Origin of the sequence: Sporosarcina sp. OR05, assembly GCF_041414805.1 — a bacterium.
Taxonomy (GTDB): Bacteria; Bacillota; Bacilli; order Bacillales_A; family Planococcaceae; genus Sporosarcina; species Sporosarcina saromensis.
In genome coordinates this window covers 1-57,671 of sequence record NZ_JANKJL010000016.1, presented here as the reverse complement: position 1 = coordinate 57,671, position 57,671 = coordinate 1, and the positions used below count along the sequence as shown (strand labels likewise).

The window sequence follows — 57,671 nt, the reverse complement described above, 5'->3', positions numbered from 1 at the left end:
GAATGAAGCATTAAAGGAGTTTCCTCATGCGAAAGCGGTTGTCCTAACATATCCTACCTATTATGGTGTAGCTGGTAATGCACTAAAGGGAGTCATTGAAAGTTGCCATGCACAGCAAGTCCCTGTCCTCGTCGATGAAGCACATGGTGCACATTTTATAGCAGGAGGGGCGTTTCCGCCTTCCGCTATTGAACTAGGCGCAGATATTGTCGTCCAATCTGCACATAAAACGTTGCCGGCGATGACTATGGGATCCTTTCTACATGTCTGTTCAGATTTTATTGATGAAAAAAACATTGCCCATTACTTGCGGATGCTGCAATCGAGCAGTCCATCTTATTTAGTGTTGGCCTCTCTTGACGATGCAAGAGCTTATATCGCTTCATTTACAAAAGAAGATCATTTAGAGTTCATGGCATTGCGCCAAACGTTCATAGATGAAGTAAAGAGACAGACCTCTTATGAAGTGGTAGAAACGGATGACCCGTTGAAATTGTTAGTGCGCTCAGGTGGGTACTCAGGGTTCCAACTGCAGCGTACATTTGAAATGGTCGGTATGTATGTAGAGCTTGCAGATCCGTATCAAGTTCTCATCATTTTACCGCTCACGCTACAGGAAACGAAGTTCCCCCTGCGACGTTGGTTGAAAAAGATGCATGCGGCAGTACCGTTATTGGGTAAAGAACTACAAGTCATACTGCCGACAGCACTTCCAGCTTGGCCGACTGGCATTTCAACTTTAGACAAATCTCCCTCATCCATAAAAAAGATAGGGCATGAATGGATTCACATCGAGGAGGCATCAGGTCGTGTGGCGGCATCTTCCCTCATTCCGTATCCTCCTGGTATACCGTTATTGCTGACAGGTGAAAAAATAACGGCGAGTCATATGAATGCCTTATTGGAATTAGTGGAGATGGGAGCGAGAGTTCAAGGGGCTGATCGCTTGTCAGAAGGCAAAATTGCCGTAATGAAAATAGACTCGGAGGAAAAAAGATGAATAAAGGTACGTTTATTACATTTGAAGGTCCAGAAGGTGCAGGAAAAACGACTGTCATTGCAGAAATATATAAACGACTGGAAAGTGCCGGGGAAGCCGTTTTGTTAACACGTGAGCCGGGTGGGATACGTATTTCGGAAAAAATCCGGGCGATCATACTCGACAACGAACACCAGGAGATGGATGGCAGAACGGAAGCACTTCTATATGCGGCAGCCCGTCGACAACACCTTGTTGAAAAAGTCATGCCTGCGATTGAAGCAGGAAAAATTGTGCTTTGCGATCGGTTTGTGGACAGTTCGTTGGCCTATCAAGGGTATGCAAGAGGACTAGGAATGGATGAAGTGATGGCGATTAATGCGTTTGCCATTGAAGATACGATGCCTGATTTGACGATTTTCTTCGCTATTCACCCTGAAGAAGGTTTAAAAAGAATTGAGCGGAATGATGATCGAGAACAAAATAGATTAGACAACGAAACTTTACAATTCCATCGTGATGTATATGCGGGGTATGAAGAAGTACAAAGGAGATTCCCAGATCGGATTGTGCAAATAGACGCTAGTGCACCATTATCTGAAGTAACTGAAAATGTTTGGAAAATTATAAGTTCTCAACTCATTTCTAACCGCAATTCGTGATATAATGAAGTAAGCAGCCTGTGAATTTACTTGTGGATGCATGTGATGTACGACCACATCATACGTCTCTTACACAGGTGAATAATGGCTGGAAATGCGTAATTTGTTACAAATAAAGCAAGAGACTCATACACTACTAAAGAAAAGCTAAAGGAGAGGGTACCGTGAAATTGATTGTAGCAGTTGTCCAAGACCAAGACAGCAACCGGTTATCAGCAGCGTTAACCAAAAATGATTTTCGAGCTACGAAATTAGCCAGTACTGGAGGGTTTCTACGTTCGGGAAATACGACATTTCTTATTGGAACGGATGACAGCCTCGTTCCGAAAGCTTTGGACTTAATTCGTGAAAATTGTCGTTCCCGTGATCAGATGGTCGCTCCTGTATCGCCGATGGGTGGTAATGCGGATTCCTATATTCCTTACCCAGTAGAAGTGGAAGTCGGCGGCGCTACGGTATTTGTCCTGCCAATTGAACAATTTCATCATTTTTGATGGAATAAGGTGGTAATAGTATGAAAGTAAATGGTGACTATCGCGCCGGACTGGATAAGATGCGCAATGATCCGTTGCGCTCGCCTCAAAGTACAAAACGGTTCGGCCAAATGGTCCTTAAACAAGAAGAACGCTTACATGGTGAGCAGATTACACGTCTGTTAGGCGATATTTCTTCAGCGGGAGATCGGTTGGCACGTTCGCGTAACTTACGGGACATGGCGAAGTTTAAAATGCTTGTTCGTCGTTTTTTACAAGAGACTGTGGAATCAGGATTAGGATTAAAACAATCCCATACGTGGAATCAATACGGCGAAGGAAGACGTCTAAAAATCGTCCGTACAATTGATGAAAAGCTGATTGAACTAGCAGAGGCTTTGTTGGATGAAGAACGAAGCTCTGTTGACTTGTTAGGGAAAATTGGAGAAATCAAAGGACTTCTCGTTAATCTATACATGTAATTGACGACCTGATAGAAGGAGGTTAGGCATGGTAAGTTCTATTAAACAACGGCAAAAGGCGGTTATTGACCGTTTGGAATCGACGTTTCTTCATAATCGGATTGGCCATGCTTACCTTTTTGATGGGGAAAAAGGGACGGGCAAAGAGGAATCAGCCATCCATTTCGGGAAACTGCTCCTGTGTGAACGCCCCCAAAACGCTGTTCCATGTGAAACATGCAATACATGTAAACGGGTCCAAGCGCGAATTCATCCCAATGTCACAATAATTGAACCAGATGGACAAGATATTAAAAAAGAGCAAATGTCTTCGTTAATTATGAAAATGACGAAGAAAGGCTATGAACCTGGACGTAAAATCTACATTATTGCACGGGCTGACCGGATGAATGCCGCAGCAGCCAACACATTACTAAAATTCCTCGAAGAACCAGAAGGCGATGTGACGGCAATATTACTGACAGAAGCCTATCATTCTATTTTACCGACTATCCAATCACGTTGTCAGCGCATTCCGTTTCTTCCGCCAAATCGAGAAGAAATGATGGCCAAACTGGTAAAAACCGGCATCACTCCTTCTATGGCAGCGACTGTGACGATGTTGACGGCTGATAGTGAAAAAGCGAAAGAACTCGCAGAGAATGATCAGTTTGCACTCTTGCGAAAGACAGTGTTAAAATTGATGGAAGCAGCAGATCGCCATGTGAATGAAGCACTTTTATTCATCCAATCCGACTGGTTGCCGGTCATGAAAGAAAAAGAAGACATGGAGCTCGGGCTAGATTTGCTACTCTATGCCTACCGTGATATCGTGTCGTTAAAAGCAGGATTACAGGCAGAACTGACATTTCCTGATCACCAACAACACTTACGAACACTTTCTATGAAAATGACTTACAATCGACTATCGGAAAACATGGAATCCATTTTACAGGCGAAGAAGAAATTGTACGGTAATATGAACCGGACACTTTTAATGGAACAACTGGTGCTCAATTTGCAGGAGGGGTTAATGCTTGTTTAATGTTGTAGGAGTCCGCTTTAAAAAAGCGGGTAAAATATATTATTTCGATCCACTCGATTATTCACTCGCTATTGATGATTATGTAATCGTTGAAACAGCTCGAGGGATCGAATATGGTAAAGTTGCAAGCCATGTGAGGGAAGTGGATGAGAGCGATGTCGTCTTACCACTGAAAAAAATTATCCGAAAAGCGAATAAAGACGATCATGCTCAAGTGGAAGAGAATCGAGCGGATGCGGAGCTCGCTTTTTCTAAATGTGTTGAGAAAATAAAAGAACACGAGTTGGATATGAAGCTCGTAGATGTAGAGTACACGTTTGATCGGAATAAAATCGTCTTTTATTTCACTGCAGAAGGACGAGTCGATTTCCGGAACCTTGTGAAAGACCTTGCAGCTATTTTCCGGACACGTATTGAATTACGTCAAATTGGTGTAAGAGATGAAGCAAAAATGCTAGGCGGTATTGGCCCTTGTGGTCGTATGCTATGCTGTTCAACATTTTTAGGGGATTTCGAACCCGTTTCCATTAAGATGGCAAAGGATCAAAATCTATCACTAAATCCATCCAAAATCTCTGGATTATGCGGGCGTCTCATGTGCTGTTTGAAATATGAAAATGACGAGTATGAAGAGGCTAAATCCCTCATGCCTGACATTGGCGAAAAAGTACAGACGCCTGAAGGTTTAGGGAAAGTTGTAGGGTTGAACTTATTGGAAAGGGTTCTACAAGTGAGTTTAACGGATCAGGAGCAAGTTTTGGAGTATTCTTGGGAAGAATTAGAGAGTCAGAAAAAATCGGTAGCTCAATTGACGAAATGATGGGGTGAACAGGTTGAAAGAAGGGAACTTTCTCGATAGAGTGATGGAATTTGAGCAACAGCTGGAAACAATGCACGACCAATTCCGCGAACTCATAGGATTTGTCGCGAAGATGACGGAAGAGAACCATTCACTTCAACTCGAAAACCATCATCTGCGTACGCGACTAGAGGAAATAACGGAAAAAGCTCAACTAGTTGACGAGCAATTGCCGCCTGAAAAACCGCGTAGGATGGATATTGGTGAAGGCGTGGACAATCTGGCGCGTATTTATAACGAAGGATACCATGTATGCAATGTCCATTATGGTAGTAGTCGTAAAGGAGAAGATTGCTTATTCTGCTTATCCTTCTTGAGTAAACAAAATGCTTGAGAAGAGCCGATCCTATATATTGTAGGCATCGGCTTTTTTTCTATTTAAAGGAGTACGAAGATGGAGATTGTATTAAAAGACGATGAAAGGCTTGATTATTTATTGGCGGAGAAGCTGCGAATTATTCAAAGTCCCTCCGTATTTTCATTTTCCTTGGATGCGGTTTTGCTTGCGAAATTTGCATACGTCCCGATAAGGTCAGGAAAAATTGTGGACTTGTGTGCTGGAAATGGCGCAATTACTTTGTTCTTAAGTGCACGTACAAACGCGGACATAATCGCGGTCGAATTACAAGAACGATTAGCGGATATGGCCAGTCGCAGTGTTGCGTATAATGAATTGGACAATCGTATTCAAATCGTGAATGATGACGTCATTGGCATAGCCAGCAAAATCGGTTATGAAAAATACGATACCGTCACGTGCAATCCTCCTTACTTCCCTGCAATTGAAGCAAGTGAGAAAAACGTGAAAGAACATGTTGCGATTGCAAGACATGAAATTCGACTAACACTTGAACAAGCTGTCCAATCAGCAAGTGAATTATTAAAGCAAGGAGGCAAAGCGGCATTCGTCCATCGTCCTGGAAGGCTTCTTGACCTTGTCACGCTCATGCGGGCCAACCGATTGGAACCGAAAAGAATCCGTTTTGTGTATCCGAAAGAAGGAAAAGAGGCAAATACGTTACTGATCGAGGGAATTAAGGACGGAAAGCCAGATTTAAAGATTTTACCTCCTTTGTATGTATACGGGCAAGACGGTGAATATACAGAAGAAGTGAGGCTTCTATTGTATGGACAAGAAGCTTGAGCATCTATTTTATGTGCTGGAATGCAACGATGGATCTTATTATGCAGGGTATACAAATGATTTAGAAAAACGCTTACGTATGCATAATGAAGGCAAAGGCGCCAAGTACACACGCGCTAAACGACCTGTTCGTTGCATTTACTTCGAGCACTATGCGACAAAGCGGGAAGCAATGCAAATGGAATACCATTTTAAACAGTTAACGCGTAAAGCAAAAGAGCAATACATTCTAAAGGAAAGGGGCATTGTCGATGAGAGCCCAGCAGAGTGCTATAGCGAATGGAGCTAAATTATACTTAGTCGGTACCCCGATTGGCAACTTAGAGGATATGACTTATCGTGCAATAAGAATCTTGGGCGAAGCAGATTTCATAGCGGCTGAAGACACAAGAAACACCATTAAACTGTGTAACCATTTTGATATTAAAACATCACTGATTACTTATCATGAACACAATCTCCAAAAAGGTGGAGAGAAAATCTTATCGTTATTGGCAGAAGGTAAAACAGTCGCTCTCGTTAGTGACGCAGGGATGCCCTGTATTTCAGATCCCGGTCTAGATATTTCGGTGAAAGCAATTGAGGCAGGATTTGATGTTGTTCCTGTACCCGGTGCGAATGCTGCTATCAGTGCATTAGTTGCCTCAGGTCTTCCGACACAGCCGTTTTCTTTCTATGGGTTCCTCTCAAGACAAAAGAAAGAGCGGGCGGAACAATTAAAGATATTGAAGCAGAAAGAAGAAACATTATTGTTTTATGAAGCGCCCCATCGATTAAAGGAAACGATCCGTGCTTTTGAAGCAGTTTTTGGCCCTGAACGAAAGGTTGTTTTGGCGAGAGAGTTAACAAAAAGATATGAAGAATTCCTTCGTGGTACATTAGCAGAGGCTGTTACTTGGGTGGAAACAAACGAAGTGAGGGGCGAGTTTTGCCTTGTCATTGAAGGGAATAGCAATGTAATAGAAGAAGCGCAGGATAGTTGGTGGAAAGATATTAGTATCCAATCCCATGTGGAATTAATAATGGAAAAGGAAGACATTTCGTCCAAAGAAGCAATCCGTTTAGTAGCGTTGGAACGAGAAATGGCAAAAAGAGATGTGTATCAAGCATACCATGTAAAATTAAAGGAATAAAAAAAATCCAGAACAATTACTTGTTCTGGATTTAAATTATTATTCATTGAATAATATTAAAGAATCTTGTCTTCGATTTCTTTAATAAGTTGTTTTGCGCCTTCTGGGCTCAAAATCAACTTACCATCGATAAGACGTAAGTTATCATCGGATACTTCGCCTGTAATCGAACATGTCATGTTAGGCATGTACTTTTTGAGGATGATTTTATCATCATCAACATAAATTTCCAAAGCGTCTTTTTGTTCAATTCCTAGTGTGCGACGAAGCTCGATTGGAATGACCACACGACCTAATTCGTCGACTTTTCTTACGATACCTGTTGATTTCATGACAAGAATTCCCCCTAAACGATTTAATTTTCGTCAATTTTCGACATTATTCTCTTGTCTTCTTAACATCATACCAAGTCTTCCAATTAACGTCAATATTTCTAACTTAAAATTATGTCGAGAATAATAGATTTTTTATATAATGCAATTCTTTAGATAGGAGTTGATAAAACTTTGGTAGTTGTCTAGGAGTTGTTTCATAAGGTATATTCATTGTTGTGAATAAAAATAAAGGAAGAGAAATACTTTGAATTCATACATTTGCATGCTATTCTTTATGTTGTAATCTTTTATTTTTTCATTATAAATTTTTGTCTACATAGCACTTTTGTTGAAATTTAGCTAAAATGGTTAGTATAGATTGAAACACTGGAGGTATTTTCGTGACGGAACAGCAAAAAACATTTTATATTACAACACCCATTTATTATCCAAGTGGGAAATTTCATATTGGTACTGCCTACACAACAGTAGCATCGGATGCGATGGCTCGTTACAAGCGTTTGCGTGGATATGATGTGCGTTTTCTGACGGGTATGGATGAGCATGGACAAAAAATTCAAGAGAAAGCCGAAGAAGAAGGGCTACCTCCTCAACAGTATGTCGATCGGATTGCAGATATTGCTGTAAACCTATGGAAGACGATGGATATCTCTTATGACGATCTCATTCGTACGACAGAAGAGCGACATAAAGTAGCGGTCGAAAAGATCTTCAAAAAGTTTCTTGATAATGGAGATATTTACAAAGGGGAATACGAAGGGTGGAAATGTGTTCCTTGTGAGTCGTACTTTACGGAAGCGCAGCTTGAAGAGGGGAATTGCCCGGATTGCCATCGACCGGTACAACGGGTTGCTGAGGAATCGTATTTCTTTAATATGAAGAAATACGCAGACCGTCTGTTGCAGTATTATGAAGACAATCCTTCATTTATTGAACCGGAGTCACGTAAGAACGAAATGATCAATAACTTCATCAAGCCTGGCCTGGAGGACTTATCGGTTTCGCGTATGTCGTTCGACTGGGGCATAAAGGTTCCTGGAGATCCGAAGCACGTCATTTACGTTTGGGTTGACGCGTTGACAAACTATATTACGGCCCTTGGGTATGGATCTGATCACGACGAGCTTTACCAAAAGTATTGGCCGGCAGATGTCCATGTTGTTGGAAAAGATATTGTTCGTTTCCATACAATTTACTGGCCGATTTTCTTAATGGCGCTTGACTTACCGCTACCTAAAAAAGTGTTCGCACATGGCTTTATAATGATGAAAGACGGGAAGATGTCCAAGTCCAAAGGAAATGTCGTATATCCTGAGATGCTTGTAGAACGCTACGGACTAGATGCGACGCGTTACTTCCTACTGCGTGAATTGCCGTTCGGTCAAGACGGTACATTTTCACCTGAGTCCTTTGTTGAACGGACAAATTATGATTTAGCGAATGATCTTGGTAACCTATTGAACCGAACAATTTCGATGATCAATAAATACTTTGATGGAGTAATTCCGACAAAAGGTTTGGAGCAAACGGAGTTCGACAGTACGTTACGAACGTTTACACAGCAAGCAATTGAAAAGTACGAAGAAGCGATGGAGAAAATGCAATTCAGTGTTGTCCTTTCTGAATTGTGGTCAATTATTTCCCGTACGAATAAATATATCGATGAAACATCCCCATGGGTGCTTGCAAAGGATGAAGCGGATAAAGGGAAATTAGCGTCCGTCATGGCACATTTAGCAACATCTCTTCAGCAAATTGCTGTACTGTTACAACCGTTCATGACAAAATCACCTGTTCAAATTATGGAGCAGTTAGGATTGGATGCTTCGTTGCTAACATGGGATACATTAAACAAGTTTGATAGCATCCCTGAAGGAACAAAAGTTGTGGAAAAAGGGGTTCCGATTTTCCCACGACTAGATCCAGAAGTTGAAATCATTTACATTCGCGAACAAATGGCGATTACTGCACCGAAAGAAAAACAGGAAGACAAACCTGTAGAACAAACGAAAGAAGTAGAGCAAGTAGAAGAAATTACAATTGATGACTTTATGAAAGTCGATTTACGAGTCGCTACGGTAACAGCATGTGATCGCATTCCTAAGGCGGACAAGTTGTTGAAACTCCAAGTGGATTTAGGATATGAACAACGACAAGTCGTTTCAGGAATTGCTGAACATTACGAACCTGAAGCATTAGTTGGGCAAAAAGTAATTGTCGTCGCGAACTTGAAACCTGTGAAATTACGTGGAGAACTTTCACAAGGAATGATCCTAGCAGGCTCGTCAAACGGTGTCTTAAAGTTAGCAACGGTTGATGAGTCACTGGAAAATGGTGCGAAAGTGAAGTAAAAAGAGGAGACGGCGTTTCATATGAGGCGTCGTCTTTAATTTTTAATCATTCAGACATATTGTTGTAACAAAAGTAACAAACGACTGAAATACAATGAATGCTATGAGGAGAGAATCGGAATGTTGATTGATACACACGTTCATTTAAACGCAGACCAATACGAAGAAGACGTTAAAGAAGTGATTGAGCGGGCAGTTGAAGCAGGGGTCCATAAAATGGTTGTTGTCGGCTTTGATCGACCTACTATTGAAAAGGCGATGGTGTTAGCTGAACAGTACCCATTCATTTATGCTGTTATCGGCTGGCATCCTGTCGATGCGATAGATTGTACAGATGAAGACTTGCAATGGATTGAAGAGCTATCAGCACACCCTAAAGTTGTAGGGATTGGTGAGACTGGACTCGACTACTATTGGGACAAGTCACCAAAAGATGTTCAGCAAGCGTTGTTCAGAAAGCAAATTCGACTCGCTCAAAAAGTGAACTTACCAGTTATCATTCACAATCGGGATGCGACCGCTGATGTTGTGCGAATCTTGAAGGAAGAAGAAGCGCATTTGACAGGTGGCATTATGCATTGTTATGGAGGAAGCGTAGAAACAGCTAAGGAATGCATTGAGATGAATTTTTTGATTTCTTTAGGCGGCCCTGTTACGTTTAAAAATGCAAAAATGCCAAAACAAGTCGCTACTGAAATTTCGCTTGATCATTTATTAATCGAAACGGACGCTCCATACTTGGCTCCCCACCCACATCGTGGAAAAAGGAATGAGCCAGCTCTCGTTACGTTAGTGGCGGAAGAGATTGCAAGACTAAAGGAAATTTCTATAGAAGAAGTTGCAAAACGTACGACAGAAAATGCGTTGAAAATATTTCGGATTTCTAAGTGATTGATAAAGCTGTAACCAACTGTAAGAGTGGTTTTGCTTGTTGACAGGTGTTCCTTACATATGTGAAATGGTACCGGTTTTTACGGAAAGTATATTGTTCGGTGAAAATTCTAATCTATTGACACGTCGAAAAGGAAGCTTTATAATCAGCCGAGTGATGAAGGAGGAGTTTTTTCATGATAAAAAGCACCATGGAAAATCTGTTCTATAGGTCATTGAGGAGTAAACAAATAGCGATAACAGCAATTGCATTCGCATTATTTGTTTCAGTCATTTCACTCGTCCTTTACGAGGGCACGAAGAAGTCGGTCACTTTGGAAGTGAACGATGAGAAAACCGAATTAAAAACATCTGCACATACAGTTGGGCAGCTTCTATCCGATCAGGAAATTGAAGTAGCTGACCACGATTTAGTTTCACCCTCAGTGAATACACCAATCGAAGAAGGTTTATCGATCAGGTGGGAACAGGCAAAACAAGTAGAGATACAAATCGATCAAGAGACGAAAAAGGTTTGGACAACGGAATCGAAAGTTAGCGATATATTAGCTGTCGCCGACATTACACTTGAAGAAAACGATGAAGTACAACCAAGTCTACAAGCTAATCTTGACGATGATCAAACCATTTCCATTCAAAAAGCTTTTCAAGTGACGCTTGTCGATGGCGGAAATGAAAAGAAGGTATGGTCAACTTCGACTACGGTCGCTGACTTTTTAAAGAGAGAGAACATTCAACTGAATGAACACGATAAACTGAAACAGGAGGCAGACGGCATCGTTACGCCTGGATCGGTCATTGAAGTCGTGCGGGTAGAAAAGGTCACCGATGTAGTGGAAGAACCAACAAACTTTGCGGTTGTAACACAAAGTGATGCCAAGCTATTAAAAGGACGCGAGAAAGTCGTCCAAGAAGGTAAGAAAGGCTCCGTACAACGCAAGTTTGAAGTGATTAAAGAAAATGGTAAAGAAGTTTCTCGTACATTGTTAAGTGAGAAAGTACTTGAGGAGCCACAGAAAAAGATTGTGTCAGTCGGTTCAAAAGTGATGGTTGCCCAAGCTTCGAACAAAAAGCCGGTAACGGTTTCACGTGGTGATTCAGCACCTTCAGGTGGTAAAGAATTTTATGTAACTGCTACAGCCTATACAGCATATTGCAATGGATGTACCGGTAAAACGGCAACAGGCATTAATTTACGTGAGAATCCGAACCTGAAAGTCATTGCTGTCGATCCAAGTGTTATTCCACTTGGCTCAAAAGTTTGGGTTGAAGGGTACGGCTATGCAATTGCAGGTGATACTGGCGGTGCGATTAAAGGGAAGAGAATTGATCTTCACGTACCAACAAAGTCTGCAGCCTATAATTTTGGACGCCGACAAGTGAAAGTGAAAATTATCGACTAACTTGACTATACTGTCTACCGTATTTACCGTGGGGCTTCATCGGTCCTACGGTTTTTTTCTATGTATGCGTACTACGAGTTCGCCTTCTGTACAAGTACCGCTGCAACACGTACTATTACTATAGACCGTATGAGATGAAAAGAGGATACACGTGAAAATAAAAGAAATTATCGTTGTGGAAGGAAAATCGGATACAATCGCCATAAAACGCGCGATAGGTGCAGATACTATCGAGACGAACGGGTCGGCAATAGACGAAAAAACATTGCAACAAATTCAACTTGCGCATGAGACCCGTGGCGTCATCGTATTTACCGACCCAGATTTTCCTGGCAGAAGAATACGGGCAATTATCGAAGAGCGTATTCCTGACGTTAAACACGCGTTCTTACACAAATCGAAGACCATTGCTAAAAACGGACAAGGGCTAGGCATTGAACATGCGAGCGATCAGCATATTAAAGAGGCGCTTGAAGCGGTCTATTCATTGGACGGAGAATCGGTGGAAGAAATTCCATTGGTATTTTTAATTGAAAATAAATTAATTGGACACCCTGAAGCGAAAAGAAACCGTGATCGGCTAAGTGAGTATTTTCAAATTGGACAAGTGAACGGTAAAGGGTTGAAAAAGCGACTCGAAATGTTTCGGATTACGCCACAGCAGTTAAAGGAAGCATTACAAGCTCTGCAAGAGGAGGAAGCTCATGAATAAAGACATTGCAACACCAATCCGGACGAGAGAAATTTTAGAGAAATACGGTTTTTCATTCAAAAAAAGCTTAGGACAAAACTTCCTAATCGACCCAAATATTTTGCGTAATATTGTGTCGCATGCAGATTTAACAGAACGTACAGGCGTTATTGAAATCGGGCCGGGAATTGGTGCTTTGACAGAACATATCGCAAGAGCGGCAAAGAAAGTAGTGGCATTTGAAATCGATGGGCGATTGCTGCCTGTATTGGAGGATACGTTATCTCCTTACGATAATGTAACGGTCATTAACCAGGACGTTCTAGAGGCCGATTTGAATAAAGTCGTTGAGGAGCAATTCAGTGGTTACGATGACCTTGTAGTTGTCGCGAACTTACCGTATTACGTAACAACTCCAATTATTATGAAGTTCCTTCTCGATCGAGTACCGATTCGCGCTATGGTTATTATGATGCAAAAGGAAGTGGCAGATCGTATAACGGCTTCTCCAAGTACGAAGGCTTATGGATCTTTATCAATTGCGGTCCAGTATTACATGGATGCAGAAGTTTCAATGATTGTCCCGAAAACCGTTTTTGTGCCGCAGCCGAATGTTGAATCAGCTGTGTTGACGTTAACAAGGAAAGAACAGGTGCCAGTGGAAGTGATAGATGAAGATTTTCTATTCCAAGTGGCGAGAGGCTCATTTGTCCAAAGAAGAAAGACACTGCTGAACAATTTGCAGGCATCCTTACCAAACGGCAAAGCGAAAAAAGAACAGATCTTGCAAGCTTTCGAACAAATTGGGATGGATCCAGGCAGAAGAGGCGAGACGTTAACAATCCAAGAATTTGGTGCGTTGGCAAATGCATTATATCCTGAATTCCGCATGTCGTGACGAAAATAAGGCAGAAAACTAAAACCAGTTGTCGAAAAAAGCAAAAAAAGAATTGACAAACTGAAGGGTTCGCAGTTAAAATTACCGTTTCAATTGACAGAACTTTTTAACAGTGTTATACTGGTATTTAGTGAGGTGTAAGCGACGTGCCAAAAACATTAGCGGACATTAAGAAGTCATTGGATGATCACCTAGGTAAACGTTTGCATGTACGTGCAAATGGCGGCCGTAAGAAGACAATCGAACGTGCCGGTGTCCTTCGTGAAACGTATCGTGCGGTTTTTGTTGTTGAACTGGACCAGGACGAAAATGCTTTTGAGAGGGTGTCTTACAGCTACGCAGATATTTTGACTGAAGCTGTCGAAATAACTGTATTGGATGACGGAGACGCGACAGCGTTCATCATCAAATAACCGTTTCAGCAATCTTGTATTGTTTTTTTATTTAAAACGCTTAAGCGATCCTACTTGGATAAGCTTAAGTGTTTTTTGTGTATGGACGGACATACTAGTAGTGTCAGTCAACAAGGAGGAGAAGCCGGATGGCTAGAAAACGAAGTACAATGTCTGAGCACTTGAAAGAAGAGATCGCTAAGGAGCTTGGCTTTTACGATGTTGTTCAGCGAGAAGGTTGGGGAGGCATCAAGTCCCGGGATGCAGGTAACATGGTGAAACATGCGATTGAAATGGCAAACCGTGGACTAGCGAACGAAAAAACGAACCGCTAAGAGCACCTATTATCCAAATGATGACTGACAAGGGAAGGGTTACATGGACGTCGTATCTGTCGTTCATGTAGCTCTTTTCCATTTTTTATGGCCTTCAAGAAGATTTCGCGGTTCAAACCCTCCTCGCTATGGTAAAATAGTGAACAATGACAACCTGGAATGGAGGGGGCTGGATGTTATATGAGAAAGCGCCAGCAAAAATTAACCTGACACTCGATGTACTACATAAACGCGACGATGGTTTCCATGAAGTTGAGATGATTATGACGACCGTTGACTTAGCAGACCGCGTTTGGCTTCGACCTACACAGGACAATAAGATTACCATTAAAGTATCCGAGCGATTTGTGCCGAATGACCGAAAGAATTTGGCTTATCAAGCGGCAGATTTGTTAAGACGGAAATTCAATGTCCGTAGTGGTGTCGAAATTACACTCGACAAAAAAATACCCGTTGCAGCAGGACTCGCAGGTGGCAGTTCCGATGCAGCAGCAACATTACGTGGATTGAATCGACTATGGAAGCTTGGCTTAAGTGCGGATGAACTGGCAGATATCGGTGCAAAAATCGGTTCCGATGTGTCCTTCTGTGTACATGGTGGTACTGCGTTAGCAAAAGGCAGAGGCGAAAAAATTGAACACCTGCCAGCACCGCCAAATTGTTGGGTCATCTTGGCGAAACCGACCATTTCCGTTTCCACAGCCGACATTTACCGGAACCTTGACGTTGCAACCATTCAACATCCTGACACAGCAGGCATGTTAGAGGCGCTGCATGCAGGGGATTACGCCAAAATGTGTGCTTCTCTCGGCAATGTTCTAGAGCCAGTGACGATGAAAATCCACCCGCAAGTCGTTGATCTGAAAGAAAAGATGGAACGCTTCGGGGCAGATGCCGTATTAATGAGTGGCAGTGGTCCGACGGTATTCGGTTTTGTGAAACAGGAAGCGAGAGTTTCCAGAGTATATAACGGTTTAAAAGGCTTCTGCAAAGAAGTACATGCCGTCAGAATGACAGGAGAACGGTTTCTTCTTGATTAAAAACGTACATTCGTGATAATGTACGAATAAAATATTCGGATGTAGGGGTTGTTAATTATGAAGTGGAAAAGGAGCGAACGGCTTGTCGATATGACACGTCATCTGTTGGAACATCCACATTCCCTCATACCGCTCACTTTCTTTTCTGAGCGCTATCATGCAGCTAAGTCCTCGATAAGTGAAGACTTGACCATCGTCAAGGAAACCTTTGAAGAGAACGGCACGGGTAAACTAATCACCGTTTCAGGTGCGGCGGGTGGAGTAAAATACATACCGCATGTCACGGAGACAGAAGTTCGTGAAGTGATGGCCCTCATGAAAGAAAGTCTAGGACGTTCAGATCGTCTATTGCCGGGCGGTTATTTATATATGACAGATTTCTTAGGCAATCCTTCCATAATGGATCGCATAGGGAAAGTCTTTGCATCTGCTTTTAGTGAGACGGAAATAGATGTGATCATGACAGTCGCAACAAAAGGAATTTCAATTGCCCATGCGATTGCTAGGCATTTAAACGTACCTGTCGTGGTCGTACGCAGGGATAGTAAAGTGACAGAAGGTTCAACCGTGAGCATAAATTATGTATCCGGCTCTACACGAAGGATTCAGACAATGGTATTATCTAAAAGGAGCATGAAAAGTGGGCAGCGCGTACTCATCACCGACGACTTCATGAAAGCAGGGGGCACAATGGCTGGCATGAAAAGTCTGTTGGAGGAATTCGATTGCGAACTCGCAGGCATCGCTGTCCTTGTCGAGGCAGAACATGCAGAAGAAGTCCTCGTCGATGACTACCTCTCGTTGGTCAAGCTCCGCGCGATGAACGAGAAAGACCGCACCATTGAGCTAGAAGAAGGCAATTATTTTACGAAGGGTGGAAACTAACATGAATTACGTAGCGACAAAAAACGCACCTCAAGCAATCGGACCCTATGCACAAGCGGTAAAAGCAAACGGATTGGTTTATACATCCGGACAACTACCAATGACACCAGACGGCCTACTCGTCGAAGGCACAATTGAAGAGCAAACGAATCAAGTATTCGCGAACCTAAAAGCCGTACTAGAAGAAGCAGGCTCCTCATTGGATCAAGTCATTAAAGCAACTGTGTTCATTAAAGACATGAACCAATTTGCTGCCCTAAACGACGTTTACGCGCAACAATTCGGTTCACACACACCTGCCCGCTCCACAGTAGAAGTAGCAAGACTACCGAAAGACGCATCCGTCGAAATCGAAGTCATTGCACTAGCAGGCGAATAAAAAATTTCCCAAACCCGCTCATTTATCGTGAGCGGGTTTTTTATTGGGAGTGGGGGATTGAAGGGGAGGGAATTGTGGGATATCTGCTTGTGATGTAATCCTGTTGCCTGCTTTATTACCGATGTTTAGATGATGATTGAGAATTTATCATTTTAAATGGAAATTAGCAGGTTTTTGGACGGGAGAATTTCCGTTACCACCGTTTCTGAGGCAGTTACCACCGATTTGAGGGAGTTTACCACCGAAACTCAGCGCGTTACCACCGTTTCACAGCCAGTTACCACCGATACGAGCCACTTTACCACCGATTCATCGTTTTTCATTAGAATGTAGCAATCACCTTTGTCGGCAATTAACATGATCATCGCTTTTTCAGGATTTATCACCGCTTGTAGAGCGTTTATCACCACTGGACCATTATATGTAAATTAATTAGGTGAAAATGTTATAATTTGATGTCTAGCGTGAGAAACGAGCAACATTCTCCACTAAGAAAAGCGTTATCACCGATTCTAATGAGTTTATCACCGATTCTCGAGCAGTTATCACCGATTCGGACGGGTTTATCACCGAAACTCAGCTAGTTATCACCGTTTCGAGCCACTTTATCACCGATTCGTCGTTTTTTAGTACAATGTAGCAATCTTTGGACGGGGCATTCGCGTTACCACCGATTCAGGCGAGTTTACCACCGAAACTCAGCGCGTTACCACCGATTCACAGCCAGTTACCACCGACTCTAGCCACTTTATCACCGCTTGTGGAGCGTTTATCACCACTGGACCATTATATGTAAATTAATTAGTTGAAATCGTTGTAATTTGATGTCTAGCGTGAGAAACGAGCAACATTCTCCACTAAGAAAAGCGTTATCACCGATTCTAATGAGTTTATCACCGATTCTCGAGCAGTTATCACCGATTCGGGCGGGTTTATCACCGAAACTCAGCTAGTTATCACCGTTTCGAGCCACTTTATCACCGATTCGTCGTTTTTTAGTACAATGTAGCAATCTTTGGACGGAGCATTCGCGTTACCACCGATTCAGGCGAGTTTACCACCGAAACTCAGCGCGTTACCACCGATTCACAGCCAGTTACCACCGTTTCAATCCACTTTACCACCGATTCGTCGTTTTCATGGAATTCTTCGATCATCTAGGACGGAAAGTAGGCATTATTATCGTTTAGTCGTCCGTTATCACCGCTTATCAGCTAGTTTCCCCGCTCGCCCGCAGTTTATCACAACTCATCCAGTTTGTGCAATGAATCTCACGACCACTCACACTTTTGCTGCTAACACCACCATTAAAAAACACGACAAATCAGTTGCCCAAACAAAAATAGCCCCCCATTCCAAGCAAAAAACCCTCCAATCCTCAAAGCGTTACATATATTTCAAATTTATTAAAAATATTTTTCGAAAAAAAAAGGGAAATGCTTACTTTTGTAGAATATAGTTGTTGAGCAATGTAAACAAAAAGGGAGTGGGAAAAGAATGGAAGTAACAGATGTGAGACTGAGGAAAGTGGAGACGGATGGTCGCATGAGGGCGATTGCGTCGATTACGTTGGATGGTGAGTTTGTCGTGCATGATATCCGTGTCATTGAGGGGAATGATGGATTGTTTGTCGCCATGCCTAGTAAGCGGACGCCTGAAGGGGAGTTTCGGGACGTTGCGCATCCGATTAACACGTCAGCACGGATGAAAGTACAAGAAGCGGTTTTGTCTGCGTATTATATGGTTGAAGAAAAAGGGGTTTTGGAAGAGGCTGGAGCATAAGTTTTCTTCTAAAAGCACATGATGGAAAGCACAGCGTGGGGTTTGACATTCAAATCTCGGGTCTGTGCTTTTTGGGTTGGAGCCGTCCATCGACAAAAAATTGCTCCCTCATCAATCTAACTTTGTTGTGAGGATCCTACTGTCATGTAAGCACATCAATCGAAAAATGAAAACAACCATATTAAAATAATCATGACAGCTTGTCAAGGGGGTATAGTTGAAATGTCTATTATTTTCAGCTATAGTCAATAATGAAATTATGGATGGAGGCCAGCACATGACGAATACATACGCCATCGTCCTTGCTGCAGGACAAGGGACGCGGATGAAATCCGATTTATATAAAGTATTGCATCCTGTTTGTGGGAAACCAATGGTCGAGCACGTTGTCGACCATATCATTGGAATCGGAGCGGATAAAATCGTTTCGATTGTCGGTCACGGCGCAGAAATGGTGGAACAAACACTAGGAGCGAAAAGCGAGTACGCGCTTCAAGCGGAGCAATTAGGCACTGCACATGCTGTGCAACAAGCAGAGGCGCAACTTGGTGAGCTGGATGGTGTCACACTCGTCGTCTGTGGCGATACACCGCTTATCAAATCGGAAACGATGCAAGCATTACTCACACATCATACCGAAATGAAAGCGAAAGCGACAATTCTTACAGCGCATGCAGATAATCCGACAGGTTATGGTCGTATTATCCGAGATGAGGAAGGGAACGTCCTTCGCAACATCGAGCATAAGGATGCATCACCAGAAGAACGAAATGTGACTGAAATTAATACTGGGACGTATTGTTTTGATAACCGAGCGCTTTTTGAAGCACTAAAGAAAGTGAAAAATGACAATGCGCAAGGTGAGTACTACCTACCCGACGTCATTGGAATCTTAAAAGCTGAAAATGCACGTATCGCAGCTTTTGTAACCGATGATTTCAGTGAAACGATTGGTGTCAATGACCGTGTCGTATTGGCAGAGGCTGAAAAAGTGATGCGTCAACGCATTGCTGAGCAACATATGCGCAATGGCGTAACCATCATTGATCCAAGCAACACGTACATTAGTGCAGATGCTGAAATTGGGCGTGACACAGTGCTACAGCCGGGTACGATGATTGAAGGTCACACAACAATCGGTGAAAAGTGTACAATCGGACCAAACAGTCATATTAGCAACAGTAAAATTGGCAATGATACAACCATTCATTCGTCAGTCGTACGCGACAGTACAATCGGGTCAGGTACGACAGTAGGGCCGTTCGCACATATCCGTCCGGATTCCAATCTCAGCGACAATGTTAAAATCGGCAACTTTGTAGAAGTGAAAAAGACGATGTTAGGGGAAGGAAGCAAGGTTTCTCACCTAAGCTATATCGGCGATGCGGAAGTCGGTACCCATGTGAACATCGGTTGTGGAACAATTACAGTGAATTACGATGGGAAGAATAAATTCCAAACGACCATTGAAGATGGTGCATTTGTCGGCTGCAATTCTAATTTAGTTGCACCTGTAAAAGTTGGTAAAGGCGCTTATGTCGCGGCCGGATCGACGGTTACAAAAGATGTACCAGAAAATTCACTTGCAATTGCGCGCGCGCGCCAGGAGAATAAAGAAGGATACGCAACAAAACTAAATCATAACTAACTAGGGGGGCCATGATGGCTAATCATTATCCTGACAATAAACTGAAGATATTCTCTTTAACATCGAACGAATCACTTGCACAACAAGTGGCAGACGAAATCGGTCGTCCGCTCGGCAAGTGCTCTGTCAAACGTTTCAGTGACGGAGAAATTCAAATTAACATCGAAGAAAGTATCCGAGGCTGTGACGTCTTTGTCATCCAGTCCACCTCTAATCCTGTCAACGACAACTTGATGGAACTACTAATTATGATTGATGCATTAATGCGTGCTTCAGCACGTACCATCAATGTCGTTATGCCATATTACGGCTATGCGCGCCAAGACCGTAAAGCACGTTCACGTGAACCGATTACAGCTAAGCTTGTAGCAAACCTGCTTGAAAAAGCGGGAGCTGACCGCGTCATTGCTATTGACTTGCACGCACCTCAAATTCAAGGTTTCTTTGATATTCCAATCGACCACCTTGTTGCAGAACCAATCCTTACTGAATATTTCAAAGGGAAAGGTCTAGAGGGGAATGAGCTCGTCATCGTATCTCCGGATCACGGTGGTGTTACGCGTGCAAGAAAAATGGCGGATCGTATGAAAGCGCCGATTGCGATCATCGACAAACGACGTCCACGCCCGAACGTTGCCGAAGTAATGAGTATCGTTGGTAATGTCGAAGGTAAGACGGCTATCCTCATTGACGATATTATTGACACAGCCGGAACGATTACAATCGCAGCGAACGCGATCATCGAAAACGGCGCGAAGGAAGTGTATGCTTGCTGTACACATCCGGTCTTATCTGGTCCTGCAATCGAACGAATCGACAATTCACGCATTAAAGAATTGGTCATTACGAACTCGATCGAACTACCAGAAAGCAAAAAATCTCCAAAAATCAAACAATTATCGATTGCGAAACTCCTAGGAGAAGCAGTCATCCGCGTGTTTGAAAAGAAATCTGTCAGCACATTGTTTGAGTAAGCAAGCAATATAGTTTACCGTCGTCTGATTTTGGGTATTTCAAGAGATAGAATAACTTTTTTTAGGAAAGGTGACTACGCACATGAGTACAGCAATTCAGTCGAAACGAAGAGAAACTAAAACGCGATCAGCTTTATCAGCATTAAGAAAAGATGGGTACATTCCATCAGTCGTTTATGGATACAAAACAGAATCTACACCAATCGCAATTAAAGAACGTGATTTACTATTCACGTTGCGTGAAACAGGACGAAATGGTGTCATTAAACTGGATGTAGACGGCGAGGAATTGAACGTCGTGTTAAACGACTATCAACAAGACGCATTAATAGGCGATATCCGCCATGCGGACTTTTTGGCCATTAACATGACAGAAGAGCTTGAAGTCAACGTAACCGTCAATCTTGTCGGCCAATCCATCGGGGAGAAAGAAGGCGGCATTGTACAACAGCCAAACTTTGAAGTGCTTATTAAAGTGAAGCCTTCAGATATCCCGGAATCATTTGATGTCGACGTTTCAGGCTTGAAAATTGGTGAAACGATTACTGTCGGAGATGTCCGCGAGCAGTCGAAATTTGAAATTCTGAATGACGATGACTACAGTCTTGTTTTAATTTCTGCGCCACGAACGGAAGCAGAGTTGGACGAGCTGGATGCCGATGGAGCAGCACCTGATGCAGAACCGGAAGTCGTTGGCGATCAAGACAAAGAGTAATACACAGAAGCTAAGGAGCGCACGTTTTCATCCGTGCGCCCTTTTTAACATTGTATTGAAAAGCATTGAGTAGTATATGGAATACCAAGACCGTCAAAGGAAGAGTAAACTTATGAAAATGATAATTGGACTCGGGAATCCGGGTAAGCAATATGAAATGACCCGTCATAATGTCGGCTTTCATGTAATTGATGAACTGGCGAAGCAGATGGATGCACCTGCCATGCAACTAAAGTTCAACGGGGCCTATACGATTATCCACCGTCCGGAAGGGAAAGTGATGCTCGTCAAGCCTCTCACTTACATGAACCTCTCTGGCGAATGTGTAGCTCCGCTCATGGATTATTATGATATTCATCCTGATGAAATTGTCGTAATCTACGATGATCTTGACCTTGCGCCTGGGAAATTACGCTTGCGCCAAAAGGGGAGTGCAGGTGGTCATAATGGTATGAAATCATTAATTGCCCATCTTGGAACGGATACATTTAACCGCATTCGTATTGGCGTCGGTCGCCCTACAGGTGGCATGAAAGTGTCAGATTACGTTTTGTCTTCATTCAGTAAGGAAGAACAGCCTCTGCTGGATGAAATGGTGAAAAAGAGTGCATCAGCTTGTCTAGACTGGCTCAAAAGCCCATTTCTCGATGTGATGAATCACTATAATAAAGCATAAGGAATAATCACACATCATTTAGCCTATACTTTGTGTAAAAGGGGCTGATGATAAGTTGACGATCCGTTATTCATGTAGACATTGTAATACAGAAGTCGGTAGCATTCCGTTTTCATCTGCCGGCGAAGTCATTCAGCAAGTGCAACAAACGGAACAAGAGCATGATGGACATGAGCATTTTATTGAATATAATCAAGATGGTTCGTTGACCGTTCGATGCATTTGTGAGGATTGCGAACAGTCACTTCTGCTGTTCCCGGATTACTATGCATTAAAGAAATGGCTACAATAGAACTGCTGCTTTGGCGTTTTCGGCGCACAAAGCTTTTTTCACTTCAATTCATTCATCTATTGCAAAGCGAGGATATTGATCATTGGATGCGCTCATAAATTTATTTTTACAAGAAAAAGAGATTCATAAAGTCATTAAAGACTTGCAAACAGGACAAGATCGTCAACTGCTGGCAGGACTCACAGGCGGTGCAAAAGCGGTCTTTTTTAAGGCTGCCTACGAGAGTACGGACAAACCGATCCTTCTCATTACTGCAAATATGTTGCAAGCTCAACGTACATACGAAGATTTAGTGAAAATGCTCGGCGAGTCGCTCGTGCATTTGTATCCAGCAGAGGAATTGGTAGCTGCTGATTTTTCTGTATCGAGCTATGAGCTACGAGCTAGCCGGATTGACACGCTCAATCACATGGCACGTGTTGGAAAAGGCGTTTACATTACACCCGTCGCAGGGATGAAAAAACTTCTTCCAGCGAAAGAACAGTGGCTCTCACATTCGCTCACGACAAAAGTGGATGACGCCATCGATGTGGAGGAATGGGTGCAAAAGCTCATTCAAATGGGGTATGCCCGTCAAGATATGGTGACGGCACCTGGTGATTTTGCACTTCGAGGCGGAATTTTAGATATATTTCCGTTGACGATGGACCAACCTGTCCGCATTGAACTGTTTGATACGGACGTCGATTCCATTCGTACATTTTCTGCGGATGATCAGCGGTCCACTGACAAATTGGACACAGTAACCATTCTGCCGGTTACAGAGCACGTGTGGGATGCGACTCATTTACTGCAAATAGCAACCAACTTGGAAGAAGCGTTGCGAACGAGCTTGAAACGGATGAAAAACGATCATGCCAAAGAATCGTTAACAGAAAACATCTCCCGCGACATCGATTTGTTGAAAACAGGAATCGTTCCAGAAGGGATGATGAAATACGTTTCGTTTTTAGAACGGGTACCGTCCTATTTAGGGGACTATTTTCCAGCAGATGGACTTGTTTTATTCGATGAAATTGGCCGGATTGTAGAAGTTGCTTCAGCAATGGAAAATGAAGAGAAGGAGTGGTTTTTGACACTTCTTGAGGATGGCAAGATCGTTCATGATGCAAAAATTTCGTTCTCGTTTGATGAGATGCATAAGATGCTTGAGCAACCAAAAAGTTATTTATCTTTATTTGTCCGTAATGTACCTGGAATCGTTCTAAAAAAGACCGTATCGTTTTCCTGTAAGCCGATGCAAGAATTCCACGGGCAAATGCATTTATTGAAGAATGAAATGGAACGATGGAAACAAGGGAAATACAACATATTTGTCGTAGTGGATGGAGAAGAGCGCATCCAAGAAGTCCAATCCATCTTGGGAGATTACGAGATGGAGGCTACTGTTAATGGCAAACCATCGGATGAGGGCGTTCTATCTATTATTAGTGGTGACCTGTCCGGCGGATTTGAACTTCCATTCCAGCGAGTAGCGGTCATTACAGACGCAGAGTTGTTCAAAGGGAAGCCGAAACGAAAAGCTCGTCCGCAAAAGATGACGAATGCGGAGCGCATAAAGAGCTATTCAGAGATAAAACCTGGAGACAATATCGTTCACGTCCATCACGGAATCGGGAAATATTATGGTGTCGTGACGCTTGAAGTAAATGGGGTGCACAAAGACTACCTCGATATCCGTTATCGTGGGGAAGATAAACTGTTTGTCCCTGCTGATCAGATTGATTTGATTCAGAAATATGTTGCTTCAGGTGAGAAAGAACCGAAATTGCATAAACTTGGCGGCGCCGAATGGAAGAAGACGAAAAACAAAGTATCGTCTGCTGTCAAAGATATCGCGGATGATCTCATTAAGTTATACGCCAAGCGCGAGGCGGAAAAAGGCTATGCGTTCTCTCCAGATGATGATCTACAACGCTCCTTTGAAAATGCTTTTCCGTATGATGAAACGGAAGATCAACTTCGTTCAATCATGGAAGTGAAGCGGGATATGGAAAGGGAACGCCCAATGGATCGTCTTCTTTGCGGAGATGTTGGATATGGGAAAACCGAAGTGGCGATCCGATCAGCTTTCAAGGCTGTTTCAGACGGTAAACAAGTCGCATTCCTCGTTCCGACTACTATTTTAGCCCAGCAACATTACGAGACGATGAAAGAACGTTTTGCAGGCTTTCCTGTAGAAGTGTCTTTGTTGAACCGTTTCCGTACAAAAAAACAGCAGACAGAAACGTTGAAGGGCTTAAAGGCAGGTACAATTGATGTGGTCGTTGGCACACATCGCCTGCTATCCAAAGATGTTGTTTATAAAGACCTCGGTCTGTTAATTGTCGATGAAGAGCAACGATTCGGTGTGACCCATAAAGAGAAGTTGAAACAATTGAAAACAAATGTCGATGTTCTAACCTTGACTGCAACACCGATTCCACGCACGCTTCATATGTCGATGTTGGGTGTTCGGGATCTATCTGTCATCGAGACACCACCTGCAAACCGCTTTCCGGTGCAAACGTATGTCATGGAGCACAATTTTGGATTAGTGCGTGAAGCGATTGAGCGAGAGATGGGACGTGGCGGTCAAGTGTTTTATCTCTACAATCGAGTCGAAGACATTACGCGCAAAGTTGATGAGATTAAACAACTTGTACCTGAAGCACGCGTTGCCTTTGCACATGGGCAGATGGGTGAATCTGCACTTGAAGCGGTCATTCTCAGCTTCCTTGAAGGTGAGTATGATGTCCTTGTGACGACGACAATTATTGAAACGGGTATTGATATACCGAATGTCAACACGCTCATTGTGCACGATGCAGATCGTATGGGCTTGTCACAGTTGTATCAGCTGCGCGGGCGCGTCGGACGTTCGAATCGTGTTGCGTATAGCTACTTTTTGTACCAACGGGATAAAGTGCTGACAGAAGTGGCGGAAAGTCGTTTACAAGCCATTAAGGAATTTACGGAACTTGGATCAGGCTTTAAAATTGCAATGCGTGATTTATCGATCCGTGGTGCAGGGAACTTGCTTGGATCTCAACAGCATGGCTTCATTGATTCGGTTGGGTTTGACTTGTATTCGCAAATGTTGCAAGAGGCAATTGAAGAGAAACAGACAGGCGTTGTGAAAGCCGACATTCCGGATGTTGAAATTTCATTGCCCATCAACGCGTACTTGCCGGATACGTATATTAAGGATGGTTTCCAAAAAATCCAGATGTATAAACGGGTAAAAGCAATTGAAAACGAAGCGGATTACAGTGAACTCGTCGATGAAATGACAGACCGTTTCGGAGATCTGCCACTTGAAGCGGATTTGCTGTTACGTATCGGAAGAATAAAGGCGTGGGGCCGTATGGCAGGCGTCGAATCCATCAAAAAGCAACGTTCTATAATTGAAATACGGCTCTCTAAAGAAGGTACCGCTCAAACGGACGGTGCAAAAATTGTGGCGGATTCCATGCGCTTTGGCAAAGCAGTCGGTTTTACAATGGAAGATGGACGACTGATCTTGACGGTAGATGAACGGTTTACCGGAAAGCAAACCGAATTCGATGTGTTGGAAGAAATGATGCGGATCTTGCAAGCGTCCCTAAAAGAAACAAGCGGCACAAGTTCCGTCTAAAGGTTCTGTTGCATAAAATGTCCAAACATGATGCATACTATATTCGAACGGAAAACGGTATTCAATTACTGGGAAAGTGAGGCATCATGCATGAAAGCAACAGGGATCGTGCGCAGAATTGATGATTTAGGCAGGGTGGTCATTCCAAAAGAAATTCGAAGGACCCTCCGTATCCGCGAAGGAGACCCGCTTGAAATCTTTACCGACAGGGATGGAGAGGTCATTCTTAAAAAGTACTCCCCGATATCCGAACTCGGTCAATTTGCGAGAGAATACGCAGAAACACTTTACGAAACACTTGGAACACCCGCACTCATCAGCGATAGAGATGAGATGATCGCCGTATCCGGGTTATCAAAAAAGGATTATTTAAACCGACAATTAGCTCCGGATGTGGAAGAAATTTTATCGGGCCGCACAATCGTCACGGAAAAACTTGAAAAAGCAGTGGAATGGGTGCCCGGTCAAGTCGAGCAAGTGAAATCCTACTGTGTCGCTCCGATTGTAGCTGGAGGAGACACAATCGGTGCAGTCTACTTGCTATCGAAAGTCCACTTTATCGGAGAAGCCGAACAAAAAGCAGCAGAAACCGCCGCACACTTTTTGGCGAAACAGATGGAACAATGAAAAACAGCCTGCACGCACCGGGAAGCATCGGGGTGGGTGGGCTGTTTTTATGTAATACATTACTTTTCTTCGTAATCTAGAAAATCATTTATCTAACGAAAATGGCGTTTTCTCTTTCGGTGTGGTTTATTTTTTAAGATAAAAACCTAGTAAAGATGCATTGAAAGTTCAACTCATATACGTTAAACCACCATTCAACCTTCGTACTATTATGACTATTTTGTTTTCCGCTAAACCAGCTCTCATGCTATACTACAAATAACTAAAACGGTACTGATGAATACAGTGTCTCCAGCTTTAAAAAATAATACTGGTAGAAAGGATAGGATATGATGAGCATTCAAAGGAATGAAAATAAGCATTATACTTTTCAAGACTTCTTGTCGTGGGATGAGGGCAGTCGATATGAAATTTTTGATGGCGTTCCTGTATTGCTTGCATCGCCAACGACGAAACACCAAGGCGTTGTCTCTTTTTTGACGATAGCGTTTGGGATGTATTTCAAAGGTGAAAAATGCCGAGTCTTTCCCTCTCCGTTCACAGTACGTTTTTCTGAAATAGATGATTATGACAATGCAGATAATGTATTTGAACCAGATCTTTCAATTATATGCAACAAACATCAGCTCGATAAATTTGGGTGCCAAGGTGCTCCTGAACTTATTGTAGAGGTGTTATCACCGTCGACAAGTAGGAATGATAGAATTCAAAAATACAATGCATATCAAAAATTCGGAGTTCCAGAGTATTGGATTGTAGATCCATTAAATGAAACTGTGGAGGTCTATGTGTTAGATGGAGGCATATACCAACGCGGAAATGTGTATGGACGAGAAGACGTGATTAAATCGCATCAATTTGAGCATTTGGAGATAATAGGGGAAGAAATGTTTTCATACGGTGAATAACATAAGCAAGTTTTACTGATTAGAATAATGGTGAGACCATAACTGAAACTAGACCTCTGCGCTCCAAAAGTTACGCTCTCCGTGTCGTGCACCTAACGCTCTCCTTTTTTGAAAAGATCATGTAAAAGAAACAATAAAAAACAGCCCACACATACTAGATTGATTCGGATGTGGGCTGTTTTATTTTTTATTCAACGGACAATACGGGCATTTCTCGGTATTTGGCAATTCCTTATACAAGCAACAAGTCGTCCGTTTATAATTCGTCATGGCTTCAAGAATGGGCTCATTTTGTAAAAATTGCTTGAAAGGCGAGCGCCGCAGTTGAGGTGTCCAAGTTGCATCATGTAACAAAAAGTTCAAATCATCTTGGGCGGATGGACTATTTTCCTGGAATAGCATCGAGTACATCCAAATGACGTAGCCCCAAATGTTTTCCCAAAGAATCAATTTTGAAATAGGTGCACGCTTACTTAAATAGTTCACGACCGGATGTCCATACTGTTCAAGAAGGAAACGGATATCATGTTCGCGTTCTTGTACCGTCCTAAATGGTTCCGAAGGGATGGAGAATGATAGATTTCCTTCACCTACTTCGACTGCAATATCCTCTAATCTTCCCGTCCATTGCAAGTCAAATTTGCTAAGCATATGCAGGTGAGCCGCTATGAAGAAACCGTATCTACGCATAAAAATGGATAGTGCTACAGCATCTGTAGGGGCACCCATTTGTGTTTGAATCAAATGTATTATTTGCGAACTCCCTGCATGCGTTAATAGATCCTCAATTTTCATAAGGCCCATTGGCTGATCACTTATGGATACATTAAAACGTTCCAATGCGGCTAGTTGTTCAGCATTCAACTCAGGCACCTGTATGACTCCTTAAAACGGGCACGATGCAACGCCCGCGACCAAATGGCACACAATGCGGTGTTCCGAATAGAGGATCCGTCGAAACTTGGCACTCCATACCGAATACCGAACGGACAAGGTCGCAGGTAATGATATCTTCCGGTCTTCCTTGCGCAAAAACCGCGCCGTCTTTAATGGCGACAATATTGTGTGCATAGCGTGATGCCAAGTTCAAGTCGTGCAGCACCATAACGATTGTCCGGTTCTTTTGCTCATTTAATTCGAACAGTAAATCCAAAATCTCAATTTGATGGGTCATGTCGAGATACGTCGTCGGTTCGTCCAATAAAATGATGTCGGTATCTTGTGCCAGTGTCATCGCAATCCAAGCACGTTGACGTTGGCCTCCCGATAATGTATCAATCGCCTGATCGCGCAAATTGCTGATTTTTGTTGCTTCCATCGCCGCTTCGACCTTCTTCGTATCTTCTTCTGTCCAACGGGAAAGCCATGACTGATGCGGATAGCGACCTTGCTTCACGAGATCGTGGACCGTCAATCCTTCAGGTGATACAGGGCCTTGAGGAAGGATACCCATCTTCTTCGCAACATTGCGTGAAGACATCGAATGAATATCTTTTCCTTCGAGTAAAACGGATCCATCGGAAGGCTTTAATAACCGGGCAATCGAACGAAGCAATGTGGACTTCCCACAACCGTTGCTTCCGACGAAGACCGTAATTTCCCCTTTAGGGATTGTTAAATTCAAATTCTCAAACAGCAAATGATCCTGATAGCCGATGGAAAGGTTTTTCGTATTTATCGTAGGGTGCATGAAACATGCCTCCGTTTCATTGATAATCCAAAGAAATGACAACGTAAGTACTTACTAGCATACCATATTTTCGTTTAATTGAGAATGAATATCATTAATTTGTAAAAACACTTTACAAACGACTTGCTTACAGCTTACACTACTAATTGATAATGATTATCAGCATGGAGGAATGAAGTATGAATAAATATATGAAGACGTTTTTACTAATGGCTTTAAGTGCAATCCTTTTAGTCGGCTGTTCGACAAATAAAGCTGACAATGAAGACAAAGGAAGCGATAAAGCTGAAAGCAGTGTGACAGTTACAGGTTCAAACGGTGAAGTAACATTGGATGAGCCTGCTAAAAAAGTTGTTGTCCTTGAATGGACATATGCGGAAGATTTGCTTGCACTTGGTATCCAGCCGACAGGAATGGCGGATATTCAGGAATATCATAACTGGGTGAACATCGATGCGGAGTTAAGTAAAGATGTCGCTGATGTCGGTGGTCGACAAGAACCGAACCTAGAGGCAATTGCTGCACTTGAGCCGGACTTGATCATCGGTGTAAGTTTCCGTCATGATGCAATGCTTGCAGATTTGGAGAAAATTGCACCAACAGTCATCTTCAATCCGTATCCTGAGGATGAATCAATTGATTTGTATCAAGAGATGACGACGACGTTCAACGAAATTGCAAAAGCTGTAGATAAAACAGATGAAGCAGAAAAAGTATTGGCGGATTTAGACGCTAAATATGAAGAAGCGAAAGCTGAAATCGAGAAAGCGGATTTGAAAACAAAGGATTTCATCCTGACGCTTGCTTACTCAGGTCCTCAAGCTCCGGAAATTCGGGTATTCACACCAAACTCAATGGCTTCTCAAATTCTTGAAAAAATCGGTTTGAAAAACGTTCATGTACCCGATCAGTTTGAAGTGTTCGGTTCTAGTACGTTCAACGTTGAAGGATTGACGAAATATGAAGATGCTAACTATCTTTATACAGTTCAAGATGCAGATAATGTGTATAAGAACCAATTAAAAGACAATGCAGTTTGGAAAAACTTGAACTTCGTGAAAGAAGATCGACTATTTGACCTAGGTGGGGACACTTGGTTGTATGGAGGACCACTTTCAGCTGAAACAATGCTGAATCGAATTGTTGATACGATGGTCAACAAATAATGGCTAGCAATACGTCAGGGAAAAGATCGTTGTTCGTTTGGATCAGCGGTCTTTTCCTGTTGGTCGTTTTATCCTTTATTCATTTGACGCAAGGCCAGGCGGATTATACCGTTTCACAGTTAGTAAAAGAGGTATGGGTAGAGGGACGTATTCAAGATATCGTTCTCTCTCTCCGACTTCCGCGGTTAGTCATCGGGATTTTAGCAGGTGGTGCACTTGCTGTTGCAGGTGCAGTATTGCAAACGTTGACGAATAACCCTTTAGCATCTGCGAGTACACTTGGAATTAACGCAGGAGCATACTTTTTTGTCGTCGTTTCGATGATTTTTTTTCCGTCAGTTCTTGGAGATTTTCCATTCCTCGTTGCATTGGCAGGTGCAGTTCTTTCGTCAGTACTTGTCGTCACACTTGCGGGGAAACAGATGGAACCGGTCCGCGTCGCGTTGACGGGAATGATTATCTCGTTATTGTTCGCATCGATGACCGGCTCGTTACAGCTGTTATTTGAAAATCAAACGAACGGACTCTTTTTATGGGGTTCAGGCACTCTTGTGCAATTGAACTGGAACGGCGTATCGTTCGCAGGTCCGATGATCGTTGTTCTGTTCCTTATGACGCTCGCATTGGCAAAACCGATGGACATTCTGTCATTAGGTGAAGATGTCGCATCTTCCCTTGGACAAAATGTACCAGTTGTAAAATTGCTGGCGTGGGCTGCTGCCATTCTTCTTGCAGCGACAACTGTCAGCGTTGTTGGACCAATCGGCTTCATTGGTTTAATGGCGCCGCATATTGTGCGCATGCTTGGTATTAGAGGACATTTGCACATTTTCCTTCAATCGTTCCTTTGGGGCAGTGTAATGCTAATCGGAGCAGATGTGTTAGGCAGACTGATCCAACCAGGTCAAGAAGTACCGGTCGGAGCGATGACGGCTTTAGTCGGTGGCCCTTGGTTATTGTATTTGGCATGGAAGACGGCTAAAACGCATACGAAAGGCGATCGCCAAATGGGCGGTACGCTGAAGCCGGTGAAACTGCCGATTGTCATTGTAATCATTGCCGCTTTAATTGTTGCTGTGTTGACGATGGCGTTATCATTTAACGGTTCGGTATGGTCGATGGACTGGATGAAACCGGTGATTTGGAACTTCCGCGTGCCACGGGTGCTGACGGCTTTCATTGTAGGGGTCATGCTTGCGTTAGCCGGGGTTTTATTGCAAGGTGTCTTACGGAATCCGTTGGCGGACGCTAGTGTGTTAGGTGTCACGTCGATGGGTGGCGCTGGAGCGATGTTGTTACTAGTCGTCTTCCCGGCAATCCCTGTTCAGTATATGCCGCTTGGCGCGGTAGTAGGCGCTTCAATTGCCCTAGTCATCATTTTAACGACGTCTTGGAAAAATAACTTTCAGCCGATGCTTGTCGCCTTGATGGGGATAGCAATTTCTGCATTCGGCTCAGCCGCTACACAGGTGTTTGTCGTCAAAGCGAAGTTAGCCGTTGCCGCTGCACTCGTCTGGTTGTCCGGTAGCACATACGGAAAAGGGTGGGACGATGTACAGCTCGCCTTAGTGATGGTCGCTCTTCTTCTCGGCTCGGCCATCTATTTGACACGAAGTTTGGATACATTGACATTCGGTGATGACGTAGCTGCAGGACTCGGTCTATCTGTCAAATCGACACGTGTCTGGGCATTGGTCGTCGGGGTGGCAATTAGTACAGCCGGTGTTGCGATCGTCGGGACAATTGGATTCGTGGGACTTGTAGCGCCGCATATCGCACGTAGACTCGTAGGTTTCCGCCATTTACCATTACTGGTCGTTTCGGGCTTATTGGGCGGTTTGTTGCTTGTCACGGCGGATTTCGTTGGCCGCATACTGATTGCGCCAAAAGATATCCCGAGTGGACTGGTCGTAGCGTTGATTGGTACGCCGTATTTGCTTTATTTGCTCAGGAAAATGAAATGAAACAGCCACGCTTCCGTTTTGTAAACGGGGGTGTGGCTGTTTTCTAATTAGAAACTTTTCGTTTTGTAAAATCATCAATCTTTTATTACTTTAATAGATCTCGATTTACATTTAGCTGCTTTGCATATTTTTCATACAAACGACTTCATACGTATCGATACATTGGATGAGCGCTGTTTTATTGCCCCGTTTGGCTCATGAAAGATGAGAGAAGTTCTTAATAAGGTAGACAAGACTATATTGATGTGCAGTTTTTCCCAAAAATGCTTATACTATTGATAAGGCGGTGATATGTATGCTTACGAATGAAATAATGGTACAACTCATTGAAAAGGTTAAGCAAGAAGTCAATCCAGCTTTTATTATCCTTTTTGGCTCTTTTGCAAAAGACACGGTACGCGAAGAGAGTGATATCGATCTTGCTTATTTCAGCAGCAAGCAACTATCATCTTATGATCGTTTTTTGCTATCCAATGAGCTTGCCTTAATAGGTGGGCGAGAAGTGGATTTAGTTGATATTAGAAATATCGATACAGTTTTCACGATGCAAATTTTTGCCCATGGCATCCCAATCTATATAGAGGATGAAAATGAATTCATCCGTCAAAGAATGCGAGCTTATAGCATGTATGCAACTTTAAACGAGCAACGAGCAGCTATTATTAATGACATTCAGGCGAGGGGAAGTGTATTTGGGGATGAATGATGTCATCTTAAACAAAATGACAACGATTGAGCGCTGTCTGATCCGTATTCATGAGGTGTATGAAGGGAATCCTGAAAATTTAACGGACTTTACGAAACAAGACAGTATCGTGTTAAATATACAGCGTGCTTGTGAAGCAAGTATTGACCTCGCTATGCATGTAGTGGGCAGGCGTAAATTAGGCGTTCCAAAAACAAGTCGTGAAGCATTTAAGCTTTTACAAGAAGCAGCTATAATTGAAGCGGATCTTGCAAAAACATTAATGAATATGGTTGGTTTCCGCAACATCGCTGTTCATGATTATCAAGCTCTTGAACTCGATATTTTAGAGTCGATTTTAAATAAACATGTTGACGACTTCAAACAGTTCATAAAGGTGCTTTTACAGTTGGAGGATCACTGAAAGACAGCTTTCATGTATCGGATAAATGAAATGAAACAGCCACGCTTCCGTTTTGTGAACGGGCGTGTGGCTGTTTTCTGTTGATGGTATACTAGAGAATACTTATTATCTATCGAAAGAGGCGCAGTGATGGCTACCACGGATTGGAATATGAAAACGTTCATGAAAGGCGCGTCGATCTTGACGATCTCGGCAATTATCGTGAAGTTGCTTGCCGCGGTATACCGGATTCCATTTCAAAATCTGGTAGGCGATAAAGGCTTCTATATCTATCAGCAAGTGTATCCTTTCATCGGAATATTCATTGTCTGGACGTCGTATGGCTTTGCAGTGGCGGTTTCGAAGCTGCTTGCGGGAAGTACGAGTTTTGGTGAATCAAAAGCGGTAAAACGAATTGCCTTTATGTATTTATCCGTCTTATCGGTGTCATTTTTTATAGTACTAATGGTGTTCGCACCAACTTTTGCGCATGCAATGGGGGACCCTGAACTTGTTTCCTTGCTTCGTGCAGGGGCATATATTGTGCTCGTCATGCCAATGCTTGCTGTATTAAAAGGTGCATTCCAATCGGAAGGGTATATGACGCCGGTTGCCGTTTCAAATGTCGGAGAGCAGGCGCTTCGCGTAGCGATTATATTAATGGGGACATGGCTCGCAGTCCGTGCAGGCGCTTCATTGTATACAGCAGGTGAAGTTGCGATGTGGGGCGCGGTCATTGGGCAGGCGGCGGGTGTTGTCATACTTGCTCTCTATTACCGAAACGCCTTTAAGGGACCAGCAGTGAAGATAAATACGTGGCGTGTCGTGAAGGAATTAACGTACGTGAGCTTAAGTGTCAGTGCTAGCTCGCTCATTCTATTGCTGTTCCAAATGGCAGATTCGTTTACGGTGTATAATACCTTACTGGCGAACGGGTTTGCATCAGATACGGCTATGGAAATGAAAGGCGTTTATGACCGTGGACAGCCGCTTGTGCAAATGGGGATTTTAATCGCCTCCACGTTGGCGTTAGCGATTGTACCGCTTATTGCCCATCATGCGGCGAAAAAAGAGGGGCGAGGTGCAGAACCGTTCATCTCGCTCACATTCCGGACGGCGTTTTTATTCGGCTGGGCGGCGGCTGTGGGGCTTGCGCTCGTCTTGCCATATGTGAATGAAATGCTTTTCGAAACGCGCGATGGGTCGGGTACGCTAATGATTTTCTCTCTGCAAATTTTTTGGTTGTCGCTAATATTGCCGCTAACCGCGATGTTGCAAGGTGCGGGGAAAGTAAAGATTCCTACATTACTGCTCATCGTGGGACTTGTAGTAAAGATTGTAGCGAACCAATTACTGATTCCCGTCTTAAACGTGACAGGTGCTGCGATTGCAGGGAATATCGGCTTTGCGGTAATTGCTTGTGGACTGCTGTTTTATTTTAGAAGAATCTTACCTGTAAAGCTTGCACCGCTTCGTTTTTATGGGTGGCTATTGGTTTCAACGATTGGGATGCTAGCAATTATTATTCCGTGGTTATTTGTAGCGGACGAGGTTTTATTCGATCAATTATCATCCCGGATTGGTGCGACAGTAAGCGCGTTAACAGCAGTCGTTTTAGGTGCAGCCGTATTCCTGTTGATTGTCATGAAATCGCGTATAATGGCTGAAAAGGAATGGTATTTACTGCCGTTCGGAAAAAGATTAGCACGTGTGCAATTAATGCTGACTAAACATAGAAGGTGACTATATGAATCTATTAACGATTATTGGGCTTGGTGCAGGTGACTTAGACCAGCTATCCATTGGAACGTATCGCAAGCTGAAAGCGGCGGAGCGAGTATTTGTAAGGACAGATCAGCATCCTGTTATTAATGAACTGCGGGCGGAAGGCTTACAAATCGAAAGCTTTGACGCGATTTACGAAAAAAATGACGCTTTTGAGCAAGTGTACGAAGAAATTACGGAACGGTTAGTTGCGTTAGCGAAGGAGCAACCCGTTATGTATGCTGTGCCGGGGCATCCGCTTGTCGCGGAACGGACGGTGCAGTTGTTGATTGAGAAAGAACGGGAGGGACTAGTGCAACTTGAAATTGCAGGCGGCAACAGCTTTCTTGACCCGATTTTTGGGGCTTTGCGAATTGACCCAATTGAAGGGTTTCAATTGTTGGACGGTACGGACTTGAAGCGTGACGATGTCAAGATGACGCAACATGTGCTGATTGGACAAGTGTATGATGCATTTGTCGCTTCAGAGGTGAAGCTGTCGCTGATGGAGAAGTATGCGTTCGATCATCCCGTAACGATTGTGACTGCAGCGGGTTCATCGAAGGAAAAGTTGCGGACGGTGCCGCTATTTGAGCTGGATCGAGAAACGAGTATTGATAATTTGACGACGGTGTATGTACCACCTGTCGCAGAGCGTGATGAACGATTGAAAGAGTGGGCGACGTTCCGCGAGATTATCGCAGCGCTGCGTGCGCCGGATGGCTGTCCTTGGGATCGTGAACAGACGCATGAATCGTTGAAGCGCTATTTGATAGAGGAAGCGCATGAGTTGCTGGAAGCGATTGATCAGCAGGACGATGAAGGCATCATCGAGGAGCTAGGGGATGTCCTGCTACAAGTGTTTTTACATGCGCAAATTGGCGAGGATGACGGGTTCTTTGCGATGGAAGATGTGTTGCAGTCGATTGGTGAGAAGATGATCCGCCGCCATCCGCATGTATTTGGTGATCGGGACGTGGACAATTCGGATGAAGTGTTGAAGAATTGGCAGGAAATTAAGCAAGCAGAGAAGCCACAAGTCGATTCGCTACTGGATGGGCAGACACGCCATAGTTCGTCGTTGCTTACTTCCTTTAATTATCAAAAAGAGGCAGCAAAAGTCGGGTTCGATTGGCCGAATATTAAAGGGGCTTTTGAGAAATTTGAGGAAGAGTGGCAGGAATTCAAGGATGAAGTGGAGAATGGAACGAAAGAGAGCCAGACAGACGAGTTAGGGGATGTGTTCTTTACGCTCGTCAATTTGTCGAGGTTCTTGAAATTGTCGCCAGAGGAAGCGATGGCGCATGCGAATGCAAAATTCAAGCGCCGTTTCTCATTTGTTGAGCAAAGCGTGAAGGAAGGAAAGGGCGAGTTTTCTGCTTATACGCTCGATGAATTAGAAGATTTTTGGCAACAAGCGAAGGGAAGGGAAAAGAAATGAGATTAGATAAATTTTTAAAAGTGTCACGGTTAATCAAAAGACGTACATTGGCGAAACAAGTAGCCGATCAAGGCCGGATTACCATTAACGGCAAAGTGTCAAAAGCGTCATCGGTCGTAAAACCGGGGGATGAATTGGCAATCCGATTTGGTCAAAAGATTGTTACTGCGAAGGTCGAGGCATTGAAGGAGTCGACGAAGAAAGAAGACGCAGCAATGATGTATACGATTTTGAAGGAAGAGAAGCTCGAAAAGGTGGAGCCGGAGTTCATTGACGATGAGGAGTAATGGGACGTCATGAAGGATTTGGAAACGTCAAGACGATTGAACAGGTGTAGGCAGAAGTTAAAAGGATGGATGCGTACGGATGAGGAAATGAGCGAAACGGATAAAGCGTATTTGGAGAGTCTACCAAAGCAGAATCCCTATGGCTTGCTCGCAATGGTGCTAGGTGGCGTGTCCTTTACGTTTGGTCCGGCTTATGGGTTCATACCGGTACTTTCACTCGTTTTTTGTATGCTTACATACCGGACGTTTGACAAGGAAAAGGAAGATAACCCATGGCCATTTTACATCGGGTTTGGTTTATCGGTAATTGGATTGGTTCTATATTTTTCAGGATATACGCACGATTTAATCGTTTAACGGGAAGTTTAAAAGAAATGAGAAGCATGACGGGATTTTTCCTGTCATGTTTTTTTAATTACACGCATAAGATGGCATTGAACGTACAAGCGAAGGAGGAATAGTATGCAAATCCAGACGGATAGTCCAACATACGCAATTCCATCGGGTGACCATGTCGTCACGATGCGAAACAGAAAACGAATGGATCTTACATCTGTAAAAACGATTGACCGGTTCGACCAAGAAGAATTCATTGTCCGCACATCTCAAGGGGTGTTGCAAATTCGGGGGGAGGAGCTGCGCATCGTCCATTTGGATGTAGACAAAGGGCTTCTGACGTTAGAAGGGACAATTGCAACGATGCAATACGACGAAGAAGAGACAGGTTCACGTAATTTCCTCCATAAATTATTTGGATGAGTCTCTCCGTCCAGTTTCTTAGTTTACTTGCAATGATTGGGACAGGCATCGGAGCCGGAGCGTTTATGGATTTGATCGGAACGGGCATCGACAAGGTCGGGAAGAAGTCGGTGATTCGTAAGTATTCGGTGCTCATTGAAGTAATTGGGTGGATCTTAATCGGTTGTGCTTCTTTTTACGTTCTTTTCGTCGTGCGGGACGGTGCATGGAGGATGTATGATCCGTTTGCTCAAGTAAGTGGGATGCTTCTGTATGCGTCAATTTTTCATCGGCCGTTCCGATTTTTTGGGCGTATTGTCAACATGCTTATCATCAGACCGATCGTGTTCATCATCCTTTTGGTTGTACGAATAATTCGTGCACTGTTCAGGTTGGTCGTCAGAATAGTGATGTTGCTGGCAACACCATTCATCTATGTTTATAAAAAGGTCTATAGCTCCCTCTTCCAAACTCGCGATGAATAGTGTATAATTAATAGACTTATCGCAAAGTCAAGCTGTAATGAGAGGGAGTGTAGACATGGAGCAAAGGAAAAGGAAATCATCCACGACCGTTGCATCAATTGAAACTGAATATGTCCGCTCGTTGCAAAAGAAAGAAATGTGGAGAAACAAGCAAAAGAAGCGGCTCCGTAAAAAAATGTTTCTTTATGCGTTAGTTGCATTTGTCGTATTTGGTGGCTTAACGAATATGTACATCCAGCAACAGCAGACGTTGGAAAAGAAGGAACAGGAAAAAGTGGAGACGTTAGCAAAGTTGGAAGAAGTGAAAGATGAACAAGCGCTTCTTAAACGACAACTTGTTAAACTCGATGATGAAGAGTATATTGCAAAGCTAGCTCGTAAAGAGTATTTTTTATCTGATAAAAATGAAATCATCTTTTCATTACCTGAAAAAAAGAAGAAAAACGACGAAAAAGATGACGGAAAAGAGTAGTCTTATTGACACTCTTTTTTTGTTGGCTATAATGAAAGTAAGGATTCTGCTTTTTGCAGGACTCGTGATATGGTAAAAAGGCTTCTGTATGAAGTCGTTTAAATCTTAAGGAGGAGCAATTTTTTTATGTCAATTGAAGTAGGCAGCAAGTTACAGGGTAAAGTTACAGGGATCACAAATTTCGGTGCGTTCGTCGAACTACCGAGCGGTTCAACTGGTCTGGTCCATATTAGTGAAGTGGCGGACAATTATGTTAAAGATATTAACGACCACCTAAAAGTTGGCGACATGGTTGAAGTGAAAGTGATGAATGTCGGCACAGATGGTAAAATCGGGTTATCGATCAGAAAAGCGAAACCAGAAGCTGAGCGCCCTCAACGCCCTCAACGTCCTCGTCATGGTGGTGGCCGTCCGAATCACACTGAGCGTCCCGAGAATTTTGAGCAAAAAATGGCTAAATTCATGAAAGACAGTGAAGAACGCCTGACTTCATTAAAAAGAGCAACAGAATCTAAACGCGGTGGCCGTGGCGCAAGAAGAGGATAACTTGCTGGCTGTTTCAATTAGTGAAAATGTATAATCTATGACTATGTAAAGCGATCCGACATCTTTCTAGATGGTAGATCGCTTTTTTGCGTCGACTAGAGCGGAATTGTTTGAAAGAAACGTTAGGAACTTTAGATTGAAAACGGAATAGAGGGCGTTTGTACATGAAGCGCTTTGTTGACCAAGGATACTTTGACTGATCACGGCATATTTCTGTGTAACGCCGCATACTTCGGCAGATCGACGCATACTTTTGTAAATTGCAGCATTTAGCTGGAGAACGCCGCATACTTCTTTCAAAAACAGCATATACCGAGAAATCTCTGTAATCTTTTTCTGGTGATAGCTTACTGTTAAACAATGGTTTTGATAAAGTCATGCGAACTAGCTAATGGAGCGAGAGTCAAGTCCTTAATCTTGTGTTTGGAGGGGTTATGCGGAAATCGGTGGGATTATGCCGCGTTTCGAGTAAGTATGCGTTGTTTCGATTGGATATGCCTCTTTTGAAGCAATTATGCGGAGTTTGAATTTTGTTTCGTGGGCAATCACTATAATCCATAGGAAATTAAATCGCGCCAAATGGGTTTTGGCAAATTAACGATCTTATCACGGTGGAATGTGCAGTTCGAAATGCGGCGTTATGGGAGAATATGCTGTGTTTGGAGGGGGTATGCGGAAATCGGAGGGATTATGCCGCGTTTCGAGTAAGTATGCGTTGTTTCGTTTGAATATGCCGGGTTTGAAGCGAATATGAGGAGTTTGAATTTTGTTTCGCGGGCAATCACGGTAATCCATAGGAAATTAAATCGCGCCAAATGGATTTTGGCAAATTAAAGATCATAATAACAGTGGAGTGTACTGTTCGAAATGCGGCGTTTTCGGAGAGAATGCTGTGTTTGGAGGAGTTATGCGGGAATTGGTATGATAATGCCGCGTTTGAAGCGAATATGCGTAGTTTGAAAGTTTCGCGGGTAATTGCAAGAATCCACAGAGTAAAAAATCGAGCTAAATGGATTTTGACAAATTAAAGATCTTGTAACAGTGGAGTGAAAGAGTTGCATAATGAAAAAACTGCGACCTAATTTTTTTCAGGTCGCAGTTTTTTCATTTCTAATGTCCAGTTGCAACGGCCAGTCCCTCGGGTCATAAGGAAACCCGGCTAAGTGGCAAAAATCGCCACACGCCGGGTTTTCTTATGCCTGTCGAGCCTAAACGGCCGTTTCTGCATTTCTATTGTCTAGCTGCGAGCGTCAGCCTCTCGGGATGCTTCAGCCTGAGGTTAAAGGCAAAGAGCGCCTTTAGCCTCAGGCTTCCAGCACCTGTCGAGGCTAAACGACGCTCTTCGCTTTTCTATAATGGCGGCAGAGGGGATCGAACCCCCGACCTTACGGGTATGAACCGTACGCTCTAGCCAGCTGAGCTACGCCGCCGTGTTGTTCTTGGAAGGGCTTGGCCACTTTTTCTGAACGACAATAATCATATTACATGGCTCGACGTGGTCTGTCAACTACTGTTTTAAAAAAAGAAAGACTTCGGAATGAGTCGAAAGATTTTGTGAGTGAGTTGTCAGGAAGAGACAAATTCTTTACGTTGACTTATGTATACTCGTGGACAAGTAGACATAGGGGGAATGTGGAGATGAAGATGATTGGCAATATGGAGAGGCCTATGGGCCAGCAGATTCGTCATGCGTTGGAAGTGGCGGGGAAGCGGAAGACGTATGTGTTGATGGCTACTTTTTTCTTGCTTGGATCGTTTTTCTTGTCGCAAGCGGTGTTGTTTGATGCGGCGGTGCCGTTTTTCTTACCAATCTGGGCGTTGGCGCAGTTGCGCTTTCGGAAGTATTTAGTGTTTGTGTTCATTGGGGGAATGGCTGGTGGAGCGCTTCTAGGTGTGGGACAAGCTGTTATTCATTTATTGCAGTTGCTGTTGTTTAATGTTGTTAGTAAGCATCCGTGGACGAGGAAGTCGATTCCGTTAGCGGTGGCGGGGGCGATTATCGTTGTGCAAGTGTTATGGCAGTTTGTGATGCATAGCGGAAGTACGCCGGTGGATGTGCAGCTGACAATTGGGTTTGAAGCTGTTTTGGCATTATTCATGACATTTTTCTTGTTTGTCGCATTTCCGCATCGAGAGCGTATTTTATATGGACAGTGGACGCCTGAGCGATTAGGGGCCGTTTGTATTGTTGGCATTATGGCTACGACGGGTATGGGTAGTTTAATGATTGGACCGATTTCAATTTCAGGTTTTCTCCTTCATTTGACAATCCTTTTGGCAGCGTTGGCAGGTGGTCTCCCTTTTTCGACGACAATTGCAATGATGATTGCCGCAATTGCAGGTGTTGCTGAATTGTCCTTCACAGGAATGATGGCCGTGTACGGTATGACCGGTTTTTTTGCAGGTGCGATGAGGCGATTAGGAAAGCTAGGCATTGCTACTGGGGGGTATGCAGTGTCTGTCTTTTTCCTTCTATATGACTTGACGTTACCGTTGGATATTTCTCATTTTGCGACAATTGGGTTAGCGACGTTCGTTTTTTTCTTTATCCCAACAAAGAAAGTGGAGCCAATTGGTCTTGTGATGAAGCCTGATCAGCCGGATATTTCTGTGAAGCGTCAAAAGTGGTTGACTGACCGATTGGACGAGCAGTTATCTGACTTTCAGCAGTTTGCAGAGTTCATGTCGACACTTGTGAATGATCGATTTGAATCGGATGATACACTTGCAGCTCAAGAAATACCGTCCATTTGTCAATCGTGTTTCCGTTATTCGAAATGTTGGGAGGACAATGAAGCAGGAATGTCGAGGCTTCTCTATGAGTGGGAGTCAACGTACTCAGCCACCAAGAAAGCGGCACGTCATCGTGTGGAAGAGAAGATTAAATATAAATGTATCCGCTTTTCAGGTTTGATTACCGAGCTTGAGGAGCAGGCTACAAACCACTTGCTTATGGGGCAGTTACAGCACGGTCGGAAAATGTTGGCATTGCAATTACGTGATATGAGCAATCATTTAGAGAAAATTATGAAAGATATTAAAGGAGAGCTGACGGTCAACCATCGCGCGGAAGAAGAACTTGGAAAGCATATGCAAGCTCAAGGGATTGAATACTATCAGATTGACATCTTATCGGATGAGAGAGGGGCCTATCGGATTGTTTGTTCTATACCGGAGAAGCGGTCAGACTTTGAAACGGATATGACAGTGGCGGAGAGACTCATTTTACCATTGCTTGAGGAAGTATACCGTGAACCGTTCAAAGTGGAGAAGTCGGTTTTTCAACAAGATCCATTTCCGCATTTGCAATTAATGTTCTGTTCGTCTGTCCGTTTCACATTGGAATATGGCATTGTCGCTACTGCCGGAGGGGGGACATTCCATGCAGGAGATGCATATGAGGTATTTCCGATTCATGATGGTTTAACGGCGGTATTACTATCCGACGGAATGGGACATGATATGAACGCTTATCGAGAAAGTAGGAAAGTCATCCGCCTTATGCGGGAATGTTTGGATCGTAAGATGGACCCTGAAACGGCGATGCATACGTTGCATTACATGATGTCTTTAAATGGGTTGGATGATATGTATGCTACGTTGGATCTTGCGTTAATTGATTTACAGGATGGACGGCTCTGGTCTTGGAAAGCTGGCTCGATGAGTACGTATATTATGCGTGGACCCGATTTTCTACGTCTCGATAGCAAGTCAGTGCCTGTTGGGTTTCTCCCTTCATTTTCTGTTGAAGCGAAAAACGAAGAGCTAAAAGCTGGTGATATTGTTGTGATGTTGACGGATGGCCTATTCAGTTCAAAGCATACGATTGAGAAGCAGGAAGACGCATTGTATGCCATTTTGGAGAAGTACGAACATCTTGGCTGTGAGCAGTTGGCGGACCGGATTATGTCTGAAATGGAGCGACGATTTGGTGTAGTTGCAGACGACCGAACAGTTCTCGTCATGAAGATGGACCACGTCTTGCCAAAGTGGATGACAATAAAACCGACAAATCGATTTATTTCCCGGGAAAAGGTTATAGGGTAGAATAAGGGAAATGGAGGTCGGAAAATGAGTGAGTTAGAGAAGTCTGTATACGATTTTATTTCAAAACATGCATTACTAACTTCCGGTCAACGAATCCTCGTCGCCTGCTCGGGCGGGGTGGATTCTGTTGCCCTTTTACTTTTTCTGGCAGTCCATCGCGAGAGGTGGAACGTGAAAGTGGCAGCCGCCCATGTCGATCATATGTTACGCGGAGAAGAGTCTGCTGAAGATGGCCGTTTTGTACAAGGCTTATGTGAGCAACTTGGGATCCCTTTCTTCGGTGGACGTGTGCCAGTACCAGCCGTACTTGAAGAGGAAGGCGGTAATGTACAAGACGTTTGCAGAGTAGGTAGGTATAAGTTTTTTCAAGAGATTATGCAAAAGGAACAGTATCCTTTATTGGCAACCGCTCATCATGCGGAAGATCAACTGGAGACAGTGTTAATGCAGTTGGCAAAAGGAAGTTTGCCTATTGGGATTCGTCCAAGTAGACAAATGGAAAGTGGAACGGTCATTCGACCTTTTCTCTCTGTGATGAAGCGTGACCTGTTAGAGTTTGTTGAAAAACATGGTATAGCATTTCGAGAAGACCCGAGCAATGAAAGTGATGCATACTTAAGGAACCGATACCGGCATCATATTATTCCGAAGATCCTCTCGGAGACACCTACAGCAGCTGTCAATGTCGTAAAAATGACATCTGACCTACAAGACGATGAAAACTTGTTAAACAGCTTGGTGAAGCAACATGTTGCAGCGCATGTTTCCTTTACAGCAGAAGGGCTTCCAACCTTTTCCGTTAAACGGTTTGCTGCCATGCACACTGCTTTACAAAAGCGCTTTATTCCACTAGTATTGAAGTATATTTATGATGGGGAAAGTAGTCCCATTGAGTTGAATATAGCACTATTGAATCTAATTCAATTTCATCTGTCGGACGTCCAAGGAACTGTTTCCATAGACCTCCCGAAAGGATATCGTTTCGTGCGGGAGTACGAGCAAGTTTTCATTGTTAAAGGGCAGGAGCCTTTCGTACTCAAGGATGTAGCTTTAGAAAAAGGCGTGTGGCAAAGATGGGGGAACTGGCTATTGAATTGGGACGATGCCGATAATATTGATGCAGTAGACGACAATGAACGCTATTTCTCGCTTCAAGAAAATGATTTGCCTTTACGAGTCAGAAGCAAACGGGAAGGTGATCGCATGCTACTGCCAGGCATGAAGGCTCCAAAACGATTGTCCAGAATCTTTATTGATGAAAAAATCAGTGCTGAAAAACGGCATATGTTGCCTGTCATTACAACAGCGAATGATGAAGTTTGCGCTATTCCAGGCGTACGATATGGCATCCAGTTCAAAAAACACAAAACAGAACAGGATCGGTACATATTGAGATTCAAAGAGTTGTAAAAAAATCCTATGAAGAAAAGAGGGTTTTCGATGTTACAAAAGGATATCGAAGAAATACTCATTACAGAAGAAAACATTCAAGAAAAAATTGCTGAGCTTGGTGCACAGTTGACTGCTGACTATCAAGACAAGTTTCCGCTTGCGGTAGGTGTGTTAAAAGGTGCATTACCTTTCATGAGCGATCTTATTAAACGAATTGACACATACATCGAACTCGATTTCATGGATGTTTCAAGCTACGGAAATGCAACCGTATCTTCAGGTGAAGTGAAAATTGTTAAAGATTTAAACACGAGTGTGGAAGGTCGCGATGTACTCATTATTGAAGATATCATTGATAGTGGAAAGACATTGAACTATTTAGTTGACCTATTCAAATACCGCAAGGCAAAATCCATTAAAATCGTCACATTACTTGATAAACCAACTGGACGTAAAGTCGACTTAAAAGCGGATTATGTCGGATTCCTCGTCCCAGATGCTTTTGTTGTCGGATACGGACTGGATTATGCTGAAAAGTATCGTAACTTGCCATACATCGGCGTATTGAAAAAGGAAATCTATTCTTTCTAATTCACTTGCAGTCCTCTTCTTCTGAAGGCTGTTGGAAAGCTTCCTCATGTGATAAAAAATTGCTTGATAAGTGGGTTGGTAGCGCGGTTAGCATGTATTACCACTAGTAACAGACCTTAGCAAGAAAGGCATTTCCTTTGAAGTGTGAATTCGTTATATGATAAGATTTACAATAGTTTTCTGTTGAAGAAATGAGGAGGCTTGGGATGAATCGTATACTTCGATACTTTCTATTATACGGATTGATTTTCCTTGCAATAATGGGGATATTCAGTTCACTAAATAATCCGAATCCGAAGACGGAAGTGATTCGGTACGATCAATTTTACGATGCGTTAGAAAAAGGCGATATTGCGTCTATGACGTTGCAACCGGACGCTGGCGTTCTGACAGTTGAAGGTGTTATGAAAGGGGCAAAAGAAGGGGAGAAATTCACTACGAATGTCCTGCATAACGATACAACGCTTATGGAGAAGCTAGAAGCAATCGGTGAATCGAACAACCCCGAAATCGTTGTTGAAAAAATGCCTGAAACCAGTGCATGGGTAGCCTTTTTCACAGGGTTAGTTCCTTTTATCATTATTATCATCCTGTTCTTCTTCTTGTTAAATCAAGCGCAAGGCGGCGGTGGCGGCCGTGTCATGAACTTTGGTAAGAGTAAGGCTAAGCTTCACTCGGATGACCGCAAGAAAGTCCGATTCACGGATGTAGCGGGTGCGGATGAAGAGAAGCAAGAGCTTGAAGAAGTAGTTGACTTCCTAAAGGATTCACGTAAGTTTGCTGAACTTGGGGCTCGTATTCCAAAAGGTATTCTGTTAGTAGGTCCTCCGGGTACAGGTAAGACACTTTTGGCACGAGCAGTTGCTGGTGAAGCTGGCGTTCCATTCTTCTCGATTTCCGGTTCGGATTTCGTTGAGATGTTCGTCGGGGTCGGTGCGTCCCGTGTGCGTGACTTGTTTGAAAATGCGAAAAAGAATGCTCCATGTATCATCTTTATCGATGAGATCGATGCAGTGGGTCGTCAACGTGGCGCTGGTCTCGGTGGCGGACACGATGAGCGTGAACAGACGTTGAACCAACTATTAGTTGAAATGGATGGATTCGATGGCAATGAAGGGATTATCATCGTTGCAGCTACGAACCGTCCGGATATTCTAGACCCTGCACTTCTTCGTCCAGGACGTTTTGACCGTCAAATTACGGTCGGTCGTCCGGATGTAAAAGGACGTGAAGCGGTACTCAAAGTGCATGCGCGCAATAAGCCTCTTGACGATACTGTCAACATGAAGGCGTTAGCACAACGTACACCAGGTTTCTCGGGTGCAGACCTTGAAAACCTACTGAACGAAGCGGCACTTGTTGCGGCAAGACGAGGAAAAGCGAAAATCGATATGGCAGATATCGATGAAGCGACAGATCGCGTCATCGCAGGTCCGGCTAAGACGACACGAGTTATTTCAAAGAAAGAAAGAAATATTGTAGCGTTCCACGAAGCGGGACACGTCGTAGTTGGTCTTATGTTGGATGATGCCGAAATCGTCCATAAAGTTACAATTGTACCTCGCGGCCAGGCGGGTGGATATGCAGTCATGCTTCCGAAAGAAGACCGTTACTTCATGACGAAGCCTGAGCTTCTCGATAAAGTTGCCGGCTTACTCGGCGGGCGTGTTGCGGAAGAAATCGTTCTTGGCGAAGTATCAACTGGGGCACATAATGACTTCCAACGTGCTACGGGCATTGCTCGTTCCATGGTAACGGAATATGGGATGAGTGATAAGCTCGGACCGATGCAATTTGGTCAGGCGCAAGGTGGAAATGTGTTCCTTGGAAGAGACTTTAATTCCGAACAAAACTACTCTGAGTCGATTGCGTACGAAATTGATCAAGAGATGCAACGTATTATTAAGGAACAGTATGAGCGTACAAGAACAATCCTGACGGAAAACCGTGAGCTTCTTGACTTGATCGCAAATACACTTCTTGAAGTTGAGACGTTGGATGCTGAACAAATCAATCACTTGAAAGATCATGGTACATTGCCGGTACGTGCTTATGAGCAAAATGGCAATGGTGCAGCTGCAAAAGCAGATGAAGAATCTGAAGTGAAAGATGAAGTAAACCCTGATTCTACGGGTGCTCCAACTGATCCATCGACTGGCGATCTGCCAAAGGAGAATGAAGGCGACACGACGCTTCCTCCGATCGATGAACAGCGAAGAGATTGATCCGAATAAAATGACTTGCGACGGTCGGCTGCTTTTTAAAGGCAGTCGGCTGTTTTTTAATGTGTAAAGCCTAGACGCCACCCTCCGCTTTTGTATCGTCCAGACTCCGGGCGCTAGCTGCTCGGGTCATAAGTCAAATCTGCTATGTGGCAAAAAGCGCCACGTCGCATCTTCGCCTTAAGGCCGGCACGATGCCGGTCATGCATTCGTTGCCGCAGGATGCGGCGAACTTAGACTGCGAACCTATAATGGGCAAGCGCCCTGCGCTTTTGTAACATCCAGACTCCGGGTGGCAGTCTCTCGGGTCGCTTCAGAAATAAAATAAAGGCAAAGAACGCCTTTTTTTCATTTCTTCCAGCGCCTGTCGAGCCTAGACGCCACCCTCCGCTTTTGTATTATGTTATGATGTTTTGGAAAATGACGAATGTTAGCGAGGAAATGAAAATGATCTTAGTATTGGATACGGGTAATACGAATATCGTCCTTGGTGTATATGAACATGGCGCGCTGAAATATCATTGGCGCATGGAAACGTATCGACAAAAGACGGAAGATGAGTATGCGATGTCTGTAAAGGCGCTTTTCTCTCACGTCGGACTAAAATTTGAGGATATTAAAGGCATTATTATTTCTTCTGTTGTTCCGCCTGTTATGTTTCCGCTTGAGCAGATGTGTCGGAAGTATTTTAATATGCGTCCCCTCGTTGTGGGACCAGGTGTGAAAACAGGCTTGAATATTAAATACGAGAACCCGCGTGAAGTGGGAGCTGACCGGATTGTGAATGCGGTGGCGGCAATCCATGAGTACGGCAATTCGCTCATTATCGTGGATTTTGGAACGGCTACAACATTTTGTTATGTGAATGAAAAAGGTGAATACATGGGAGGCTCGATCGCACCTGGTATTGGTATTTCCATGGAGGCTCTATTTGACAGGGCGTCCAAGTTGCCACGTGTTGAATTGACGCGTCCGGATCATATTATTGGGAAGAATACAGTTTCTGCAATGCAAGCGGGGATTGTATATGGCTATGTAGGGCTTGTTGAAGGTATTGTTAATCGGATGAAGGCACACAGTAAGGTTGAGCCGACTGTTATTGCGACAGGTGGATTGGCGGAGCTGATTGCTAGTGAAACAGAAGTGATCGATATTGTCGATAACTTCCTTACGTTAAAAGGATTGCACTTAATTTACGAAAGAAACGTTTAAAAGGAGTAGAAATGAATGAGTGATTACTTACTAAAAGCATTGGCTTTTGATGGGACGATTCGTGCATATGCAGTCGATTCGACAGAAACGGTTGCGGAAGCGCAGAAAAGACATAACGTTTGGCCAACTGCGGCTGCTGCGTTAGGCAGAACGATGACCGCTGGATTGATGATGGGTGTCATGATGAAAGGGAACGATAAGCTGACGGTGAAAGTCGAAGGGAACGGACCAGCTGGACCGATTGTCGTCGATGCGAATGCGCGTGGAGAAGTGAGAGGATACATTACTTATCCACAAACGCACTTTGATTTAAATGAAAAAGGGAAGTTGGACGTCCGTCGTGCTGTCGGGACGGAAGGTATGATTACAGTCGTGAAAGATCTTGGTCTCCGGGATTATTTTACAGGACAAGTTCCGATTGTTTCTGGAGAAATTGCAGAGGACTTCACACAATACTTCGTTGTGTCTGAACAAGTGCCTTCTGCTGTAGCGCTAGGTGTACTCGTGAATCCGGATAATACAATAAAGGCAGCGGGTGGATTCATCATTCAAGTAATGCCAGGGGCTACCGAGGAAACGATTAGTCAGCTTGAAGAAAAGCTTGCTTCTATCGAACCGATTTCCAGTATGATCAACCGCGGTTTAACGCCTGAGCAAGTATTGGAAGAAGTACTTGGTGCAGGCAACGTGGAAGTTCTCGACAAAATGGATGTCTCTTTCCAATGTAACTGCTCCAAAGAGCGTTTTGGCAACGCAATTATCGGTCTTGGCGAACAGGAAATTCGAGAGATGATCGATGAGGATGGGCAAGCCGAAGCGGAATGCCATTTTTGTAATGAACGATACTTGTTCCCTCAAGAAGAATTAGAAGGTTTTATCGATGAAATACAGTCGAAATCCTAACGCCCAGGAGATGGCGCCTCAAAGAAGGAAGTTAAAAGCGAAGCCATTGCTCGTTTTAATTGCAATTCTTTTTGTCTGCAACCTCTTGTGGTTCATTGGATGGTTAATCCCAAATAAATCGAAGCAACCGGAAGAAGTGGTTGCTTCGGTCGCGGGTGACCCGATTACGAGGGAACAATGGATGACAGCGATGGAAAAGGAAGTCGGTCGGGAAGTGTTACTCGAACTTGTGAACCATAAAGTGATGGAAACGGCGGCAGAGAAATACGGCATCGACGTGACGGATAAGGAAATTGACTTGGAACTCGCCCTCATCACGTCTGTTGACGGGCGCTCCCATTCCGGTTTGGACATCGAGCAAACGCGACAACGAATCCGTTCCTCGCTTATTTTAGACAAAGTGCTTACACATGATGTCCTCATAGAAGACGATGCGGTGCGGTCTTTTTATAAGGAGAACGAATCGCTGTTTAACATATTAACCGCTTACCGGACATCGGTCATTATTGTGCCGACGAAAAAAGAGGCAGAACAAGCATTGGATGAAATAGCGAAAGGCTCCAGCTTTGACGCTTTGGCGAAGGAACTGTCAACCGATCTAGCTTCCGCAAGTCTAGGTGGTGACATTGGCTACATTAATGCAGACACAGAAACGATCGATCCTGCAATCTATGAAGCTGCTGTTAAGACGAAAGAGGGCAAAGTCGGTAAATTAGTACATCTTCAAGATGGTACATATGCGCTCATTCAAGTGAATGAAATTATTAAAGGGAGATCATTCGACTTCAAAGAAGTTGAAGAACATATCCGAAGAGAACTAGCGCTTGAACAATTGCCTCAAACGGTGAATCCTGAAGCGTTTTGGAAAGAATTTGACGCAGAATGGTATTATGGAAAGTAACTGATGACTGTCTCGACCTACTAAACATGTTGGGTCAAGACAGTTTTTTATTTTTTGAAGGTTGAAGGGGTACAGAGTTGCCGAATCGAGATAGGGAAATCGGAAATAATGTATGTAGGTATCGTTTGACACGTATCACAAAAGCGGTATACAATTAATACTATAAAACATATCAAATAAGTAGGAATTGGGAGAGGATATGCATGAGTAGAGTCGGAAATACAGTAGCGGATCTTGTAGGTAAAACGCCACTCGTGAAATTGAATCGTATGGGGAACGCAGATAGTGCAGATATTTATTTGAAATTGGAATACTTCAATCCGGGTTCCAGTGTGAAAGACCGCATTGCGCTTGCGATGATTGAAGCTGCTGAAAAGACGGGCGATTTGAAAGAAGGAAGCACGATTATTGAGCCGACGAGCGGCAATACGGGGATTGGTCTCGCTATGATTGCGGCGGCAAAAGGGTACAAAGCTGTACTCGTCATGCCAGACACTATGAGCATGGAGCGACGCAATCTTCTTCGTGCATATGGTGCTGATCTTGTATTGACACCTGGTGCTGAAGGGATGAAAGGGGCCATTGCGAAAGCGGAGGAGCTGTCCGCGCAAAACGGTTGGTTCATGCCGCAGCAATTTAACAATGAACATAATCCGGAAGTACACCGCTTGACGACGGGACCGGAAATTGCAGATGCATTCGACCAAGTTGATGCATTTATTGCTGGAATCGGCACAGGGGGCACTATAACAGGAGTCGGTTCTGTGTTGAAAGAACGTTTTCCAGGGGTGAAAATTGTTGCTGTTGAGCCGGCAGATTCACCGGTATTGTCAGGTGGTCAACCAGGACCACATAAGATACAAGGGATTGGTGCAGGTTTTGTGCCTAAAGTTCTTGATACGGATGTGTACGACGAGATTATTCAAGTGTCCAACGAAGATGCGTATGATCTAGCAAGACGGGCAGCTCGCGAAGAAGGGATTTTGGGTGGTGTTTCATCCGGCGCAGCAATTTTTGCAGCACTACAAGTTGCAGAACAACTCGGAAAAGGGAAAACGGTTGTTGCTGTGCTCCCTTCCAATGGTGAACGGTACTTAAGTACACCACTTTATCAATTCGAAGAAGAATAAGTAGAAAGAGAGAGCCTAAGTGCTCTCTTTTTTGTATATGGGAATCATTGCACATGTCGTTTTTTGTAGCCTAAACAGTTCTTCAGATAGTAAGATAATGATATTACGAGATGTGGGGGAAAACGATATGAAGCGTGTGTTTCCGAATTACAAGAAAGCAAATATGACGAAAGAGCAATTCTTTTATGCGTATAAAGAACTTGCCCAAACGAGTGAAGAGCATGTGCTATTGGAAAGTGGGCGCGTCGGGAAGTTGTGTATTGCTGGTGTAGACCCCCTTGTAACGATGAAAAGTACAGATGGGCAATCACTTGAGTTGGTATGGCGGGATGGGACGACAGAAGTGAGAACAGGTGAACCGCTTGAACTGGTAGCTGATTTCGTCCGTTCGATGAATGTGGATTACCTTCCAGAACTACCAGATTACCAAGGCGGTGTCATTGGTTTTGTAAGCTATGACTATGCGAGAACATATGAAGCGATTCCCGAGATTGCGAAAGATGACCTCGACACTCCGGATCTATTCTTCTATTTATTTGACCGTTGGGCAGTATTGGACGTTGAAGATGAAGTCGTTACGTTCATGACGTTACCTGAACGCGGACTAAATCCTGAAGTAGTGGAAGCGGAGTGGTTGCAAGCTGCTGCAATCGGTGAGAAAAAACGTGTCCATGAAGCGGGTGGTACTGCTGTAGAATTCAACAGACCCGAAAACATTGACGTTTCAGTAACAGGTCCTCAATTTGAACAAATGGTTCGGGACGTTCAACGCTACATTGAGTTGCAAGAAGTCAATCAAGTGAATCTTTCCGTCCGCCAATCAAAAGCGCTAGAGGTTGAACCGCTTGCTATGTACGAAGCATTGCGTTCATTTAACCCGTCCCCTTATATGGCGTCCATTGGAGCGAAAGAGTTTGCGGTTGTCTCAGGTTCTCCCGAATTATTGCTGAAAAAACGAGGCAATGAATTGAGCACGCGCCCGATTGGTGGTACCCGTCCTAGAGGTGCATCTTTGCAGGAAGATCAAGCGCTTGAACAGGAACTTCTGTCAAACGAGAAGGAAAAAGGCGAACACATTATGCTTGTTGAGCAAGAGCTTGAGGATTTCGGTAAAGTTTGTGTTCCAGAAACCGTCGAAACGGATGAATTCATGGTAATCGAACGCTATTCACACGTCATGCATCTCGTTTCAAATGTCCGAGGAACCGCTGCGCCTGACTTGTCTACTGCTGCAATTATTAAAGGGGTATTTCCGGGCGGATCCATTACGGGTTCACCGAAACTGCGGACGATGGAGATTATTGAAGAGTTGGAACCGACACGTAGAGGTTTGTATACCGGTTCTATCGGTTGGATCGGTTTTAACGGTGATTTAGAATTGAATATCGTCATTCGATCCGCTTATATCAAAGACGGTGTTGCGCATATTCAAGCGGGGGCGGGATTAGTTGCTGATTCTAATCCGCGAGCAGAATATGTGGAGTCGTTGAACAAAGCGAAAGCACTTTGGCAAGCGAAAGAAATGGCTGAAAAAGCATCGGTTGCTAAGGCGTGAAAGGTAGGTTTTCCTCATGCAATACTGTTGGATGAACGGTGAATACAAGCGGGCAGAAGAATTGCTCATTTCACCGTTTGATCACGGTTTTTTATATGGAATTGGCTTTTTTGAAACGTTTAGGACGTATGACGGGCATGTGTTTTTATTCGAGGAACATATGGAACGACTAGCCCGCGCGTTAGAAGAGTACCGCATTTCAATGCCTTATACGACTGAAGAGATTCGTGCGGCAGTTCAAAGGCTAACAGCTTTGTCAGCTGATCGCGACGGGTATTTCCGTCTGAATATCTCGGCTGGGACCCACGAAATTGGACTTGCCCCTTCACGATATGACTCACCAAACGTCATTTTATTCCGTAAAGAGTTGCCTCAAGTAGAGAGAGGGACACCGAAGAAGGGTGTGTGGCTTGAAACTCTGCGCAACCTTCCGGAAAGTAGTGTGCGGCACAAATCGCATAATTACATGAACAATGTAAAGGGACGATTGGAATTACCGTCGCTAAAAGAACAGGAAGGAATTTTTGTCACTGCAGAAGGCTATGTGGCAGAAGGAATTACTTCAAATGTATTTTGGATAAAAGATGGCATGTTATTTACGCCTTCCATTGAAACAGGCATCTTACCAGGAATTACGCGCGCGTTTGTGTTGGTGATCGCTGAGGAAGCTGGTATGCGGGTACATGAAGGATTCTTCCCAAAAAGTGTTGTGGAGCAAGCTGATGAGGTGTTCATTTCAAATGCGGTCCAAGAACTTGTGCCATTGCTTCAAATAGGAGACAAACCATTGCCGGGTGCATCGGGTGTTTATACTAACAAACTGCATGAACGATATGTTCAGGCGATTGCTGATAGGAAAGAAGGTTAACGAGATGGAATTAATGAAAGCGAGAGACACGTATCGTTTCGGTCAGATGACAATTGATTTTCATCGGGAAACGGTTGTAATGGGGATCTTGAATGTTACACCGGATTCGTTTTCAGATGGAGGAAAATACGGGCAAATCGATGCAGCGCTTTTACACGCTCAACAAATGTTGCGAGATGGCGCGAAAATTATTGATATTGGCGGAGAGTCCACTCGACCGGGTCATGCCCCTGTTCCGCTGGAGGAAGAGTTGGAACGAACTGTCCCAGTCATTGAAGCATTGGCTCGTGAACTAGATTGTGTCATTTCAATCGATACGTATAAAGCGGGGGTAGCGGAAGAGGCGTTAAAAGCGGGCGCTCGAATCATTAATGATGTATGGGGCGCGAAACGTGAGCCGCGTATTGCGGATGTGGCGGCTGCGTATGGTGCACCTATTATTCTGATGCATAACCGTGAGAGAGCTGAATATAGCGGAGATTTTATGGAGGAAGTGCTTGCAGATTTACAAGAAAGTGTGAACATTGCAAGGAATGCAGGTGTGCCTGAAGGGGATATATGGTTAGATCCAGGAATCGGTTTTGCGAAAAGTGTTGAGCAAAATGTATTAACGATGCAAGGTTTACGTCGAATTTCGAATATGGGGTATCCTGTCCTGCTTGGGACTTCGCGCAAGTCGATGATCGGCAAAATTTTGGATTTGCCGGTCGATGAACGAATGGAAGGAACAGGCGCTACAGTTTGCTATGGTATTGATCATGGGTGTCATATTATGCGCGTACATGATGTGAAAGAGGTTTCACGCATGGTGAAAATGATGGATGTTCTATCAGCCAAAGTTGCTGTAGGTGTGAATTGACTAGAAAGCGGGTGAATGTGTAGTGGACTATATTCATGTGAATGAAATGGAGTTTTACGGATACCATGGAGCTTTAAAGGAAGAAACGGTGTTAGGGCAGCGTTTTCGGGCGAACGTCTCGTTAGCGGTCGATTTGGCGGATGCAGGTAAGACAGATGATCTGGCAAAGACCGTCAACTACGCTGAGGTGTTCAATCTATGTCGTGACGTTGTCGAAGGGGAGCCGAGGAAGTTGATTGAAGCGGTCGCTGAAAACATCGCAGACGTGATTCTTAGTCAATTTGCCGCGCAAGTACGAGGTGTGCGCGTTGTGCTTATCAAACCCGATCCGCCGATTCGCGGTCATTATGCATCTGTATCTGTAGACATTACAAGGGGGCAATTTGTGTGAACGTCTCCTACCTTTCAATCGGTTCTAATATAGGTGACCGGTTGCACCATTTGACTGAAGCTGTCCGTACACTTCATGGGCATGCTGAAATACATGTTGTGAAGGTGTCTTCTGTTTACGAAACAAAACCTGTCGGCTATACGGACCAAGCGGATTTTCTCAATATAGTTGTCTGTTTGGAAACTTCATTGGATGCTCACGAATTATTGGCAGTGTGTCAAGAAATCGAAAATGGACTAGGTCGTGAGAGAATTATTAGATGGGGTCCTCGGACTGTTGACCTTGACATTTTACTGTATAATAACGACAATATTGAATCAGAGAACTTAATCGTGCCGCATCCGCGCATGCGCGAACGTGCGTTTGTTCTTGTGCCTCTATTGGAAATTGCACCTACCTTAGTACCTATTGAAGTGGATGGCAGTGGCGTTATGCGTTGGCAAGAGGTATCGGATGTCGACAATTTCTTGCGTGTAGGGAAATGAACGGTCTCGACATTCATCCCTGTATAATTAGAAGACGTTCATGGTAATGCTGAAAACTAGCTCTATGGCTAGATGAAGAACAGCCAATTGGATAGGGTACGTATTGTCTTAGTACAAGTCGTCATGTACGTGGCGGCTTTTTTTACATAAGGAGTTTGTGTACAATAGAACCATGCCAGCGGGCGTGAGGGATAACTGATGAAGGAGTGAAGGAAATGTCCCATTTGGATGAATTGAACGACCAGCTTTTGGTGAGACGCCAGAAGATGGATGAATTACGCGAAAACGGACTTGATCCATTCGGTTCAAGATTTGAGCGGACGCATCTTTCCAATGAAATCCGTGAAGCTTATGAGGGCTTAACGAAAGAAGAATTGGACGAAACGGTGCATGAAGTGAAAATTGCAGGCCGTATTATGACGAAGCGAGGCAAAGGGAAGGCTGGATTTGCACACATCCAGGACCTCGGTGGCCAAGTTCAAATCTACGTACGTCAAGATGCAATCGGAGAAGAAGCATATGCTTTGTTCAACAGTGCGGATTTAGGTGACATCGTCGGTGTGAAAGGAAATGTCTTTAAAACGAAAGTTGGCGAACTTTCTATTAAAGCAACGGAATTTACTTTCCTGACAAAAGCACTTCGCCCGTTACCGGATAAATTCCATGGCTTAAAAGATATTGAACAACGGTATCGTCAACGCTATTTGGACCTAATCTCTTCAGAAGAGAGCAAGGATACTTTCATTACAAGAAGCCGAATCATCCAATCGATGCGTCGTTATTTGGATGGACAAGGATTTTTGGAAGTTGAAACACCAATGCTTCATTCAATTGCAGGCGGTGCAACAGCGCGTCCTTTCATTACACATCACAATGCATTGGATATGACGCTTTACATGCGAATCGCAATCGAACTCCATTTGAAACGCCTAATCGTTGGTGGACTTGAGAAGGTGTATGAAGTCGGTCGTGTATTCCGTAACGAAGGAATCTCTACGCGCCATAACCCTGAATTCACAATGATGGAGTTATATGAAGCGTATGCAGATTACAACGATATTATGGAACTAACGGAAAACATGATTTCCTACATGGCTCAAGATGTGCTTGGAACGACGCAAGTACAGTACGGTGAAGACATTATTGATTTATCACCAGGCTGGAAACGCATGCATATGGCAGATGCTGTTAAAGAATTCACAGGCGCAGACTTCTGGCAAGAGATGACGAAAGAAGAAGCCCATGCACTTGCAAAAGAACATGGTGTTGAAGTAACGGCTATGATGGAAGTTGGACATGTTCTAAATGAATTCTTTGAACAAAAAGTAGAAGAACAACTTGTTCAACCAACGTTCATCTATGGACATCCGGTAGAGATTTCTCCACTTGCTAAGAAAAATCCAGAAGATGCTCGCTTCACAGATCGCTTTGAATTGTTCATTGTACGACGTGAACATGCAAACGCATTTACTGAATTAAACGATCCAATCGATCAGCGTGCACGATTTGAAGCGCAGCTTGTCGAGAAGGAGCAAGGAAACGATGAAGCGCATGAAATGGATGAAGATTTCATTGAGGCGCTGGAATACGGTCTACCGCCAACAGGTGGACTTGGAATAGGGATCGATCGTCTTGTAATGTTATTGACGAACGCACAATCTATTCGTGATGTGCTCCTGTTCCCACAAATGAGATCTAAAGAATAATACTGTTGAAGCCGCATAGGGTATAGTTTTATGCGGCTTCGACTTCCTCTTAGAATCAAATGAAATTATTTTTGATAAAAAGTATTGCAATCAAAAAGAACCGGTGGTATATTAGATAACGTTGCACTTCCGATAAACGAAAACGACTTGAAAACAGGTTGAAAAACTTTTTTA

Annotated in this window: 58 protein-coding genes and 1 tRNA gene (1 of these 59 running past the window's edge); 55 read left to right on the top strand and 4 right to left on the bottom strand. The window is 43.7% G+C overall.

Annotated elements, in window-relative coordinates; genetic code table 11:
- The 10 genes from NRI27_RS16620 to rsmI all read left to right on the top strand — a co-directional run.
- Positions 1-1,000: the 3' portion of an aminotransferase class I/II-fold pyridoxal phosphate-dependent enzyme gene (locus tag NRI27_RS16620; protein ID WP_371391698.1), read on the top strand. It extends 443 nt beyond the left edge of the window; 1,000 of the gene's 1,443 nt are visible here — the last part of the coding sequence; its start codon lies beyond the left edge, outside the window; its stop codon occupies positions 998-1,000.
- Positions 997-1,641 carry a dTMP kinase gene (gene tmk, locus NRI27_RS16615; protein ID WP_371391696.1) on the top strand — a complete coding sequence of 215 codons (645 nt, stop codon included), beginning with the start codon at positions 997-999 and terminating at the stop codon, positions 1,639-1,641. The genes NRI27_RS16620 and tmk overlap by 4 nt, the downstream gene beginning before the upstream one ends.
- A 164-nt stretch (positions 1,642-1,805) precedes the next feature.
- A complete protein-coding gene (locus tag NRI27_RS16610; protein WP_317945943.1) occupies positions 1,806-2,135 on the top strand; it encodes a cyclic-di-AMP receptor in 330 nt (109 codons plus the stop codon).
- A 20-nt stretch (positions 2,136-2,155) separates the two neighbouring features.
- The gene (locus NRI27_RS16605) at positions 2,156-2,596 is read left to right on the top strand and encodes a YaaR family protein (protein WP_371391695.1); all 441 of its coding nucleotides are present in this window, start codon (positions 2,156-2,158) and stop codon (positions 2,594-2,596) included.
- 28 nt (positions 2,597-2,624) lie between these two features.
- Positions 2,625-3,620, top strand: coding sequence for a DNA polymerase III subunit delta' (holB, locus tag NRI27_RS16600; protein ID WP_371391694.1), 996 nt, complete (start codon positions 2,625-2,627; stop codon positions 3,618-3,620).
- Positions 3,613-4,440, top strand: coding sequence for a PSP1 domain-containing protein (locus tag NRI27_RS16595; RefSeq protein ID WP_317945937.1), 828 nt, complete (start codon positions 3,613-3,615; stop codon positions 4,438-4,440). The genes holB and NRI27_RS16595 overlap by 8 nt, the downstream gene beginning before the upstream one ends.
- 13 nt (positions 4,441-4,453) lie before the next feature.
- Positions 4,454-4,813 carry a DNA replication initiation control protein YabA gene (gene yabA / locus NRI27_RS16590; protein WP_317945936.1) on the top strand — a complete coding sequence of 120 codons (360 nt, stop codon included), beginning with the start codon at positions 4,454-4,456 and terminating at the stop codon, positions 4,811-4,813.
- A 60-nt stretch (positions 4,814-4,873) separates the two neighbouring features.
- Positions 4,874-5,623, top strand: coding sequence for a tRNA1(Val) (adenine(37)-N6)-methyltransferase (locus NRI27_RS16585; protein WP_317945934.1), 750 nt, complete (start codon positions 4,874-4,876; stop codon positions 5,621-5,623).
- Complete coding sequence (locus NRI27_RS16580; protein ID WP_317945932.1) at positions 5,607-5,912, top strand: GIY-YIG nuclease family protein; 306 nt, start codon at positions 5,607-5,609, stop codon at positions 5,910-5,912. Before NRI27_RS16585 ends, NRI27_RS16580 begins: the two co-directional genes overlap by 17 nt.
- On the top strand, positions 5,875-6,756 hold the full coding sequence (rsmI, locus tag NRI27_RS16575) for a 16S rRNA (cytidine(1402)-2'-O)-methyltransferase (RefSeq protein ID WP_371391693.1): 882 nt from the start codon (positions 5,875-5,877) through the stop codon (positions 6,754-6,756). The genes NRI27_RS16580 and rsmI overlap by 38 nt, the downstream gene beginning before the upstream one ends.
- A gap of 56 nt (positions 6,757-6,812) precedes the next feature.
- Here rsmI and NRI27_RS16570 read toward each other — a convergent pair whose 3' ends face one another.
- A complete protein-coding gene (locus tag NRI27_RS16570) occupies positions 6,813-7,088 on the bottom strand; it encodes a transition state genes transcriptional regulator AbrB (protein ID WP_317945928.1) in 276 nt (91 codons plus the stop codon).
- Between the two features lie 383 nt (positions 7,089-7,471).
- On the opposite strand from NRI27_RS16570, the gene metG reads away from it, so the two are divergent.
- From metG to NRI27_RS16475, 19 genes are all read left to right on the top strand, one after another.
- Positions 7,472-9,442, top strand: a complete 1,971-nt coding sequence (gene metG / locus NRI27_RS16565) for a methionine--tRNA ligase (protein WP_371391692.1) — start codon at positions 7,472-7,474, stop codon at positions 9,440-9,442.
- A gap of 120 nt (positions 9,443-9,562) precedes the next feature.
- On the top strand, positions 9,563-10,333 hold the full coding sequence (locus tag NRI27_RS16560; protein ID WP_371391691.1) for a TatD family hydrolase: 771 nt from the start codon (positions 9,563-9,565) through the stop codon (positions 10,331-10,333).
- A gap of 176 nt (positions 10,334-10,509) precedes the next feature.
- Positions 10,510-11,736 (top strand): resuscitation-promoting factor, encoded by a 1,227-nt coding sequence (locus NRI27_RS16555; RefSeq protein WP_371391690.1) that lies wholly within the window; start codon positions 10,510-10,512, stop codon positions 11,734-11,736.
- 151 nt (positions 11,737-11,887) lie between these two features.
- On the top strand, positions 11,888-12,448 hold the full coding sequence (gene rnmV, locus NRI27_RS16550; RefSeq protein ID WP_317945920.1) for a ribonuclease M5: 561 nt from the start codon (positions 11,888-11,890) through the stop codon (positions 12,446-12,448).
- The gene (gene rsmA / locus NRI27_RS16545) at positions 12,441-13,325 is read left to right on the top strand and encodes a 16S rRNA (adenine(1518)-N(6)/adenine(1519)-N(6))-dimethyltransferase RsmA (RefSeq protein ID WP_371391689.1); all 885 of its coding nucleotides are present in this window, start codon (positions 12,441-12,443) and stop codon (positions 13,323-13,325) included. The genes rnmV and rsmA overlap by 8 nt, the downstream gene beginning before the upstream one ends.
- A 146-nt stretch (positions 13,326-13,471) precedes the next feature.
- Positions 13,472-13,738: a biofilm formation stimulator Veg gene (gene veg / locus NRI27_RS16540; protein ID WP_317945916.1), complete on the top strand. Its 267-nt coding sequence runs from the start codon at positions 13,472-13,474 to the stop codon at positions 13,736-13,738.
- Positions 13,739-13,866: 128 nt separating this feature from the next.
- Positions 13,867-14,052: a small, acid-soluble spore protein, alpha/beta type gene (locus NRI27_RS16535; protein ID WP_317945914.1), complete on the top strand. Its 186-nt coding sequence runs from the start codon at positions 13,867-13,869 to the stop codon at positions 14,050-14,052.
- Between the two features lie 173 nt (positions 14,053-14,225).
- Complete coding sequence (gene ispE / locus NRI27_RS16530) at positions 14,226-15,092, top strand: 4-(cytidine 5'-diphospho)-2-C-methyl-D-erythritol kinase (protein ID WP_317945912.1); 867 nt, start codon at positions 14,226-14,228, stop codon at positions 15,090-15,092.
- A gap of 57 nt (positions 15,093-15,149) precedes the next feature.
- A complete protein-coding gene (gene purR, locus NRI27_RS16525; RefSeq protein WP_317945910.1) occupies positions 15,150-15,977 on the top strand; it encodes a pur operon repressor in 828 nt (275 codons plus the stop codon).
- A gap of 1 nt (position 15,978) precedes the next feature.
- Positions 15,979-16,356, top strand: coding sequence for a RidA family protein (locus NRI27_RS16520; RefSeq protein WP_317945908.1), 378 nt, complete (start codon positions 15,979-15,981; stop codon positions 16,354-16,356).
- Between the two features lie 1,497 nt (positions 16,357-17,853).
- The gene (gene spoVG, locus NRI27_RS16515; RefSeq protein ID WP_317945905.1) at positions 17,854-18,138 is read left to right on the top strand and encodes a septation regulator SpoVG; all 285 of its coding nucleotides are present in this window, start codon (positions 17,854-17,856) and stop codon (positions 18,136-18,138) included.
- A 277-nt stretch (positions 18,139-18,415) separates the two neighbouring features.
- A complete protein-coding gene (gene glmU, locus NRI27_RS16510) occupies positions 18,416-19,786 on the top strand; it encodes a bifunctional UDP-N-acetylglucosamine diphosphorylase/glucosamine-1-phosphate N-acetyltransferase GlmU (protein ID WP_371391688.1) in 1,371 nt (456 codons plus the stop codon).
- Between the two features lie 14 nt (positions 19,787-19,800).
- The gene (locus NRI27_RS16505) at positions 19,801-20,760 is read left to right on the top strand and encodes a ribose-phosphate diphosphokinase (RefSeq protein ID WP_371391687.1); all 960 of its coding nucleotides are present in this window, start codon (positions 19,801-19,803) and stop codon (positions 20,758-20,760) included.
- An 82-nt stretch (positions 20,761-20,842) separates the two neighbouring features.
- Positions 20,843-21,475 carry a 50S ribosomal protein L25/general stress protein Ctc gene (locus tag NRI27_RS16500; protein WP_371391686.1) on the top strand — a complete coding sequence of 211 codons (633 nt, stop codon included), beginning with the start codon at positions 20,843-20,845 and terminating at the stop codon, positions 21,473-21,475.
- Between the two features lie 112 nt (positions 21,476-21,587).
- Positions 21,588-22,151 (top strand): aminoacyl-tRNA hydrolase, encoded by a 564-nt coding sequence (pth, locus tag NRI27_RS16495; RefSeq protein ID WP_371391685.1) that lies wholly within the window; start codon positions 21,588-21,590, stop codon positions 22,149-22,151.
- Positions 22,152-22,206: 55 nt separating this feature from the next.
- A complete protein-coding gene (locus NRI27_RS16490) occupies positions 22,207-22,443 on the top strand; it encodes an anti-sigma-F factor Fin (RefSeq protein ID WP_371391684.1) in 237 nt (78 codons plus the stop codon).
- 82 nt (positions 22,444-22,525) lie between these two features.
- Positions 22,526-26,059: a transcription-repair coupling factor gene (gene mfd / locus NRI27_RS16485; RefSeq protein WP_371391683.1), complete on the top strand. Its 3,534-nt coding sequence runs from the start codon at positions 22,526-22,528 to the stop codon at positions 26,057-26,059.
- Between the two features lie 90 nt (positions 26,060-26,149).
- Complete coding sequence (gene spoVT / locus NRI27_RS16480; protein ID WP_317945894.1) at positions 26,150-26,686, top strand: stage V sporulation protein T; 537 nt, start codon at positions 26,150-26,152, stop codon at positions 26,684-26,686.
- A gap of 332 nt (positions 26,687-27,018) precedes the next feature.
- The gene (locus NRI27_RS16475; protein ID WP_371391682.1) at positions 27,019-27,594 is read left to right on the top strand and encodes a Uma2 family endonuclease; all 576 of its coding nucleotides are present in this window, start codon (positions 27,019-27,021) and stop codon (positions 27,592-27,594) included.
- A gap of 180 nt (positions 27,595-27,774) precedes the next feature.
- Here the strand turns inward: NRI27_RS16475 and NRI27_RS16470 are convergent, their stop codons facing one another.
- On the bottom strand, positions 27,775-28,467 hold the full coding sequence (locus tag NRI27_RS16470) for a hypothetical protein (RefSeq protein ID WP_371391681.1): 693 nt from the start codon (positions 28,465-28,467) through the stop codon (positions 27,775-27,777).
- Entirely contained in the window at positions 28,460-29,284 is an 825-nt protein-coding gene (locus NRI27_RS16465) for an ABC transporter ATP-binding protein (RefSeq protein ID WP_371391680.1), read from the bottom strand. Before NRI27_RS16465 ends, NRI27_RS16470 begins: the two co-directional genes overlap by 8 nt.
- Before the next feature lie 179 nt (positions 29,285-29,463).
- Here NRI27_RS16465 and NRI27_RS16460 point away from each other — a divergent pair, with 179 nt between their 5' ends.
- The 12 genes from NRI27_RS16460 (at position 29,464) to NRI27_RS16405 (ending at position 39,235) form a co-directional block, all read left to right on the top strand.
- Positions 29,464-30,450: an ABC transporter substrate-binding protein gene (locus NRI27_RS16460; RefSeq protein WP_317945889.1), complete on the top strand. Its 987-nt coding sequence runs from the start codon at positions 29,464-29,466 to the stop codon at positions 30,448-30,450.
- Positions 30,451-30,479: 29 nt separating this feature from the next.
- A complete protein-coding gene (locus NRI27_RS16455) occupies positions 30,480-32,414 on the top strand; it encodes an iron ABC transporter permease (RefSeq protein ID WP_371391679.1) in 1,935 nt (644 codons plus the stop codon).
- Between the two features lie 295 nt (positions 32,415-32,709).
- Complete coding sequence (gene mntA / locus NRI27_RS16450; protein ID WP_371391678.1) at positions 32,710-33,120, top strand: type VII toxin-antitoxin system MntA family adenylyltransferase antitoxin; 411 nt, start codon at positions 32,710-32,712, stop codon at positions 33,118-33,120.
- A complete protein-coding gene (hepT, locus tag NRI27_RS16445) occupies positions 33,113-33,523 on the top strand; it encodes a type VII toxin-antitoxin system HepT family RNase toxin (protein WP_371391709.1) in 411 nt (136 codons plus the stop codon). The genes mntA and hepT overlap by 8 nt, the downstream gene beginning before the upstream one ends.
- 129 nt (positions 33,524-33,652) lie before the next feature.
- Complete coding sequence (locus NRI27_RS16440; protein ID WP_371391677.1) at positions 33,653-35,245, top strand: putative polysaccharide biosynthesis protein; 1,593 nt, start codon at positions 33,653-33,655, stop codon at positions 35,243-35,245.
- Between the two features lie 4 nt (positions 35,246-35,249).
- Positions 35,250-36,707: a bifunctional methyltransferase/pyrophosphohydrolase YabN gene (gene yabN, locus NRI27_RS16435; protein ID WP_371391676.1), complete on the top strand. Its 1,458-nt coding sequence runs from the start codon at positions 35,250-35,252 to the stop codon at positions 36,705-36,707.
- Positions 36,704-36,994: an RNA-binding S4 domain-containing protein gene (locus NRI27_RS16430; RefSeq protein ID WP_371391675.1), complete on the top strand. Its 291-nt coding sequence runs from the start codon at positions 36,704-36,706 to the stop codon at positions 36,992-36,994. The genes yabN and NRI27_RS16430 overlap by 4 nt, the downstream gene beginning before the upstream one ends.
- 9 nt (positions 36,995-37,003) lie before the next feature.
- Entirely contained in the window at positions 37,004-37,351 is a 348-nt protein-coding gene (locus NRI27_RS16425) for a cell division protein FtsK (RefSeq protein ID WP_371391674.1), read from the top strand.
- Positions 37,352-37,456: 105 nt separating this feature from the next.
- Positions 37,457-37,753: a sporulation protein YabP gene (gene yabP / locus NRI27_RS16420; RefSeq protein WP_317945876.1), complete on the top strand. Its 297-nt coding sequence runs from the start codon at positions 37,457-37,459 to the stop codon at positions 37,751-37,753.
- The gene (gene yabQ, locus NRI27_RS16415; RefSeq protein ID WP_371391673.1) at positions 37,750-38,217 is read left to right on the top strand and encodes a spore cortex biosynthesis protein YabQ; all 468 of its coding nucleotides are present in this window, start codon (positions 37,750-37,752) and stop codon (positions 38,215-38,217) included. Before yabP ends, yabQ begins: the two co-directional genes overlap by 4 nt.
- A 55-nt stretch (positions 38,218-38,272) precedes the next feature.
- The gene (locus NRI27_RS16410; RefSeq protein WP_317945872.1) at positions 38,273-38,689 is read left to right on the top strand and encodes an FtsB family cell division protein; all 417 of its coding nucleotides are present in this window, start codon (positions 38,273-38,275) and stop codon (positions 38,687-38,689) included.
- A gap of 126 nt (positions 38,690-38,815) precedes the next feature.
- Positions 38,816-39,235 carry a S1 domain-containing RNA-binding protein gene (locus NRI27_RS16405; protein ID WP_371391672.1) on the top strand — a complete coding sequence of 140 codons (420 nt, stop codon included), beginning with the start codon at positions 38,816-38,818 and terminating at the stop codon, positions 39,233-39,235.
- A 1,356-nt stretch (positions 39,236-40,591) separates the two neighbouring features.
- Here the strand turns inward: NRI27_RS16405 and NRI27_RS16400 are convergent.
- A tRNA-Met gene (locus NRI27_RS16400) sits at positions 40,592-40,665 on the bottom strand.
- Positions 40,666-40,873: 208 nt separating this feature from the next.
- Between NRI27_RS16400 and NRI27_RS16395 the strand changes: the two genes are divergently transcribed.
- The 14 genes from NRI27_RS16395 (at position 40,874) to lysS (ending at position 57,497) form a co-directional block, all read left to right on the top strand.
- A complete protein-coding gene (locus NRI27_RS16395) occupies positions 40,874-43,282 on the top strand; it encodes a SpoIIE family protein phosphatase (RefSeq protein ID WP_317945869.1) in 2,409 nt (802 codons plus the stop codon).
- A gap of 24 nt (positions 43,283-43,306) precedes the next feature.
- A complete protein-coding gene (gene tilS, locus NRI27_RS16390; RefSeq protein ID WP_371391671.1) occupies positions 43,307-44,692 on the top strand; it encodes a tRNA lysidine(34) synthetase TilS in 1,386 nt (461 codons plus the stop codon).
- Between the two features lie 30 nt (positions 44,693-44,722).
- Positions 44,723-45,265: a hypoxanthine phosphoribosyltransferase gene (hpt, locus tag NRI27_RS16385; RefSeq protein ID WP_371391670.1), complete on the top strand. Its 543-nt coding sequence runs from the start codon at positions 44,723-44,725 to the stop codon at positions 45,263-45,265.
- Positions 45,266-45,471: 206 nt separating this feature from the next.
- Complete coding sequence (gene ftsH, locus NRI27_RS16380) at positions 45,472-47,490, top strand: ATP-dependent zinc metalloprotease FtsH (RefSeq protein WP_317945865.1); 2,019 nt, start codon at positions 45,472-45,474, stop codon at positions 47,488-47,490.
- 444 nt (positions 47,491-47,934) lie between these two features.
- Positions 47,935-48,699 (top strand): type III pantothenate kinase, encoded by a 765-nt coding sequence (locus NRI27_RS16375; RefSeq protein WP_317945963.1) that lies wholly within the window; start codon positions 47,935-47,937, stop codon positions 48,697-48,699.
- A 15-nt stretch (positions 48,700-48,714) separates the two neighbouring features.
- Positions 48,715-49,602 (top strand): Hsp33 family molecular chaperone HslO, encoded by an 888-nt coding sequence (hslO, locus tag NRI27_RS16370; RefSeq protein ID WP_317945863.1) that lies wholly within the window; start codon positions 48,715-48,717, stop codon positions 49,600-49,602.
- Positions 49,580-50,503, top strand: coding sequence for a peptidylprolyl isomerase (locus NRI27_RS16365; RefSeq protein ID WP_317945861.1), 924 nt, complete (start codon positions 49,580-49,582; stop codon positions 50,501-50,503). The genes hslO and NRI27_RS16365 overlap by 23 nt, the downstream gene beginning before the upstream one ends.
- A 203-nt stretch (positions 50,504-50,706) precedes the next feature.
- Positions 50,707-51,633, top strand: a complete 927-nt coding sequence (cysK, locus tag NRI27_RS16360) for a cysteine synthase A (RefSeq protein WP_371391669.1) — start codon at positions 50,707-50,709, stop codon at positions 51,631-51,633.
- 127 nt (positions 51,634-51,760) lie between these two features.
- Positions 51,761-53,188, top strand: a complete 1,428-nt coding sequence (locus tag NRI27_RS16355) for an anthranilate synthase component I family protein (RefSeq protein ID WP_371391668.1) — start codon at positions 51,761-51,763, stop codon at positions 53,186-53,188.
- A gap of 16 nt (positions 53,189-53,204) precedes the next feature.
- Positions 53,205-54,056 (top strand): aminodeoxychorismate lyase, encoded by an 852-nt coding sequence (gene pabC / locus NRI27_RS16350; RefSeq protein ID WP_371391667.1) that lies wholly within the window; start codon positions 53,205-53,207, stop codon positions 54,054-54,056.
- Between the two features lie 4 nt (positions 54,057-54,060).
- Positions 54,061-54,915, top strand: coding sequence for a dihydropteroate synthase (gene folP, locus NRI27_RS16345; RefSeq protein ID WP_371391666.1), 855 nt, complete (start codon positions 54,061-54,063; stop codon positions 54,913-54,915).
- A 22-nt stretch (positions 54,916-54,937) separates the two neighbouring features.
- The gene (gene folB / locus NRI27_RS16340) at positions 54,938-55,306 is read left to right on the top strand and encodes a dihydroneopterin aldolase (protein ID WP_371391665.1); all 369 of its coding nucleotides are present in this window, start codon (positions 54,938-54,940) and stop codon (positions 55,304-55,306) included.
- A complete protein-coding gene (gene folK, locus NRI27_RS16335; RefSeq protein WP_371391664.1) occupies positions 55,303-55,791 on the top strand; it encodes a 2-amino-4-hydroxy-6-hydroxymethyldihydropteridine diphosphokinase in 489 nt (162 codons plus the stop codon). Before folB ends, folK begins: the two co-directional genes overlap by 4 nt.
- 215 nt (positions 55,792-56,006) lie before the next feature.
- A complete protein-coding gene (gene lysS, locus NRI27_RS16330; RefSeq protein ID WP_317945848.1) occupies positions 56,007-57,497 on the top strand; it encodes a lysine--tRNA ligase in 1,491 nt (496 codons plus the stop codon).
- Positions 57,498-57,671: the final 174 nt, after the last annotated feature.

What these genes read in the sequence shown, in the direction of transcription:
- tmk (WP_371391696.1), top strand. Translation starts at nt 997, where the DNA reads ATGAATAAAGGTACGTTTATTACATTTGAAGGTCCAGAAGGTGCAGGA.
- NRI27_RS16605 (WP_371391695.1), top strand. Translation starts at nt 2,156, where the DNA reads ATGAAAGTAAATGGTGACTATCGCGCCGGACTGGATAAGATGCGCAAT.
- holB (WP_371391694.1), top strand. Translation starts at nt 2,625, where the DNA reads ATGGTAAGTTCTATTAAACAACGGCAAAAGGCGGTTATTGACCGTTTG.
- NRI27_RS16585 (WP_317945934.1), top strand. Translation starts at nt 4,874, where the DNA reads ATGGAGATTGTATTAAAAGACGATGAAAGGCTTGATTATTTATTGGCG.
- NRI27_RS16580 (WP_317945932.1), top strand. Translation starts at nt 5,607, where the DNA reads ATGGACAAGAAGCTTGAGCATCTATTTTATGTGCTGGAATGCAACGAT.
- rsmI (WP_371391693.1), top strand. Translation starts at nt 5,875, where the DNA reads ATGAGAGCCCAGCAGAGTGCTATAGCGAATGGAGCTAAATTATACTTA.
- NRI27_RS16570 (WP_317945928.1), bottom strand. Translation starts at nt 7,088, where the DNA reads ATGAAATCAACAGGTATCGTAAGAAAAGTCGACGAATTAGGTCGTGTG.
- NRI27_RS16560 (WP_371391691.1), top strand. Translation starts at nt 9,563, where the DNA reads ATGTTGATTGATACACACGTTCATTTAAACGCAGACCAATACGAAGAA.
- NRI27_RS16555 (WP_371391690.1), top strand. Translation starts at nt 10,510, where the DNA reads ATGATAAAAAGCACCATGGAAAATCTGTTCTATAGGTCATTGAGGAGT.
- rsmA (WP_371391689.1), top strand. Translation starts at nt 12,441, where the DNA reads ATGAATAAAGACATTGCAACACCAATCCGGACGAGAGAAATTTTAGAG.
- NRI27_RS16535 (WP_317945914.1), top strand. Translation starts at nt 13,867, where the DNA reads ATGGCTAGAAAACGAAGTACAATGTCTGAGCACTTGAAAGAAGAGATC.
- ispE (WP_317945912.1), top strand. Translation starts at nt 14,226, where the DNA reads ATGTTATATGAGAAAGCGCCAGCAAAAATTAACCTGACACTCGATGTA.
- purR (WP_317945910.1), top strand. Translation starts at nt 15,150, where the DNA reads ATGAAGTGGAAAAGGAGCGAACGGCTTGTCGATATGACACGTCATCTG.
- NRI27_RS16520 (WP_317945908.1), top strand. Translation starts at nt 15,979, where the DNA reads ATGAATTACGTAGCGACAAAAAACGCACCTCAAGCAATCGGACCCTAT.
- spoVG (WP_317945905.1), top strand. Translation starts at nt 17,854, where the DNA reads ATGGAAGTAACAGATGTGAGACTGAGGAAAGTGGAGACGGATGGTCGC.
- glmU (WP_371391688.1), top strand. Translation starts at nt 18,416, where the DNA reads ATGACGAATACATACGCCATCGTCCTTGCTGCAGGACAAGGGACGCGG.
- NRI27_RS16505 (WP_371391687.1), top strand. Translation starts at nt 19,801, where the DNA reads ATGGCTAATCATTATCCTGACAATAAACTGAAGATATTCTCTTTAACA.
- NRI27_RS16500 (WP_371391686.1), top strand. Translation starts at nt 20,843, where the DNA reads ATGAGTACAGCAATTCAGTCGAAACGAAGAGAAACTAAAACGCGATCA.
- pth (WP_371391685.1), top strand. Translation starts at nt 21,588, where the DNA reads ATGAAAATGATAATTGGACTCGGGAATCCGGGTAAGCAATATGAAATG.
- spoVT (WP_317945894.1), top strand. Translation starts at nt 26,150, where the DNA reads ATGAAAGCAACAGGGATCGTGCGCAGAATTGATGATTTAGGCAGGGTG.
- NRI27_RS16475 (WP_371391682.1), top strand. Translation starts at nt 27,019, where the DNA reads ATGAGCATTCAAAGGAATGAAAATAAGCATTATACTTTTCAAGACTTC.
- NRI27_RS16465 (WP_371391680.1), bottom strand. Translation starts at nt 29,284, where the DNA reads ATGCACCCTACGATAAATACGAAAAACCTTTCCATCGGCTATCAGGAT.
- NRI27_RS16460 (WP_317945889.1), top strand. Translation starts at nt 29,464, where the DNA reads ATGAATAAATATATGAAGACGTTTTTACTAATGGCTTTAAGTGCAATC.
- mntA (WP_371391678.1), top strand. Translation starts at nt 32,710, where the DNA reads ATGCTTACGAATGAAATAATGGTACAACTCATTGAAAAGGTTAAGCAA.
- hepT (WP_371391709.1), top strand. Translation starts at nt 33,113, where the DNA reads ATGAATGATGTCATCTTAAACAAAATGACAACGATTGAGCGCTGTCTG.
- NRI27_RS16440 (WP_371391677.1), top strand. Translation starts at nt 33,653, where the DNA reads ATGGCTACCACGGATTGGAATATGAAAACGTTCATGAAAGGCGCGTCG.
- yabN (WP_371391676.1), top strand. Translation starts at nt 35,250, where the DNA reads ATGAATCTATTAACGATTATTGGGCTTGGTGCAGGTGACTTAGACCAG.
- NRI27_RS16430 (WP_371391675.1), top strand. Translation starts at nt 36,704, where the DNA reads ATGAGATTAGATAAATTTTTAAAAGTGTCACGGTTAATCAAAAGACGT.
- NRI27_RS16425 (WP_371391674.1), top strand. Translation starts at nt 37,004, where the DNA reads ATGAAGGATTTGGAAACGTCAAGACGATTGAACAGGTGTAGGCAGAAG.
- yabP (WP_317945876.1), top strand. Translation starts at nt 37,457, where the DNA reads ATGCAAATCCAGACGGATAGTCCAACATACGCAATTCCATCGGGTGAC.
- yabQ (WP_371391673.1), top strand. Translation starts at nt 37,750, where the DNA reads ATGAGTCTCTCCGTCCAGTTTCTTAGTTTACTTGCAATGATTGGGACA.
- NRI27_RS16410 (WP_317945872.1), top strand. Translation starts at nt 38,273, where the DNA reads ATGGAGCAAAGGAAAAGGAAATCATCCACGACCGTTGCATCAATTGAA.
- NRI27_RS16405 (WP_371391672.1), top strand. Translation starts at nt 38,816, where the DNA reads ATGTCAATTGAAGTAGGCAGCAAGTTACAGGGTAAAGTTACAGGGATC.
- NRI27_RS16395 (WP_317945869.1), top strand. Translation starts at nt 40,874, where the DNA reads ATGAAGATGATTGGCAATATGGAGAGGCCTATGGGCCAGCAGATTCGT.
- tilS (WP_371391671.1), top strand. Translation starts at nt 43,307, where the DNA reads ATGAGTGAGTTAGAGAAGTCTGTATACGATTTTATTTCAAAACATGCA.
- hpt (WP_371391670.1), top strand. Translation starts at nt 44,723, where the DNA reads ATGTTACAAAAGGATATCGAAGAAATACTCATTACAGAAGAAAACATT.
- ftsH (WP_317945865.1), top strand. Translation starts at nt 45,472, where the DNA reads ATGAATCGTATACTTCGATACTTTCTATTATACGGATTGATTTTCCTT.
- NRI27_RS16375 (WP_317945963.1), top strand. Translation starts at nt 47,935, where the DNA reads ATGATCTTAGTATTGGATACGGGTAATACGAATATCGTCCTTGGTGTA.
- hslO (WP_317945863.1), top strand. Translation starts at nt 48,715, where the DNA reads ATGAGTGATTACTTACTAAAAGCATTGGCTTTTGATGGGACGATTCGT.
- NRI27_RS16365 (WP_317945861.1), top strand. Translation starts at nt 49,580, where the DNA reads ATGAAATACAGTCGAAATCCTAACGCCCAGGAGATGGCGCCTCAAAGA.
- cysK (WP_371391669.1), top strand. Translation starts at nt 50,707, where the DNA reads ATGAGTAGAGTCGGAAATACAGTAGCGGATCTTGTAGGTAAAACGCCA.
- NRI27_RS16355 (WP_371391668.1), top strand. Translation starts at nt 51,761, where the DNA reads ATGAAGCGTGTGTTTCCGAATTACAAGAAAGCAAATATGACGAAAGAG.
- pabC (WP_371391667.1), top strand. Translation starts at nt 53,205, where the DNA reads ATGCAATACTGTTGGATGAACGGTGAATACAAGCGGGCAGAAGAATTG.
- folP (WP_371391666.1), top strand. Translation starts at nt 54,061, where the DNA reads ATGGAATTAATGAAAGCGAGAGACACGTATCGTTTCGGTCAGATGACA.
- lysS (WP_317945848.1), top strand. Translation starts at nt 56,007, where the DNA reads ATGTCCCATTTGGATGAATTGAACGACCAGCTTTTGGTGAGACGCCAG.